Below are 54930 nucleotides of genomic sequence, written 5' to 3' on the forward strand. Positions count from 1 at the left end.
GGCATCCGTCACCAGCACGTCGATGTCGGACAACGACGCGAAGCCGACGAGGAGCTCGGCCCCCAGCTTCTCGGCGTCGGCGACCACGACGACGCGGCGCGCCGACTGGACGATGGCGCGCTTGACCGCCGCCTCGTCCGGGTCGGGCGTGCTGAGCCCGAAAGCAGCCGAGACGCCGTTGGTGCCCACGAAGGCGATGTCGGGACGCAGGCCGGCGATCATGCGGACCGTGTCGGCTCCGACGGCGGCGGCGGTCAGTCCGCGGACGCGGCCGCCGACCAGGGTGAGCGACGCCCCGGGCACGCCCGCGAGGGCATGGCCGAGGGTGAGCGAGTGCGTCACGACCTCGATGCGCTCCTGTGGCAGCGACGGAGCGAGCGCCGTTGCCACCGCTGTGGTCGTGGTGCCGGCGTCGAGGTAGACCGACCCGCTGAACCCGTCACGGAGAGCGTCGAGTGCCCGGCGGCCGATGGCGGCCTTCGCCGCGCCATGGTGCTGCAGCCGCTCGGTGATCGACGGCTCACGCGTGCTCGCTCGGTCGACGGGCACGGCGCCGCCGTGCACGCGGCGAAGCGCGCCGATCGACTCGAGATGGTCGAGGTCACGACGGATGGTCTCGGTGGTGACGTCGAACCGGTCCGCCAGCGCGACGACGCTCACGCGTCCTTCCGCTGCCAGCTCTCGCTCGATCTGCTCGTGGCGCTCCGTTGCGTACACCTCGTCCTCACCCTCCGTCGGATTCCCACACGTTACAACACATACACAGGTTTTCGCAACCAAACCCACACAGCCCGTGATCGATAGGGTCGAACGATGCCCGACAAGCCGCCTGCTGAGATCCGGATCGACGCCGGTCTGATCCGCTCGCTGGTCGCCTCCCAGGCGTCGCACCTGGTCGCGGATGTCGCATCCCTGGAGCTCGCAAAGGTCGCCGAAGGCTGGGACAGCGAGGTGTGGAGACTGGGCGAGGATCTCGCCGTGCGCCTCCCCCGTCGCCAACTCGCCGCGCCGCTCGTCCTCAATGAGCAGCGAGTGCTCCCCGGGATCGCTCAGCGCCTCGCGGTTACCGGAGTGCGCGTGCCCGAGCCGATCGTGGCGGGCAGTCCGGGCGCGGGCTTTCCCTGGGCGTGGTCGATCGTGCCCTGGATCGCAGGCACCCGCGGTCTCGATGTGCCGCGACGCGCGCGCACGGGGTGGGCACCGAAGCTCGCGCAGGCGCTGCATGCGCTGCATGCGACGGCGCCGGCGGATCATCCGGTCAATCCGGTACGAGGCCGGCCGCTCGAGACGCGCGACGCGGTCTTCCACGAACGCCTCCAGGGAATCCTCCGCGCCGGCACGCTCGAGGCGGAGACCGCGGCGGAGCTGGCGCGGACCTGGCGCACCGGCCTGACGGCGCCGGTCTGGGGCCGCGCGCCGGTGTGGATCCACGGCGACCTGCATCCCGGCAACCTCGTCGCCCGCGGCGGCGACCTCGAGGGGATCATCGACTTCGGCGATGTCACCGCAGGCGATCCCGCGTACGACCTCGGCATCGCGTGGCTCGCCTTCGACGCGTCCGGGCGCGAGGCGTTCATTGCGGCGACGGGCGCGCGGTACGACGCCGCGACCTGGCGGCGCGCGCACGCGTGGGCGGCGGCCGTGGTCGTCGCGCTCCTGACGCACAGCGACGACGCGCCGGACTACGCGGCGCTCGCACGGGATGCCATCCCCGAGGTCGCCGACACCGCGCTGTGATCGACGACCCGCCGGGTCTTGGCAGTCACCTGTCGATGGCTGACCGCCCGTGCGTCCCCTGCCCCACTACCGTGAGTCCGTGCAGATCGATCAGACGGAATGGGAGCGCACCGCCGACGTGCTGCGCGGCTGGGCGCTGGACGAAGACCTCAAGGAGCGGATGCTCGCGGACGCTCGCGTCGCGGCGGTGGCGAAGCGGCTCTCGGAGCGGTACATCGCCGGAGACCGCATCGACGAGGCGCTGGCGGCCGTTCGCGGTGCCGCTGCTCGCGGACACCTCGGCAGCATCGAGTACGTCGGCGAGAGCATCCGCTCGATCGACGTCGCGAACGCCGAGGCGGCGGTCTTCGTCGGCCTCGCCAGCGCGATCGGTGCAGCCGGCGCCTCCTCGACCGTGTCGTTCGACCTGTCGCATGTCGGCTCGGTGATCGATCCCGAGCTGGGCTACCGCAACGCGAGTGAGCTCGCCCGCGCGACCGCACCGCTCGGCACCGCGCTGATGGTCTCGGCCGAGGCGTCGGACCGTACCGACCTCGTGCTGGACCTGTACGAGCGTCTGGCGGCGGAGCACCCGCACGTCGGGATCACGCTCCAGGCGCGCCTGCGCCGCACGCCGGCCGACCTCGAGCGGGTGCTCCCCCTGCCCGGCCGCATCCGGCTGGTGAAGGGCGCCTTCCTCGAGCCCGACGACGTCGCGCATCGACGTGACAGCGACGGCATGTACGACGCGTACCACTCGCTCGCCGAGCGGCTCGTCTCGTCGGGTCATGCGGTGTCCCTCGCCACGCACGACGAGTCGCTGCTCGCTCAGCTGATCGATCGTCATGGCGACGCCCTCCGCCGCGACCACGTCGAGTTCGAGATGCTCATGGGTCTCGGCACGCGTCAGCTCGACCGCCTTCACGCAGAGGGATACCGCACGCGGGAGTATGTGCTGTTCGGCCGCGAATGGTGGCTCTACGTGCTCAATCGGATCGCCGAGGATCCGCACCGCCTCTTCGCCGCGATCGCCGACCTCGGACACGGTCGAGCAGAGCCCATACAACCGGAAACCCCCGGTCAGAATCGCATCTGACCGGGGGTTCCTCTAAAGCTGGGGTACCTGGACTCGAACCAAGAACAACTGAACCAGAATCAGCCGTGTTGCCAATTACACCATACCCCAAGGCTGTCGGCCGAAGCCGTGCCGAGGATCAAGTCTACGCGACCGCGACACGTGCTCCAAACCGAACAGTCACCCGCGCGCGTCGGCGAGAGCGGTGAGCCGGCGGATCGTCTCGGACTTGCCGAGCAGCTCCATCGACTCGAACAGCGGCGGCGACACGCGGCGGCCGCTGAGCGCGACGCGCAGCGGACCATATGCCACACGAGGCTTGAGTCCGAGGCCCCCCTCCTCCGCGGGTGCGACGAGCGCGGCGGCGAGGGCGTCCTGCACGGCGACGGTGGTGAAATCGGGTTCGGGCAGCAGCTCGAGCGCGGCGACCGAGGCGACCAGCACCTCGTTCGCGTTCGCGGGCAGCGACGCGAGCGCGTCGTCCTGATAGGCGACCGTGTCGGTGAAGAGGAACCCGAGGAGCGCCGGCGCGTCGCCGAGCAGCTGCATCCGCTCCTGCACGAGCGGGGCGGATGCCGCCAGCGTCGCCTGCTCGGACGGCGTCGGCGGGTCGGATAGCACGCCCGCGCCCGCGAGATACGGCACCAGACGCGCGGCGAAGTCGCCGGGCTCCAGCATCCGGATGTGGTCGCCGTTGATGGACTCCGCCTTCTTCTGGTCGAAGCGGGCAGGGTTCGGGTTGACGTCGGCGATGTCGAAGGCCGCGACCAGCTCGTCGAGCGAGAACACGTCGCGGTCCGGCGCGATCGACCAGCCGAGCAGGGCGAGGTAGTTGAGCAGGCCCTCGTGGATGAAGCCCTTCTCCCGCTGCAGGAACAGGTCGGCCTTGGGGTCGCGCTTGGAGAGCTTCTTGTTGCCCTCCTCGCCCAGCACGAGCGGCATGTGCGCGAAGCGCGGGATGAAAGTCGTGACCCCGGCATCGACGAGCGCGCGATACAGCGCGAGCTGACGCGCTGTGGAGGGCATGAGGTCCTCGCCTCGGATGACGTGCGTGATGCCCATAAGGGCGTCGTCGACCGGATTCACGAACGGGTACAACGGCACCCCGCCCGCGCGCACGAGCACGAAGTCGGGGAACGAGCCGGCCGGGAAGGTGACCTCGCCGCGGATCAGGTCGACATAGGTGAGGTCCTCGTCGGGGACGCGCAGACGCCACGCGGGCTCTCGGCCCTCGGCGCGGAACGCCGCCTTCTGCTCGTCAGTGAGATCGCGGTCGTAGTTGTCGTAGCCGAGCTGCTTGGCGCGTCCGTTCGCCTCGTTGCGCGCGTCGATCTCCTCGGCGGTCGAGTAGCTCTCGTACACCGCTCCAGCCGCGATCAGCTTGTCGAGCACCTCGCGGTAGATGCCGTGGCGCTCGGACTGCCGGTAGGGCGCGTGCGGACCGCCGACCTCGACACCCTCGTCCCAGTCGATCCTGAGCCAGCGCAACGCCTCGAGCAGCTGCAGGTAGCTCTCTTCGCTGTCGCGCGCCGCGTCGGTGTCTTCGATGCGGAAGACGAGCTTGCCCCCGTGGTGTCGCGCGTAGGCCCAGTTGAACAGCACGGTGCGGATGAGCCCCACGTGCGGAAGACCGGTGGGCGACGGGCAGAACCGCACCCGGACGTCGGCGCCGGTGGCAGTCGTGGTGCGGGGATCAGGCGAAGAAGGCATCGCGCATGAGTTTACTTGGCCGAAGCCGCAGCCTCCGGCGTCGCCCGGGTGCGGGATGCCTCGGCGCCGTGGTCGCCCGCCGGCCCGACGAGTCGCGCGAGCGCGGCCAGCGTGACCCTGACAGCGGGCACGCGATCGGCGCCGCGCGCGGTCACGGTGTGGATCGTGCGCTGCTCGCCCTCCGGCAGGGGGACGATCGCGATCCCTGGGAGCCGCGGAAACGACTCGACGGCCATGCGCGGGAGCGTCGCCACTCCGATGCCCTGCGCGACGAACCCCTGAACCGCGACGAAGTTGTCGGTCTCGAACGCGATCCGAGGGGAGAAGCCGGCGCGACCGCACAGCTCGAGCAGGTGTCCGCGGCAGCGTGGGCAGCCCGCGATCCAGTCCTCGTGCGCCAGTGCGGCGACATCCAGCGTGCCGGGGCCTGCCGACGGATGCGACGCCGGCAGCACCGCGAGCAGCTCATCAATGCCCACGGTGCGCACGGAGAGCCCCCGGGCGCTCGTGCCGTGCGGGTCGTCGCGATCGCCCGGGTAGCTGAACGTGAGGGCGATGTCGGTGCGGTCGTTCCGTACGGCGTCGACCGCCTCCGGCGGCTCGGCCTCGACGTACGTGAGGGCGATCCCCGGATGCCGCTGAGCGAGGTCTGCGAGGAGCTTCGGCACGATCGTCGGCGAGGCCGAGGGGAACGCCGTGAGCCGCACCCTCGCCGTGCGCAGGCCCCGAAGCTCCGCGAGCTCGCCGGCCGCGGCGTCCAGCGCTGTCGTCACTGCGGAGGCGTGGCGCGCCAGCACGCGCCCGGCGTCGGTGAGACGGACGCCGCGACCCACACGCTCGACGAGGGCGACGCCGAGCCGCTGCTCGAGGCGCTTGAGCTGCTGACTGACGGCGGGCTGACTGTAGCCGAGCGCGGCTGCGGCAGCCGTGATCGAGCCGGCGTCGGCGATCGCCTTGACGACGCGCAGCTCGCGTGCGCCGAAGCCGGGACCGTCATCGTCGTCCATCCCGGAATCATAAGCGTCGGTGATGATTTGCATCGGACACCTGCCGTAGACGGGAGGCGTCGACAGCGGGACCCTGGGGGCATGGTCGCGACGATCCCGTCCCCGCTCGGCGTGCGAGAGGCGCGTGCCGCCTTCACCGGCGGGCGCGGCTACCTCGCGGCGTGCACCGTCGGGCTGCCGACGATCGCCACGCAGCAGGCGATCCGTGCCGACGTCGACGCGTCGGCGACCGGGCACCCCGATATCGCCGGCTACAGCACGGCGGTCGAGCGGTCGCGGGCGCTGTTCGCCACCCTCGTCGCGGTCGGTGCCGAGCGTGTCGCCATCGGCTCCCAGGTGTCGGTCGCGACGGCGACGGTGGCCTCCGCACTCCCCGACGGAGCCGAGGTGCTCGTGCCCGACGGCGAGTTCTCATCCCTCGTGCTGCCGTTCGTGCACGCCGGACGCGGCATCCGGGTGCGCACCGCGCCGCTGCGCGATCTCGCCGCGCACATCACGCCGGCGACGAGCCTCGTGGCCTTCTCGATCGTGCAGTCCGCCACCGGCGAGGTGGCCGATGCCGCGGCGATCCGAGACGCGGCGAGCCGCAGCGACGCCCTCACGCTGTGCGATGCGACGCAGGCAATCGGTTGGCTGCCGGTCGAGGCATCTGCCTTCGACGCGGTGATCTGTCACGCATACAAGTGGCTCTGCGCGCCGCGAGGCGTGTCGTTCCTCGCACTCTCGGACCGGCTCATGGCGCGCATGTCGCCCATGTCGGCCGGCTGGTACGCGGGCGACGACCCGTGGTCCTCGTGCTACGGCGCCGTCATCGACCTCGCGCCCGACGCCCGCCGGTTCGACCTCTCCCCCGCGTGGCAGGCGTTCGTCGGCGCCGCCCCGGCGCTCGAGCTCTTCGCGTCGCTCGACCGCACCGGCGTCTACACACACACGACCGGCCTGGCCGCGGCGTTCCGCGCCGGCCGGCGGCTCTCCGAACCCGAGCGCGCGTCGGCGATCGTGACGTGGGACGACCCCGACGGCGCCGACCTCGCCCGCCTCGGCGCGGCCGGCATCACCGCGTCCGGCCGCGCCGGCCGCGCACGCGTCGCGTTCCACGTCTTCAACGACCCGGACGACGTCGACCTCGCCCTCGCCGCGCTCGGCCGCTGATCGCGCCCGCGGGCCGTCCCGCCGACGCGCACCGTCCTGCGTAGACTGCTGACGCGGGTCAGCCGGGTCCCGCGTCGACGGAGGCTTCATGTCCGCCCACTCCGACCGCACGGTGCTGCGCGGCGGCACCCTGATCGACGGCTCGGGTGGTCCGCGAAACGCGACCGATGTCGAGATCCTGGGCGCCCGCGTCGGCGTCGTGGGCGAGGTCGAAGCGCACGAGGGCGACCGCGTGATCGACTGCCGCGGCCGGTTCATCATGCCCGGATTCATCGACGCCCACTCCCACGCGGACGGCGCCGTGTTCCGTGAAGACGTACAGGTCGCGCTCCTGCGCCAAGGCGTCACCACGGTGGTCTGCGGCCAGGACGGAGTGTCGTACGCCCCCGGCGACGGCGTGTGGGCGACGCGCTACTTCGCCGCGATCAACGGTCCGCACCCCACCTACCGCGGCGACGGTGTGGCCGGCCTCCTGGCCACGTATGACGGCACGACGCCCGTCAACGTGGGCTACCTGGTCCCGGCAGGCTCGGTGCGTCACGAAGTCATGGGCATGGAGACCGGAGGAGCGGATGCCGCGCAGCTGGGCCGCATGCAGCAGCTGGTCGCCCAGGGGCTCGCCGACGGCGCCCTCGGGCTGTCGTCCGGACTCGACTACGTGCCCGGCATCTTCGCCGACGCCGAGGAGCTCGCCGCCCTGTGCGCGCCCGTCGCAGCCGCCGGCGCGCTGTACGTCACCCACATGCGCGGCGGCTACGAGACGAACACGGCGGCGGGACTTCGCGAGGTCGTGGCGATCTGCGCGCCCGGGCGGTCCCACGCGGGAGTGCGTGGCCACGTGTCGCACCTGCACGTCGACGCTGCGGATGCCGAGCGGCTGCTCGCCGAAGCCGCGGCTTCGGGGGCCGACCTCACGTTCGACATGTATCCGTACACGCGAGGCTGCACCCTCGTGTCGATGGCGGTGCTCCCGCCCGAGTACAGCGCGGTCGGCGTCGACGACGCCGTAGCGCGGCTCGTCGACCCCGCGGAGCGCGCGCGGCTGCGCGAGGAATGGTTCCCCACCGTCGCCGCGAAGCCGAGTCTCGGCAGGCGCTGGCCGTCGATGATCCGCATCGCCCACACTCCCGCGCAGGACTGGTCGTGGGCGCACGGGCTCACCCTCGCGCAGATCGCCGACGGCCGGGGCACCTCCGTCGAGGACGCGACGCTCGACCTCCTCGTCGCGGGGCGGCTCGAGGTGAGCGCCGTGATGGCCGTGCGCGACGAGCGCCCGGTCGAGAACCTGGCCCGCCTGTTCGCCCATTCCGGCCACACCGCCGGGTCCGACGGCATCTTCGTGGGCGCCGTCCCTCACCCGCGCGCATGGGGCGCGTTCGCGCGGCTGCTGGCGACGTACGCCGGTCGCTCGTTCACGTGGGAGCAGGCCGCCGTGCACCTGTCGGCGCGCACCGCTCAGCGATTCGGACTCGCCGGCCGCGGCATCCTGCGCACCGGCCACGCGGCCGACATCGCGATCGTGGATCCCGCGACGGTGACGGATGCCGCCACCTACGACAGCCCACGGACGCCCGCGCGCGGCATCGACGACGTCTTCGTGAACGGCGTGCACGTGCTGAGCGAGGGGCGGCTCACCGGCGCCCTTCCCGGCCGCGGGCTCCGCCGCGGCCACCTTCTCCCCTCTCCGACGAAAGGAACGTCATGACCAAGCAGTCCGTCCTCATCGAGAACGCACCCAAGCCGGCCGGACCATACAGCCACGGCGTCGCCGCGAACGGCCTACTCTTCACGGCCGGGTTCGGCCCGCAGGATCCGGCCACCGGCGAAGTGGTCCCCGGTGGCGTATACGAGCAGACCCGGCAGGTGCTCCGCAACGTCGGTAGCGTGCTGGCGGCCAAGGGCGCGTCGTTCGACGACGTGGTCAAGGTCACGGCGCATCTTCAGCACCTCAAGCGCGACTTCGCGGAGTACAACCGGGCCTACGCGGAGTTCTTCACCGAGCCCTATCCGGTGCGCACGACGGTCGGCTCGGACCTCTACGACATCCTCGTCGAGATCGACGTCGTCGCGGTGCTGCCGGAGTCGTGATGAGCGCGGACCGCGTGCTCGGCGCCGGCGACAAAGGGTTGCCCGCGGATGCCGTGGGCATGACGATCGCGGAGTTCCTGAGCCGACGGCCACGGCTGACCGACCTTTGGACGCCGCTGCTCGTGCTCGACGATGGCGCGCTCGACGACAACATCGCGTTCCTCGCGGGCTGGGTCGCCGAGCGTGGTCTGGAGCTCATGCCCCACGGCAAGACGTCGATGGCGCCGCAGCTGTGGCGGCGGCAGCTCGATGCGGGCGCGACGGGCATCACGGTCGCGACGCCGTCGCAGCTGCGCGTGGCGGCCGAGGCCGGTGTCCCGGCGATCATGCTCGCCAACCAGCTCGTGCAGCCGGGCGCGATCCGCTGGACGGCGGCGCTGGCGGCCGGGGGTCGGCGTGTGTGGAGCTGGGTGGACGACGCCGCGGCCATCGACGGCGTCGAACGTGCGCTGGGGACGTCGGTCGAGCACCCGCTCGAGGTGCTCGTCGACGTGGGAGGGGTCGGCGGACGCACCGGGGCGCGATCGCTCGACGCAGCGGTCGCGGTGGCCGAGCGCGCGGCGGCGTCGCCCGCGGTGCGGCTCGCCGGCGTCGCGGGCTACGAAGGGTCGGTCGCCCACGGGCGCGCGCCCGAGGCGCTGGACGCGGCGCGCGCCTACATCGACGAGCTGCTCGCGGTGCATGACGCGCTCGGGCCGCTCTACGACGGCGGCGACGTCGTGGTCACGGCGGGCGGTAGTGCCTATCCCGACGTCGTCGGCGCCGCGTTCGCCGCGGCTGCGGCCGGCGGCGACCGGGCGCGGTTCGTGCTGCGCTCCGGCGCCTACGCGGTGCACGACCACGGGTACTACCGGCGGAACTCGCCGTTCAACGGTGCAGGACTGCGGCCCGCTGCCCGAGGACTCGCGCGCGTCGTGTCGCGGCAGGAGCCCGGACTCGCCATCGTCGACGCCGGCAAGCGCGACTTCCCGTACGACGAGGGCCCGCCGGAGCCGCTCTTCGCGATCGATGCGGCTGGCGAGCAGATGCCGCTCCCCGGCGCCGCGATGACCAAGCTCAGCGATCAGCACGGCTTCCTGCGCGTGCCCGACGGCTCGGCGCTGGCCGTGGGCGATCTCGTCGTGTTCGGCCTGTCGCACCCCTGCACGATGTTCGACAAGTGGCGGCTCGTTCCCGTCGTGGATTCCCTCGACGACCCGGCGACCGCTGTCGTCACCGACCTCCTCGAGACGATGTTCTGACGCCGCCCGGGCGCGCGCGAGACCGGCGACCGGCGGCCGATCAGTCGTCCGCCGAGACCGCTCGCGCCGTCGACACCCGCCGGCCGAGCGGTGCCAGGAGCACCGATGCGCCGACGAGCACCATCACGACGAGCGCGAGCCCGCCGTAGCCGATCCAGCCGAGCACCGCGCCGGCCGCGACCGCCCCGGCGGCACCGACGATGCTCATCGTGAAGTCGCTGATGCCCTGCCGTCGCGTGCGGCGCTCTTCGGACGACGCCTCGGTGAGGAGCGTCGACCCGGCCACCGTGGAGGCGCTCCAGCCGAGCCCGAGCACGATGAGCGCGATCGTGACGGCGACCGTCGACTGCTCACCGAACGACGCCGTGAGCAGCGCCGCCGCGAGGAGCAGCTGGCCGATGAGGATCGTCGGAACGCGGCCGACGCGGTCGGAGAGGATGCCGAAGACCGGCGACAGCGCGTACATCCCGGCGATGTGGAGGCTGATCGTGAGCCCGATGATCGACAGCGTCGCCGCCTCGGACGCACCATGGGTCAGGTGCACGAGATGCACAGGCGTCATCGCCATCACGGACACCATCGTGCCGTGGGCGGCGGCCACGGCGAAGATCGCGTAGCGCGCGGCGATCGGGCTGTCGGCCCGCGCGATCGGGCGCGAGCCGGGGGCGGCAGCCGCGACCACGCGCTGCGCGAGCAGCAGCGGGTCGGGTCGCATCGCCACGAGGTAGAGGCCGATCGCGAGCACCTGGGCGACGACGGTGAAGAGGTACGGGCCGGTCAGGGGCGGCATCCCGAGCGCGTCGCCGATGATCTGGCCGGGGCCGGTCAGGTTCGGGCCGAGGACCGCGCCGACGGTGGTCGCCCACACCACGATCGACAGGTCGCGGCCGCGCGAGGCATCCGTCGCGAGATCCGCCGCCGCGAAGCGCGACTGGAGGTTCGCCGCCTGGCCCGCCCCGATGATGAGGAACGCCGCGAGCAGCAGCGGGAAGGAGCCGAGCGCCACCGCCGCGACCACGAGCACGACGCCGATGAGGGCGACGCCCATTCCGAGTGTCAGCGACAGCCGTCGCCCGCGGCGGCGCGCGACCATGGCGAGGGGCACCGCGGTCGCCGCCGTTCCGAGCGTCACCGTGGCCGCGGCCAGCCCCGAGAAGGCCTCATCGCCCGACAGCTCCGCCGCGAGGACCGCCCCCAGCGACAGCGTCGCGCCGAACGCGAGTCCGCCGAGCACCTGTCCGAGCGAGAGCACCGCGACGGTGCGCCGCTGGACGCGCGCGACCTCCTCGGGTGCGGTGGGGAGTGCGGTCTCAGGCATCACGAGCGGGATTGCGCAGGATGCCGAGGCCGGTGATCTCGACCTCGACGGTGTCTCCCGCGACGATCTGCCCGACACCCGCCGGAGTGCCGGTGAGGATCACGTCGCCGGGCAGGAGCGTGAAGGCCGCAGAGGCGTACGCGATCACGTCGGCGACCGAGAAGATCATGTCGCTGAGGGGCCCCTGCTGACGCACCTCGCCGTTCAGGCGGGTCGTGAGCACCGCGGCGCCGTTCGGGTCGAACTCGGTCTCGATCGCGGGGCCGAGCGGGCACGAGGTGTCGAAGCCCTTCGCCCGCGCCCACTGCCCGTCCGAGCGCTGCCAGTCGCGCGCGGTGAGGTCGTTGGCGATCGTGTAGCCGAACACGTAGTCGAGCGCGTTCTCGGCGGGCACGTTCTTCGCGATCCGGCCGATCACCGCGGCGAGCTCGCCCTCGAAGCTGACGAACTCCGAGCCACGCGGAAGCGCGACCGCGTCGCCGGGTCCGATCACCGAGGTGTTCGGCTTGAAGAAGAGCATCGGCTCGGCCGGAACGTCGTTGCCGAGCTCGGCGGCGTGCTCGCGGTAGTTGCGCCCCACGCACACCACCTTCGAGCGCGGGATCACGGGCGCGAGGAGCGCGACGTCGGCGAGCGGCACCCGCTCGCCCGTCGTGTCGTAGCCCGCGAACATGGGGTCGCCCGCGAGGACGACCAGCTCACCCTCGTCGACGATTCCGAACCTGATGGCGTCGTTGTGGCTGAAGCGCGCGATCCTCACCGGATCAGCCTAGCCACCGGCGCCGACGTGCGAGGCCCCGCGGACGGATCCGCGGGGCCTCGTCGCGAGACGGTGCTCAGGCGTCCAGACGCAGCAGCCACCCGTGCTTGTCTTCGCGGCGTCCGTACTGGATGTCGGTGAGCTCTTCGCGCAGCGACAGCGCCAGCTCGCCGGTCGGCTGCTCGTCGACGAAGTCCCTGCCCTTGAGCAGGCCGATCGGGGTGACGACGGCGGCGGTGCCGCACGCGAACACCTCGACGATGTCGCCGGATGCCACACCCCGGCGCCACTCGTCGAACGAGACGGCGCGTCCCTCGACCTTGTGTCCGCGGTCGGCGGCGAGCTGCAGGATCGAGTCCCGCGTGATGCCCTCGAGGATCGAGTCGGACTGGGGCGTGACGAGCGTGCCGTCCTTGTAGACGAACACGATGTTCATGCCGCCGAGCTCCTCGACGTTGCGGTCCTGGTCGAGGAACACGACCTGGTCGCACTCGTTCTCGTACGCCTCGGACTGCGGCAGCAGGCTCGCGGCGTAGTTGCCGCCGGTCTTCGCAGCACCCGTGCCGCCCTTGCCCGCGCGCGCGTAGTCCTCGCTGAGCCAGATCGAGACCGGCCGCACGCCGCCCTTGAAGTAGGCGCCAGCGGGCGATGCGATCACGTAGTAGCCGACCTTGTGCGCGGGACGCACGCCCAGGAACGCCTCCTTGGCGAACATGAAGGGGCGGAGGTACAGGCTCTGATCGTCGCCGGCGGGCACCCAGTCGCCGTCGACCGCGATGAGCTCGCGGAGCGATTGGATGAAGTACGACACCGGCAGCTCGGGCAGGGCGAGCCGGCGCGCGGAGCGCTGCAGGCGGCGGCCGTTCTGGTCGGGCCGGAACGTGTGGATCGACCCGTCCCCGTGGCGGTACGCCTTGATGCCCTCGAAGATCTCCTGCCCGTAGTGAAGCACGGCAGCGGCCGGGTCGAGCGAGAGCGGCCCGTACGGCTGCACGCGCGGACGGTGCCACCCGCCGCCGACCGACCAGCAGATGTCGACCATGTGGTCGGTGAAGCTCGTGCCGAAGCCGGGGTTCGCGAGTATCTCTTCGCGCTGCTCGACGGAGCGGGACTGCAGATTGCGGCGGACTGTGAACTCGAGCGGGGCGAGCCCGGTGTCGGGGTCGGAGTCGATGAGGGTCATGACGAGCCTGTACTTTCGTGCGGACGGGGTCCGCGGGTCGGTGGCGGCGCTTGCTCTGGGTCCAGGTTACGCCTGGAGCCGCGCGGCGATCGCGTCGCCGATCTGCGCCGTGCTGCGGGCGAAGGAGTCCCGTTCGGCGAGGTCCTCCTCGACGGCGGTGGTGACGCGCCGTGCCTCGTCGCGCAGCCCGAGGTGATCGAGCAGCAGCGCGACCGAGAGGATCGCGGCCGTGGGATCGGCCTTCTGCTGTCCTGCGATGTCGGGCGCCGACCCGTGAACGGGCTCGAACATCGAGGGGAACGCGCCGTCGGGGTTGATGTTGCCCGAGGCGGCGAGGCCGATGCCACCGGTGACGGCGCCGGCCAGGTCGGTCAGGATGTCTCCGAAGAGGTTGTCGGTGACGATCACGTCGAATCGGCCGGGGTTCGTGACCAGGAAGATGGTGGCCGCGTCGACGTGCAGATAGTCTACGGCGACGTCGGGGTGCTCGAGCGCCACCTCGTCGACCAGGCGCTTCCAGATCCCACCGGCGTGGACCAGCACGTTCGTCTTGTGGACCAGCGTCACGCGCTTGGAGCGACGCTCGGCGAGGTCGAACGCGTGGCGCACGACCCGCTCGACGCCGAACGCCGTGTTGACGGACGTCTCGTTGGCGATCTCGTGCGGCGTGCCCTTGCGAATCGATCCGCCGTTGCCGACGTACGGCCCCTCGGTGCCCTCCCGGACGACGACGAAGTCGATGTCGCCCGGGTTCGCGAGCGGGCTGCCCACCCCCGGGTACAGCTTCGACGGCCGCAGGTTGACGTAGTGGTCGAGCTCGAAGCGCAGCTTCAGCAGCAGGCCGCGCTCGATGTTGGCATCCTTCAGTCGCGGGTCGCCGGGCGCTCCCCCGACGGCTCCCAGGAGGATCGCGTCGTGCGCCTTGATGGCCTCGAGGTCGGCATCCGTGAGCGTCTCCCCGGTCTCGAGGAAGCGCGTGGCGCCGAGCGAGAATCGCGTCCGCTCGAAGCGGATGCCGCTGCCCGCGGTCGCGGCATCCAGCACCTTCTCCGCTTCGGCGATGACCTCGGGACCGATGCCGTCACCGGGGATGACGGCCAGCTTCACGACGCGCGACATGGTGCTCCTACGACTTCGGGCGGGACCTTCCCAGGGTAGTGGCCGCGATGACGCCCGCTGCGACGACGAGCACTGCGCCGATGAGGGCGGTGACGGTCACCCCGGCGTCGAACGCGGTGGCGGCTGCTTCGAACAGCGCCTCCCCCGCGCTGCCGCCGATGGCCTCGGCCTCGTGCACGGCGCCCGCCAGGGTCTCTGCCGCGGCGGCGGCCGCGGCATCCGGCACGCCCTCCGGCACCACGAGGTTCGCACGGTAGAGGGCTGTCAGGATGCCGCCGAGCACCGTCGTGCCGAGCACCGCGCCGAGCTCATAGGCGGTCTCGGACACGGCGCTCGCCGCGCCCGCCTTCGCGGGCGGCGCGCTCGAGAGCACCAGGTCGTTCGACACCGTCTCGGCGGCGCCGATGCCGATACCCAGGGAGATGAAAGCCGCGACGAGCGCCCCGATGCTGTCCGGGCCGGTGGCGAAGGCGACCGTGACATATCCGGCGACCGAGAACAGGAGCGCCGCCGGGACGACGACGCGAGCGGGCCACTTCTTCGAGATCGGCACGACGGCGAGACCCGACACGATCATCATCGCGAGGCCCGGGACCAGCGCGAGTCCGGCTTCCATCGGCGAAAGGCCGGCGATCAGCTGAAGGTGCTGGGCGACGAAGAAGAGGAAGCCGACGAGCGCGATGACGCTCAGCAGGTTCACCATTAGGGCGCCGCTGAACGTGCCCAGGCGGAAGAGCCGCATGTCGAGCATCGGCGTCTTCGCTCGCAGCTGTCGGCGCACGAACAGGACGCCGAATCCGAGTCCCGCGAGCATCGGCAGCCAGGCGGCGATCCCGAAGCCGTGCACGGCGAGCTCCTTGATGCCGTAGACGATCGGGATCATCGTCGCCATCGACAGCGCGATGCTGAGCGGGTCGATCCGACCCGGGTGCGGGTCCCGGCTCTCGGGAACGAGCAGCGGCGCGAACACGAGCAGTGGAAGGAGGACCGGGACCGAGAGCAGGAAGACCGAGCCCCACGAGAAGTGCTCGAGGAGCAATCCGCCGACGATGGGGCCGAGCGCGGCGCCGGCCGAGAACATCGCCGCCCACACCGCGATCGCGAGGCGACGCTGGTCCCGGTCGGTGAAGATGCTGCGCAGGAGCGAGAGCGTGGACGGCATGAGCATCGCGCCGAAGACGCCCATGGCCGCACGTGCGGCAATGAGCAATTCGGCACTCGGCGCGAATGCGGCGAGCACCGACACCGCGGCGAAGCCGGTGGCGCCGATGAGCAGCATCCGTCGTCGTCCGAACCGGTCGCCCAGCGTTCCCATCGTCACGAGGAGCCCCGCGAGGACGAGCGGATACGCATCGATGATCCACAGCTGCTGTGCGCTCGTGGGGCCGAGCTCGAGGGCGATCGACGGGAGCGCGAAGCTCAGCACCGTGTTGTCTACGGACACGAGCAGCACGGGCAGCATCAGCACCACGAGCGCGGCCCAGCCGCGCCAGCCGACCCTCCGGCCCTGGGCGTCGGCGAGTGAGAGTTCTTGAGTGAGCGTCATCATTTCTATACCGTCCAGCCGGTATAGTATCAGGATGCCGCGCCCCCTGTCGATACGATCGACGCCATGAGTCGCCCTCCCCTGGCCCGCGAGAAGGTGCTCGACGCCTTCGAGCGGATCCTCGTCGAGGAGGGCGAACGCGCCGCCACCATGGACGCCACCGCGAAGGCGGCCGGCGTCTCGAAAGGCGGACTGCTCTACCACTTCGGCACGAAGGAAGCGCTCGAGGCCGGCGCCGTCGAGCGGCTCATGGCCCTCGTCGACGCCGACCTCGCGGCGATGGCCGCCGCCCCGGAAGGCCCGATCGCCTACTTCCTGCGATCATCCGCGATGGAGAACGATCCTCTCGACCGCGCGATCCTGGCCGCTTCGCGCCTCGCTCAGGGCGGAAGCCCGGGCGCCGGCGAGGCGCTGCGAGGGATTCGCGATCGCTGGGCCCACGCGCTGCGGGACCATACCCGCGACGAAGCAGCGCTCGACCTCGTCATGCTCGTCAGCGACGGCCTCTACTTCAACAACGCGCTGTCCGGCGGCGCGATCCCGGGCCCGGTGCCGCGAGGCCCCGCGATGGACGCGCTCGTCGCGCTCGTCGAGCACGCCGCGCGCGCCTGACGCAACGGTGGGCGCGGTCCTGCCGCCGGCGTCGGCCGAGCGTCAGCCCGTCAGTCCTCGGTGACCTCGATGCGGCGGAACAGGTCCGCCCCGACGGCCTCGCGCATCTCTTCGAGCAGCTCCTCCGGCACCGGCGAGTCCACCGTGAGCACCGACAGGGCGCGCCCGCTCGCATCGGCCTGCGCCACCTGGAGCCCGGCGATGTTGATGCCCGCGGCGCCCAGCTTCTGGCCGTAGATCGCCACGATGCCCGGGCGATCGGCGTACCGCATCACGAGGTGGTGGCGTTCGATCGGCACCTCGATCTCGTAGCCGTTGATGCCGACGACCTTGGGAACCATGCGCGTGCCGGCGAGCGTGCCCGCCACGGTGAGGACGGATCCGTCCGCGAGCGTGCCGCGCAGGATCGTGATGTTCCGGTACAGCGGGCTCTCTGCTTCGACGATCAGTCGCGTCTCGATGCCGCGCTGCTCGGCGAACAGCGGCGCGTTCACGTACGAGACGTTCTCGCTCACGACGTTGGCGAGGATGCCCTTGAGCGCGGCGAGCCGGTACACGCTGACGTCGTACGCCGCGAGCTCGCCGCGCACCTCGATGTCGAGGCTCGTGAGCGCGCTGTGCGCGAGGCCGGTGAAGAACTGCCCGAGCTGCTCGACCAGAGCGATGCCGGGGCGCACGAACGGGTCGATGACGCCGCCGGCGACGTTCACGGCGTCGGGCACGAGGTCGCCTTCGAGCGCGAGCTTGACCGACTTCGCGACCGACACGCCCGCTTTCTCCTGCGCCTCGTCGGTCGACGCGCCGAGGTGCGGCGTCACGACCACGTTGGGCAGGCTCAGGAGCGGGAAGGCGGTGCCGTCCTCCTTCGGCGGCTCGCTTGTGAAGACGTCGAGGCCCGCGCCGGCGATCTCGCCCGTGGTGAGCGCGGTGTGCAGCGCCTCCTCGTCGATGAGGCCGCCGCGCGCGACGTTGACGACGTAGGCGGTCGGCTTCATGCGGCGGAACTGCTCGGCGCCGATCATGCCCGTCGTCTCCGGGGTCTTCGGCATGTGGATGGTGACGAAGTCGCTCTGCTCGAGCAGCTCGTCGAGCTCCAGCAGCGTCACGCCGAGCTGCTGCGCGCGGGTCGGCGTGACGTAGGGGTCGTAGGCGACGACCGACACGCCGAAAGCCTGGAGGCGCGCGGAGATGAGGGCGCCGATGCGGCCGAGGCCGATGATGCCGACCGTCTTCTCGAAGAGCTCGGTGCCGGTGTATGCGCTGCGCTTCCACTGGCCGGCCGCGAGCGAGGCGTGCGCGGCGGGGATGCGGCGGGCGAGGCTCAGGATGTGGCCGACGGTCAGCTCGGCCGCCGAGATGATGTTCGACGTCGGCGCGTTGACCACCATCACGCCCGCGGTGGTCGCCGTCTTGATGTCGACGTTGTCGAGGCCGACGCCCGCACGCGCGACGACCTTGAGCACGGGCGCTGCGGCGATCGCCTCGGCGTCGATCTTCGTCGCCGAACGGATCAGCACCGCGTTCGCGTCGGCCAGCGCCGACAGCAGCGCGGGCCGGTCGGTGCCGTCGACGAAGCGGACGTCGAAGTCGGGACCCAGTGCGTCGATCGTGGCGGGAGAGAGCTCTTCGGCGATGAGGACGACAGGCTTCGTCACGGATGATTCCTTCGGGGGCGGTGCGCGACGGCGCAGAGCAGAGCGGATGCCGCGCCGCACGCCAGCGGGGGCGGGCCGTTGCCCAGCCTATCGCGGCGAGGCGCGGCGACCCGACCGTGTGACGAACGTCACGACACCAGCGACGTGGTGTTGAGCGTGGTGTACGCGACGACGTTGAGCCAGAACACCGCGACGAGCGCGAGGCCCGTGACCATCACGAGCAGCAGCTCGTGGGCCGCTCGGCGATAGGCCAGCGCGAACGCCGCTCCCCACACCAGCAGCGGGAACAGGGCGGCGAAGAGCCACACCGCCCAGCCGAGCACGGTGAGCGACATGCCGGCCTCGCCGTAGAACCCGATCGTCTCGATCAGATTGCCGATCGCGTTCCACACCGCGTACGCGTAGAAGAGGCCCACGAGGCCGGAGATGGTCGCGACGAGCCACGTCGGCGTCTTCGCCTTCGCAGGAACGGATGCCGCGGCATCCGGCGTCGTGTCGCTCATTGTCCCACCGCCCCGATCATGACGAACGGCCATGGCACCAGCAGCACCACGCCCGCTGCGAGCCACGCGAACCGCACCCACGTGCGCGCGCCGCGCGTGAGGAGGAACACCGTCGCGAACCACAGCACCGGCGCGAGCACGGCCAGCCACAGGCTGCCCTGGTACATCGCGTCGGTCACGAGGAACGGCCGCCAGCCCTGCAGCCGGAGGCCTCCGATCAGCCAGCCGATCGCGAACAGCGCGTACACGCCGCCCAGCACGCCGAGCACGATGAGCTCGACGTTGCCCATCGGCGTCTTCTCCGCCACCGGATCGCCGTCGGCCACCGTGACCGCGTCCGACGCGTCCGTTCCGGCTGTACCGGCACCGTCAGCGGAGGCGACCTGCTCGCTGCCTCTGCCCACCGCGGTGAAGCCTTCCGGAAGCACCGCGGTCGGCTCGGCGCCGACGTCCGGCCGAGGGGCCGCTTCGGAGGACCCGACGTCGAGCGTGGGGTCGTCGTCGCCGTCCCACGTGAGGGCGTCGTCGTCGCGTCCGGTCGTCACGACCCCAGCGTAGTGGCGTGCGTCCGTCGCCGCTCAAGCCCTGCGGTGGCCCGGCTCAGTCGAAGAGCCGTGTCGTCAGCGCGTGCCAGGTGTCGGGTCCGGCGATCCCGTCGGCGGGCGGTGCGAACATCGACTGGAACTCGCGCACCGCGGCGTCCGTGAGAGGCCCGAAGTCGCCGTCCACCACGAGACCGGCCAGCAGCGTCTGCAGCGCGCGCACGGCCTCTCCCGCGTCTCCCAGCCGGAGCGTGACGATCAGGCTCGGCCAGTCGAGCTGTCCGAGCGTCGTCGAGATCTCGTGCGCGCGGAGCGTCTGCTGGAACGCCTGCACGGCCGCGCCGCTCTGCGGCCCGAACACGCCGTCGGCCGCGACGGACGCACCGCGGTGCCGCAGCAGGTGCTGAGCCGCGAGCACTCGCCAGTTCGTCGCCTGCGACGAACCCTGCTTGACCAGAGCCCATGGCCTGGGGCCGGGTAGCGCTGTGCTGAGGAACGACCACGTCTCGCGACCGGCGACGCCGTCGAGCGTGAGCCCCCACGACTCCTGGAAGAACTCCACCCGCTCCTTCGTCAGCGGACCGAAGTCCCCGTCTACGACCAGAGGCGCGTCGCCGGGTGAGCGGAGCAGACCGAACTGCTGGACCGCGCGGACCGCGTCGCCCGTCGTGCCCGGTCCGCTCGGCACCACGAGGCGCGGCCACGTGATCGGTCCCACGACACCGTCCGCGCCAACGCCCTCCGAGCTCTGGAACGCCGCGACGGCCGCGGCGGTGGCCGGTCCGAAGCTTCCGTCGGGGACGACGGCATGCCCGTGCGCGCGCAGGAGGTACTGGATCCCGGCGACCACCGGGCCCTCCGATCCGGCCCCGACGGTGCTCCACGGTTCGACGTTCATGTGCGTTCCTCTCGTTGACTCCCCGAAGCGCCAGAGCGCCTCATGCCCCGCGTGATACCGAGGGGCCGCTCGTCTCAGGTGAACCGCGGGCGCTGTGCCGGTGCGAAGAGCCCGCGCAGCCACACGCCGATGGCGGAGGCCACGTCGACCGTCGGCCGGCCAGGCGCCACCACGATTCCGCGGTCGGCGAGGCTGCGACGGATCGCGTGCTCGCGGTACAGTGCCGCCGACCGCTCGCGGCTGATGCGGTCGGCCAGGATCAGGATGCTGCCGTCCATGGCCATTCCTCTCTCGGGTGATCGCCGGATGGGCGATGGATGCATTGAGGGAGCGAGCACAGCGCCCCCTGATACCCCGAGTGGTGGGTGCGGCGGAGCGGTCTCAGCGCACCGCAGCGGCAACGGCCTCGCGGACGACGAGCGCGTCGGTCACGTCGTGACCCTCGGCGCCGCCCCCGGGCCCGGACGGCGCGTCGAGCCCGGCGCGTGCGCGCGCCGACAGGTGCACGGCGTGGACACCGGCGTCGAACAGCGCGGGGATGTCGGCGACGCGCACGCCGCCACCGGCCATCACCTCGACGCCGCCTGAGCGCGCCGCGAACGCGGCGAGCCGCTCGACCCCGTCGATCGAGCGCGGGGCCCCGCCCGACGTCAGAACGCGGTCCACGCCGAGCGGCGCGAGCGCGTCGAAGACGGCGGACGGGTCGGCCGAGGCGTCGATCGCACGGTGGAAGACGAGGGTCGCCGCGCCCGCGGCATCCCGCCAACGTCGCACGGCCTCGCGGTCCAGCCCACCCGTCGCGTCCAGCGCGCCGACGACCACACCTCCCGCGCCGCGCACGACGCACGCGCGGATGTCGGCGGCCACCAGCGCGACTTCTTCCGCCGTGTAGACGAAGCCGCCCGCCCGAGGACGGACGAGGACGTTCACTGCGGCGGGATCCACCGCGTCGAGCACGGCCTCGAGCACCGCGAGCGAGGGGGTCAGTCCGCCCACGTCGAGCGCCTGGCAGAGCTCGAGCCGGGCTGCGCCCGCTGCCATCGCGTCCCGGGCGCCTGCGGGGTCCTGGACAGCGATCTCGACGGGACGCACAGACATGCGAGGAAGCCTATCCGCCGCGACGGTGCGCCTTGACGCTCCCCCGCCTCGGTGGTCGGATGAGCACGTGGAGGTCACGGTCGACGCCGACTACCTCGTGCTGGGGGCAGGGGCCATGGGCATGGCGTTCACCGACGCGCTCACGGACCACGCAGACGTCTCGGTCGCCGTCGTCGACCGGCGGTTCGGAGCAGGCGGGCACTGGCTCGACGACTACCCGTTCGTCCGCCTCCACCAGGCATCCGCGTTCTACGGGGTCGCGTCCACGCGGCTCGGCGGCGAGCGGCTCCAGCCGGACGGGCCGGAGCGCGGTCTGCATGAACGAGCGTCGGCCGCCGAAGTGTGCGAGTACTACGCGCGTGCCGCCGAGCGCCTCGTCCGGAGCGGAAAGGTGACGTTCCACCCGAACTGCGAGTATCTGGGCGAGGGGCGATTCACGTCACGCCTGACAGGGCAGCACTTCGTCGCGCCCCGCGCGCGCCTCGTCGACGCCCGATACCTGTCCCCCGACATCCCGGCGCTCACTCCGCCGCCGTTCGAGACCGGCGACGCCGCCGTGATCGCCGTGAACGGACTCGTGCGCCTCGCCTCCGCACCGACGAGGTTCGTGCTCGTCGGCGCCGGCAAGACGGCGATGGACGCGTGCGTCTGGCTGCTGCGGCAGGGCGTCGCCCCCGACGCGATCACGTGGGTGCGGCCACGCGACGCCTGGGTGCTCAACCGCGCCCGAGTGCAGCCCGATCCGGCGATCTTCCTGGGCATGGCCGCCGACACGATGGCCGCGGCCTCCGAGGCATCGTCGCCAGACGATCTGTTCCTGCGCATGGAGTCCGCCGGCGTCATGCTGCGCGTCGATCCCTCGGTCGCGCCGACGATGGCGAAGACGCCGACGCTCGCCGCGTGGGAGCTCGAGCTGCTCCGGTCGGTGGAGGATGTGGTGCGGCGCGGACACCTGCGCCGAGTCGCTCGGGGCGTGCTGGGTTTCGCGGACGGCGACGTCCGGGTCCCCGCCGACAGCGTGATCGTCCACTGCGCCGCATCGGGACTGAAGTACCCGGGGCTGGTGCCGATCTGGCGCCCGGGTGTCATCACGCCGCAGCCGGTGCGGGTCGGCTTCCCCTGCTTCGGCGCGGCGCTCACCGGGTACGTCGAGGCCACGCGTGACTCCGACGAGGAGAAGAACCGGGTGTGCCGGCCCTCCCCCTACGCGAACACTCCGGCGGACTGGGCGGCGATGCAGGTCATCGGCGGCGACGCGTCCCTCGCGATGTCGAAGGAGGACGACATCCGTGAGTGGTCGAACAGCACCACGCTCAATCCCTCGCGCATTCCGGCCGAGCGGGCCGACGACCCCGCCGTGACCGCCGCCGTGCGGCGGCTGCGCGAGCACATCGGCGCGGGGCGGCGAAGGCTCGCCGAGCTGGCCGCGACCCCGGCCCTCACCGCTCCCGCGTGAGCGCCTGGGCGCGGCGCACCACCCGTTCCGATGACGGAAGCCCGGCCCCTCGTGGGGACCGGGCTTCACACGCCTCGCGCGGTTGCGCGCGGGTTCACTGCGGGAGCGTCAGCGCGCGGCCGAGCCCTCGACGTAGTCCTCGTCCTGTTGCTTCCACGCGAAGAGCGCGCGCAGATCCTTGCCGACGGCCTCGATCGGGTGCTGGGCGGCCTTCTCGCGCAGCTCGAGGAACTCCTTCGCTCCGTTGTCCTGGTCGTCGATGAAGCGCTTAGCGAACGCGCCGGACTGGATGTCGGCGAGCACGGCCTGCATGTTCTCCTTGACGTGCGGGTCGATGACGCGCGGACCGGACACGTAATCGCCGTACTCCGCCGTGTCGGAGACCGACCAGCGCTGCTTGGCGATGCCGCCCTCCCACATCAGGTCGACGATGAGCTTCAACTCGTGCAGCACCTCGAAGTACGCGATCTGCGGCTGGTAGCCCGCCTCGGTCAGGGTCTCGAAGCCGTACTGGACCAGCTGGGACACACCGCCGCACAGCACGGCCTGCTCTCCGAACAGGTCGGTCTCGGTCTCTTCGGTGAAGGTCGTCTTGATGACGCCGGCGCGCGTGCCGCCGATGGCCTTCGCGTACGAGAGCGCGGTCTGCCACGCCGTGCCCGAGGCATCCTGCTCCACCGCGATGATGTCGGGGATGCCGCGACCGGCGACGTACTCGCGACGCACGGTGTGACCGGGAGCCTTGGGGGCGACGAGGATAACGTCGACGCCCTCGGGCGCCTGGATGTAGCCGAAGCGGATGTTGAAGCCGTGCGCGAACGCGAGCGTCTTGCCGGGGGTCAGTTTGTCCTTGATGCTCTCGCTGAAGATCGACCGCTGGTGCTGGTCGGGCGCGAGGATCATGATGAGGTCGGCCCACTCGGCGGCGTCCGCGACCGACTTGACCTCGAAGCCCTCGTCCTGCGCCTTCTCGGTCGACTTCGAGCCGTCCTTGAGCGCGATGACGACCTCGACGCCCGAGTCCCGCAGGTTCTGCGCGTGCGCGTGACCCTGCGAGCCGTAGCCGACGATCGCGACCTTCTTGTTCTGGATGATGCTCAGGTCGGCATCGGCGTCGTAGAAGATCTCAGCCATCTTCGTGTTTCTCCTTGATGTTGTGGTTCGGAAAGACGGATGCCGCGACTCAGCCGCGCAGCACGCGTTCGGTGATGCTCTTGCCGCCGCGGCCGATCGCGAGCAGGCCCGACTGGGCGAGCTCCTTGATGCCGAACGGCTCCAGGGCGCGGAGGAAGGCCTCGACCTTGCCCTTGTCGCCGGTGACCTCGACCACGAGCGCGTCGGGGGCGTAGTCGACGATCTGCGCACGGAAGAGGTTCACGACCTCCAGCACGTTCGAGCGCGTCTGGTTGTCGGCGCGCACCTTGATGAGCATGTGCTCGCGCTGCACGGATGCCACGGGGTCGAGCTCGACGATCTTGATGACGTTGACCAGCTTGTTGAGCTGCTTGGTCACCTGCTCGAGCGGCAGCTCCTCGACGTCCACCACGACGGTGATGCGCGAGAGTCCGCGCACCTCGGTGACGCCCACCGCGAGCGACTCGATGTTGAAGCCGCGCCGGGCGAAGAGCCCTGCGACGCGCGTGAGCAGACCGGGCTTGTCCTCGACGAGGAGACTCAGCACGTGGGTCGACATGGCTCAGTCCTCCTGCTCGAACGCCGGCGCGTGGTCGCGCGCGTACTGGACATAGCTGTTGCTGACGCCTTGCGGGACCATCGGCCAGACCATCGCGTCGGCGCTCACGACGAAGTCGATGACGACCGGACGGTCGTTCGTCTCGAGCGCGGTCTTGATCGCGGCATCCACGTCCTCCTCCTTCTCGACGCGGATCGCAAGGCAGCCGTAGGCCTCGGCGAGCTTCACGAAGTCGGGGATGCGGACGGTGTCGTGCCCGGTGTTGAGGTCGGTGTTCGAATAGCGGCCGTCGTAGAACAGCGTCTGCCACTGGCGCACCATGCCCAGCGACGAGTTGTTGATGATCGCGACCTTGATCGGGATGTTGTTGATCGTGCAGGTGGCGAGCTCCTGATTGGTCATCTGGAAGCAGCCGTCGCCGTCGATCGCCCACACGTGCCGGTCCGGCTCCGCCACCTTCGCGCCCATCGCGGCAGGCACCGCGTAGCCCATCGTGCCCGCGCCGCCCGAGTTCAGCCACGCGTTCGGTCGCTCGTACTTGATGAACTGGGCCGCCCACATCTGATGCTGGCCGACGCCGGCGGCGAAGATGCCTTCGGGTCCGGTCAGCTCGCCGATGCGCTGGATGACGTACTGGGGTGACATCAGCCCGTCCGAGGGCTGCGTGTAGCCGAGCGGGAACTCGTCGCGCAGCCCCTCCAGGAACGACCACCATTCGGTGATGTCGGGCTTGCTCGCGGCGCTGACCGCGCGGAAGGCGACGTCGAGGTCGACCAGCACGTCCTTGAGGTCGCCCACGATCGGGACGTCGGCGGTTCGGATCTTCGAGATCTCGGCAGGGTCGATGTCGACGTGCACGACCTTGGCGTGCGGTGCGAACAGCGCCGCCTTGCCGGTGACCCGGTCGTCGAAGCGAGCGCCGAGCGAGATCAGCAGGTCGGCCTCCTGCAGCGCCAGCACGGCAGGAACCGTGCCGTGCATGCCGGGCATGCCGAGGTGCTGCGGGTGCGAATCCGGGAACACGCCGCGCGCCATGAGCGTCGTCACGACCGGCGCGCCCGTCGTCTCGGCCAGCGCGCGCAGCTCGTCGGACGCCTTGGCGCGCACGACGCCGCCGCCCACGTACAGGACCGGCTTCTTCGCCTCGGCGATCAGCTGAGCGGCCGCCTGGATCTGCTTGCCGTGCGCCTTCGTGACGGGACGGTACCCGGGCAGGTCGATCTTCGGCGGCCACACGAACGGCGCCTCGGCCTGCTGGGCGTCCTTCGTGATGTCGACGAGCACGGGGCCGGGGCGGCCGGTCGACGCGATCTCGAACGCCGCGGCGATCGCCGCGGGGATCTCGGACGGATCCTTCACGAGGAAGGAGTGCTTGGTGATCGGCATCGTGATGCCGACGATGTCGGCCTCCTGGAAGGCGTCCGTCCCCATCAGCGTGGAGAAGACCTGGCCCGTGATGCACACGATGGGCACCGAGTCCATATAGGCGTCGGCGATCGCCGTCACGAGGTTGGTCGCGCCGGGACCGGACGTGGCGATCGCGACGCCCACCTTGTTGGATGCCGCGGCGTAGCCTTCGGCGGCGTGGCCGGCGCCCTGCTCGTGGCGGACGAGGATGTGGCGCAGATCGCTGGCATCCATGAGCGGGTCGTACACCGGGAGGATGGCTCCGCCCGGCAGCCCGAAGACGTCGGTGACGCCGAGCAGCTCGAGCGAGCGGACGACGGCCTCCGCGCCCGTGAGCACGGGCGCAGCGGCGGTGCGAGCGGGTGGCCGTGGAACGGCGGCAGCGGTTTCGGCGGACATTTGTGATCCTCGAGAATCGGTCGAAGGGATGTCGGTAAGCCGAGTTCAGCCGGTCGTCGCGCCCTCTGCAGCGGAGCGCACGAGTCGGGAGTACTTGGCAAGGACGCCACGGGTATAGCGCGGAGGAAGGGGCTCCCAGCCAGAGCGGCGAGAGCTCAGCTCTGCCTCGTCGACGAGTAGGTCGAGAGAGCGAGCCGCGATATCGACCCGTATCAGATCACCATCGCGCACGAAGGCGATAGGACCTGCGTCCACCGCTTCGGGTGCTATGTGGCCGATGCACAGGCCGGTTGTGCCGCCTGAGAATCGTCCGTCCGTCAAGAGTAGTACATCTTTTCCGAGCCCCGCGCCCTTGATGGCGGCGGTGATCGCGAGCATCTCGCGCATGCCCGGGCCGCCCTTTGGGCCCTCGTAGCGGATCACGATGACGTCGCCCGGGTCGATCGCGCCCGCCTCGAGCGCGTCCATCGCGGCCCGCTCCCGCTCGAACACGCGGGCGGGGCCCTCGAACACGGCGGCGTCGAAGCCGGCGGTCTTGACCACCGCGCCCTCCGGCGCGAGCGAGCCGTGCAGGATCGTGATGCCGCCGGTGGCGTGGATCGGGTCGTCGAAGCGGTGGATGACGTCGCCGTCGACCGGGTCGGGGTCGAGGTCGGCGAGGTTCTCGGCCAGCGTCTTGCCGGTCACCGTCAATGCGTCGCCGTGCAGCAGCCCCTCGTCGAGCATCGCCTTCATGATGACCGGGATGCCGCCGTGCCGGTCGACGTCGTTCATGACGTACTTCCCGAACGGCTTCATGTCGGCCACGTGCGGCACCTTGTCGCCGATGCGGTTGAAGTCGTGAAGGCTCAGCTCGATGTCGGCCTCGCGGGCGATCGCGAGCAGGTGCAGAACGACATTGGTCGAGCCGCCGAGCGCCATCGCGAGCGCGATGGCGTTCTCGAACGCCTCCTTGGTGAGGATGTCGCGCGTCGTGATCCCCAGGCGCAGGAGGTTGACCACGGCCTCGCCGGAGCGGTGCGCGAAGTAGTCGCGGCGCCGGTCGGCCGAAGGCGGCGCCGCCGAACCGGGGAGGCTCAGGCCGAGCGCCTCGGCAACCGAGGCCATGGTGTTCGCCGTGTACATGCCGCCGCAGGCGCCCTCGCCGGGGGCGATCGCACACTCGATGCGCTTGAGGTCGGCCTCGCTCATCTTGCCGGCCAGGCATGCGCCCACCGCTTCGAACGAGTCGATGATCGTGACGTCCTTCTCGGTGCCGTCGCTGAGCTTGACCCAGCCCGGGGCGATCGAGCCGGCGTAGAGGAACACGCTCGACAGGTCGAGCCGGGCGGATGCCATGAGCATGCCGGGGATCGACTTGTCGCAGCCCGCGAGGAGGACGGTGCCGTCGAGGCGCTCCGCCATGACGACCGTCTCGACGGAGTCGGCGATGACCTCGCGCGAGACGAGCGAGAAGTGCATGCCCTCGTGGCCCATCGAGATGCCGTCCGAGACGGAGATCGTGCCGAACTGCAGCGGGTAGCCGCCACCGGCGTGCACGCCCTCCTTGGCCCCCTGCGCGAGCCGGTCCAGGCTCAGGTTGCACGGGGTGATCTCGTTCCAGCTGGACGCGATGCCGATCTGGGGCTTGTCCCAGTCCTCGTCGCCCATGCCGACCGCGCGAAGCATGCCGCGTGACGTGGTCGCTTCGATGCCGTCCGTGACGACCCGGCTGCGAGGCTTGATGTCTATGGAGTTCTCGGGCTGGGGCATGGCACCGAGTCTATTCCCGACCGATGACCCGCTCGGCCCGCGTGACGGTCATCTCCGCGCGCGGGTGCGCTCCGCAGCGAGCAGCGTCAGCACGGCGGCCAGTGCCGCGATGTCGGGCACGCGCACCGTCGCCGCGGTCGCCCCGTCGCCCACCCTCACGCCCAGGTCGGCGTCGCCGAGGCTGCGCATGGCGTCCTCGTCGGTGACGTCGTCGCCGGCGAACAGCACCGCGGTTGCGCCGACGCGATCGCGCAGTTCCGCGATCGCGGAGTCCTTGCCCTCGTGGCGGAACGCGAACTCGACGATGTTGTGGCCGGTGCGACGGCGCCAGTGCGGCGCCTCGGCCTCGATGACTGCGTCGACGAGGCGATGAGCCTCGGCCGTCGCGGTCTCGTCCGCGAGGCGCGTGTGCACCGCGAACCCGAACGTCTTGGGCTCGATCCACACGCCGCGCAGGTGTGCGACGGCTCGCTCGGCGCGAGCGCGCAGTGTGTCGCGCAGCTCCGCCGCCTCGGCATCCTCCCCGTGGCTCGTGACCCCTTCTGCGGGGATCCAGTACTCGGCGCCGTGCGATCCCGCCAGCAGCACGCGCGAGGCGTCGTCGTGTTCCGCGATGATCCGGAGGTCGACGAGACTGCGGCCCGAGACGAAGGCCACGACGGTGTCGGGTGCGTCGAGCACGGCCGCCACCGCGTCGCGCGTGGCAGGCGGCATCCGCACGCTCATCGGGTCGTCGGCGAGGGCCGCGAGGGTCCCGTCGAAGTCCAGTGCGACGAGCAGCAGATCGGATGCCGCGATGCGGGCGACGGCCGAGCGCACGTCGTCCGGGAGCTCCGGGCTCACGCCCGGACCGCCCGGGTGCGCCGCGCCCGGCGCGCGTCCTCGAGCGCGTCGAGGAACGACTGCGACCAGCGCGCGACGTCGCTCTCGATGACCTTCTTGCGCAGTGCGCGCATCCGCCTGCCCTGCTCGGCCGCGGGCATCTCGATAGCGCGCATGATGGCGTCCTTCATGCCGTCGATGTCGTGCGGGTTGATGCGGACGGCGCTCGGCAGCTCATCCGCGGCCCCGGCGAACTCGCTGAGCACGAGCACGCCGCGGTTGTCGATGCGCGACGCGACGTACTCCTTCGCGACGAGGTTCATCCCGTCGCGCAGCGCCGTGACCAGCATGACGTCGGCCGCGAGGAACAACGCCACCATCTCCTCGCGCGGGTACGCCTGGTGGAGATAGCGGATCGCGGTGTGGTCCATCGTGTCGAAGTCGCCGTTGATCCGCCCGACCGTCAGCTCGATCTCGTCCCGCAGCTGCATATAGGCGCCGACGCGTTCGCGACTGGGACTCGCGACCTGCACGAGCGTGACGTCCTCGACCGAGACCTTGCCGTCCTGGAGCAGCTCCCCGAAGGCCTTCATGCGATGTCGGATGCCCTTGGTGTAGTCGAGCCGGTCGACGCCGAGAAGGATCTTCCGAGGGTTGCCGAGGCTCTCGCGGATCTCCCTGGCACGCGCCTGCACGTCTTCGCGCCGGGCGAGCTCGATGTACGACGAGGCGTCGATCGAGATGGGGAACGCCCTCGCGAGCGCACGGCGATTCGAGCCGTCGGGATTCGGGACCGTGATGCCGGACGCCTTGGTCTCGTAGCGCAGCTGGCGCCGGACGGCCCTCGCGAAGTTGCCGGCATCCGCCACCCGCTGGAACCCGATGACGTCCGCGCCGAGAAGTCCCTCGAGCACCTGGTGTCGCCAGGGCAGCTGGGAGTACAGCCCGTATGCGGGGAACGGAATGTGATGGAAGTATCCGATCGTGAGATCGGGCCGGGCGTCGCGAAGCATCTGCGGCACGAGCTGCAGCTGGTAGTCCTGCACCCACACCGTCCCGCCCTCGGCGGCGACGGCCGCGGTCGCCTCGGCGAAGCGGCGGTTCACCCGGACGTAGGAGTCCCACCACACGCGGCGGTACCTCGGCTCGGCGATGACGTCGTGGTAGAGCGGCCAGAAGGTGTCGTTCGACATGCCCTCGTAGTACTTCTCGACCTCCTCGGCGCTCAGCGCCACCGGAACGAGGAAGGTCCCCTCGAACTCGAACGGGTCGACGTCGATGTCGGGCTGCCCGGGCCATCCGACCCAGGCCCCGTCGGCGCGTCGCATGACGGGCTCGAGCGCCGTCACCAGACCGCCCGGCGACCGGCGCCAGCCGGGCTCCCCATCGCCGTCGACGATGCGGTCGACGGGAAGGCGATTGGCGACGACGACGAGTTCGGCCAGGTGTTCGGGCTCTGTCACGCGGGCTCCTGACGGTTGCGGGGACTCGGCACGCTCAGGCTAACAGCGCCCCGACAGGGCCCCACGCCCCTTGACGTGCGGTGGGCGCCATGTCAAGGGCAGCGACGCCCGCGCCCGCCGCGCTAACGTGGCCCCATGCGCAAGTACCTCTTCGGCACCGGCATCATCACGGCGTTCACCGGAGGCATGACGCTGCTGCGAGCCCTGCGCGAGAACGAGCCGTTCACGTGGCGGACGGCGCTCGCGTGGCTCAGCTGGGGCATCTCGCTGGCGCTTGCGGTCGGCGCGATCGTCGATGTCCGCCGCGCATCGCGCGGCCGGCTCATCGCGAACGACTCCCCCGTGCACGGCCGCGAGAAGAAGCTGCTGAAGCGCCGGCTGGAGCGCTGAGCGCCCCAGCCGGAGGGCAGCGTCAGCGCGTGAGGATCAGCGCGTCGCCCTGACCGCCGCCGCCGCACAGCGCCACCGCGGCGGTGCCGGTGCCGCGTCGTACCAGCTCGTGGACCGCGTGGACCACGAGCCGGTTCCCGGACGCCCCGATCGGGTGCCCGATCGCGATGCCGCCGCCGTGCGGGTTGACCACGTCGTCCGACAGGCCGAGCTCGGCCTGGGACCGCGCCACGACGGCGCCGAACGCCTCGTTGATCTCGACGAGGTCGAGATCCGACACGGCGACGCCCTGCTTCTCGCACGCCTTCTCGATCGCGCGCGCCGGTTGCGAGTGCAGCGAGTTGTCGGGCCCGGCGACCTGCCCGGACGCGCCGACGACCGCGAGCACGGACCACCCGTTCGCGTCGGCATGGGAGCGGCTGGTGAGCACGACGGCCGACGCGCCGTCCGAGATCTGCGACGAGTTGCCCGCCGTGATCGACCCGCCCTCCGCGAAGGCGGGACGCAGCTTCGCGAGCGTCTCGACGGTGGTGTCGGGCCGCACGCCCTCGTCCTTCGTCACGACGATCGGGTCTCCCTTGCGCTGCGGGATCTCGATCGGCACGATCTCTGCCTCGAACAGCCCCGCGGCGTGCGCGGCCGCGGCGCGCTGATGGGACCGGGCGGCCACGGCATCCTGCGCCTCACGGGTGATCTCGAGCCGGCCGTTGTGCCGCTCCGTCGAGGCGCCCATGCTCTCGCGGTCGTACGCGTCGGTGAGACCGTCGTACGCCATGTGGTCGAGCACCTCGATCGAGCCGTAGGCCCAGCCGTCGCGCGAGCCCATCAGCAGGTGAGGGGCGCGCGTCATCGACTCCATGCCGGCGGCGACCACGACCTGCGCGTCGCCGACCGCGATCATTCGCGCCGCGTCGATCACCGCGGTCAGCCCCGACAGGCACACCTTGTTGATCGAGCCCGAGTGCACGTCCCACCCGATCCCGGCGCCCACGGCCGCCTGCCGCGCGGCGTTCTGCCCCGCCCCGGCGGCGAGCACCTGCCCGACCAGTACCGCGTCGACGGCATCCGCAGGGATTCGGCCCTTCTCGAGTGCGCCGCGGATCGCGGCGCTCCCCAGCTGCACGGCGGTCAGAGCAGCGAGCTGGCCCTTCATACGCCCCTGCGGAGTGCGCGCAGCGGCGACGATGACGACGTCGTCGTGGTTCATGCTTCGATTCTCTCTTCGATCGCGATGGTGAGGGGCGGTTCCGTGGCATCGATCACCTCGTCCACCGTGACGCCCGGGGCGAGTTCCACCAGCACGAGCCCGTGCTCGGTGACGTCGATCACCGCGAGGTCGGTGATGATGCGGTCGACGACGCCCCTGCCGGTGAGCGGCAGCGAGCAGTCCTCGACGATCTTCGCGCTGCCGTCCTTGGCGACATGCTCCATCAGCACGATCACCTTGGCGGCGCCGTGCACGAGGTCCATCGCCCCACCGGGGCCCTTGACCATCTTTCCCGGGATCATCCAGTTCGCGAGATCCCCGGTCGCCGAGACCTGCATCGCACCGAGGATCGCCGCGTCGATCTTGCCGCCGCGGATCATGCCGAAGCTCGTGGCCGAGTCGAAGAACGCCGCGCCGGGCAGCGTGGTCACGGTCTCCTTGCCGGCGTTGATGAGGTCGGGGTCGACGTTCTCCTCGGTCGGGTACGGGCCGACGCCGAGGATCCCGTTCTCGGACTGCAGCACGACGGTCACACCGTCGGGCACGTGGTTCGGCACGAGGGTCGGCAGGCCGATGCCGAGGTTGACGTAGGCGCCGTCGGCGAGCTCCTGGGCGGCTCGCGCCGCCATCTCGTTGCGGGTGAGCGGCATGTCAGGCTCCTTCCGGCATGTCGCGCGCGGCGGCCGGAGCGGCCGACACGGTGCGTCGCTCGATGCGCTTCTCGATGTCGGACCCGACCTCCACGATGCGATGCACGTAGATGCCGGGGAGGTGGATGCTGTCGGGGTCGAGCTCACCCGGCTCGACCAGCTCCTCGACCTGCGCGATGCACACCCGGCCGGCCATCGCGGCGAGCGGGTTGAAGTTGCGCGCCGCCTTGTTGAAGACGAGGTTGCCGTGCCTGTCGCCGCGCAGCGCGTGGACCAGGGCGAAGTCGGTGACGATCGCCTCCTCGAGCACGAATTCGCGCGACGCGCCCGCGACGTCGAAGGTGCGCACGTCCTTCGGCGGCGACGCGACGGCGACACCGCCCTGGCCGTCGTACTTGCGCGGCAGGCCTCCTTCGGCCACCTGCGTGCCCACGCCCGTCTGCGTGTAGAACGCCGCGATGCCCGATCCGCCGGCACGGAGCTTCTCGGCGAGCGTTCCCTGCGGCGTCAGCTCGAGCTCGAGCTCGCCCGAGAGGAACTGACGCTCGAACTCCTTGTTCTCGCCGACGTACGACGACGTCATCTTGCGGATGCGCTTCGCGTTCAGCAGGATGCCGAGCCCCCAGTCGTCGACGCCGCAGTTGTTGCTGACGATGCTGAGGTCGCCGGTCCCCTGCGCGAGCAGCGCCTCGATGAGGGCGATGGGATTGCCGGACAGCCCGAATCCCCCCACCGCGAGAGACGCTCCGTCGGGGATATCGGCGACGGCCTCGGCCGCCGAGCCCCAGGTCTTGTCGATCACGTGCCACTCCTTCGTTGCCGATCGGCTCCATCCTCACGCGTGGTCTCCCCCCCGCGCGAGCGTCCGTTTGCCATCTGGAGATCGCGGGGCGTAGTGTCCACATCGTGGACGCTCCACGAACGACGCGTACGGTGCCCGGCGCCCAGTCCGTCGCCCGCGCCGCGCTGCTGCTGCGCCTCGTGACCTCGGCGGGTGCCGACGGCATGACCGTCGCCGACCTCTCCCGTCGCGCCGACCTGACGCGCCCGACGGCCCACCGGCTGCTGTCCGCCCTGCGCCACGAGGGCCTCGTCGACCAGGACGAGAAGACGGGCCGATGGATGCCCGGACCCGAGCTGTACCTGATGGGCACGGTCGCGGCATCGCGGTACGACATCACCGCGATGGCGCGCGACATCGTGCGTTCGCTCGCCGTCCGCACCGAAGAGAGCGCGTTCCTCTCGGTACGCCGCGGAGACGAGACGGTGTGCCTGCTGCGCGAGGAGGGGAGCTTCCCGATCCGTTCGTTCGTACTGTCGGAGGGGGTGCGGTTCCCGCTCGGCGTGGCCTCGGCGGGACTCGCGATCCTCGCGTTCCTGCCGCCCCACGATGTGGACGCGTACTTCGAGCGGCACCCCGGGCTGCCGAGCGAGTGGGGCGCAGCGCACGGCGAGGCGCGGCTGCGCTCCCGGCTGCGCGACACCCAGGAGCGCGGCTACGCCGTCAATCCCGGGCTGATCGTGGAAGGCTCGTACGGCATCGGCGCGGCCGTGTTCACGCGCGAGGGGCACCCGCAGTGGGCGCTGAGCCTGACGGGCGTCGAGTTCCGCTTCGGACCCGACCGGCTCCCCGAGCTCGGGCGCACCCTCCTCGCCCACGCGCACCAGCTGACGACCCGCATCGCCGCGGCGCGCTGATACGTCGAGAAATCAGGAGACACGCCGCGCGGCGCCTGTCCGCGGCGCCGCAGCGTCGCGTTCCTCCTGTGTTTTCGGCACTCGGCGGCTGCCACCGGGAGGGCGGCATCAGACGTGCGCCAGCTCCTCGCGGACGACGGCGGCGACGACCTCCGCGCCCGCCGGAGCCATCACGATCGTGTAGTGGTTGAAGCCGTCGACGCGCTCGTGGGCCACCGACGGAGCTTCCCCGAGCACGCGGTCGAGGTGCTCGGGCGCGTAGAGCCCGGGCGGCTCGTCCTGAAGGCCCCGCGGAACAGTGAGCATCCGGACGGGGTGCCGCAGCGCCGCGAGCGCGTCGGGCAGCGCCGTGCCGGTGTTCATGTCGAGCGTGTCGTCCGCCGTGGTCGCGTAGCTCGTGGCCGGCCGCAGCGCGCCGGAGCCGTCATCGACGAGGTCGTATGCGAGGTACCGCTCCAGTTCGGGCGTCCAGGCGTCTTGGAAGGCGGGATGCCGCCGCCAGAACTCCAGGTACTCCCCCGCGTCGGCGAACCTCATCGACAGCCGCGCTGCCGTCGGCCCGAGGATCCCGGCGACGAGCTCGTCCGTGCTGAGTCCCACGGGGACGTCCAACGGCAGTCCGCCGTCGACCAGGACGAGCCGCGACACGCGCTCGGGGTGCAGGTGCGCGAAGACCACTGCGACGAAAGCACCCATGGAATGGCCCACGACCACGGTCTTCTCGATCCCGAGCGCATCGAGCGCGGCGGCGAGGTCGGCGGCGTGCGCCGCCATGCCGGCCGCTCCCTCGAGGGTGTTGCTGGCTCCGCGACCGCGGAGGTCGGGCGCGACGGCACGGACGCCGGGAAGCCGGTCGACGACGAACGGCCAGGCCAGGTGAGACGACGTGACCCCGTGGATCAGGAGGACGTCAGCGGCGTCCTCGACGCGAGGCTCCGGGTCCCACACACCGACGTGCAGGTCGCCGCCGTCGACCGGGACCTCGATCGTCCGGTATGCGTGACCCACGCGCGAGCCTTCGGGTGCGCGCGTCGCATCGGTCGTCATCGTGCCGTCCACCCGCCGTCCATCGTGTACGAGGCTCCCGTGACCATGCCGGCCTTGTCCGACACCAGCCATCCGGCGAGCGAGGCGACCTCGTCGGCCTCGACGAGGCGCTTGACCGCCGTCTCGGTGAGCATGATCTTCTCGACGACCTCGCTCTCGGGGATGCCGTGCACCTTCGCCTGGTCGGCGATCTGCTTCTCGACGAGAGGCGTGCGCACGTACGCCGGGTTGATGCAGTTGCTCGTCACGCCGTGCGGGCCGCCCTCGAGAGCCGTGACCTTCGAGAGGCCCTCGAGCCCGTGCTTGGCCGCGACGTACGCCGACTTGAAGGCGCTTGCGCGCAGGCCGTGGGCGCTCGAGATGTTGACGATGCGCCCCCACCCCCGCTCGTACATCGCGGGAAGTGCCGCTCGGATCAGCATGAACGGCGACTCGAGCATGAGCCGCAGCAGCAGCCGGAACGTGTCGGGGTCGAACTCCGTGATCGGCGCGACACGCTGGATGCCGGCGTTGTTCACGAGGATGTCGACGTCGAGCGCCAGGTCGTCGAGAGCCGCGGTGTCGGACAGGTCGACGATCCACGGCTCGCCGCCGACGGCGGCTGCGGCATCCGTCGCGGCGTCCGCGTTCAGGTCCGCGACGATCACGTGCGCGCCGCGCGCGGCGAACTCGTGCGCGCACGCCAGTCCGATGCCGCTCGCGCCGCCCGTGACGAGCGCCCGCCTGCCCTCGAGATCCTGCTCTGCCATCACACGTCCTTCTCTCGGTCGTCGCCGCGCGGTGCCAGCGCGTTGTCGATGAACCGGGCCATCCCGGCGAACACCACGGGGTCGAGCTCGGCCGGCGGCTTGCCGTCGGCGTCGCGCTCCCACAGCAGGAACCTCATGCCGATCAGCTCGCCCATTCCCATGAGCGCCCACGCGGTCGTCTCGGGGTCGAGCGCGCGGTCGACGTCGCCGGTCTGCTGCGCGGCCCGCAGCCCCGTCTCGTAGCCTTCGACGATGCGCGTGTAGTGCAGGCGCAGCACTTCCGGCGACACGAACTCGGCCTCGCGCACCACCCGGTACAGCGCAGGATGCTCCGCGGTGAAGCGGAAGAATCCGGCGAAGCCGGCGCGCTCGGCGTCCAGGCGCGTGGCGGCGCCGATCATGGCCTCCGACATCGAATGGCGCACGCGACGGTTGAGGTCGAGCACCAGCGCTTCGAAGATCGACTGCTTGCTGTCGAAGTACAGGTAGAACGTGCCGAGCCCGATGCCGGCGCGCTCGGTGATCTTGACGATGGATGCCTCGTGGTAGCCCTGTTCGGCGAACACGAGCTCTGCGGCCTCGAGCAGGCGCCGCCGCGTCGCCTCGCCGCGCTTGGTGAGCGGTCGTCCCGTCGCCGGTGACACCAGGTTCTCGGCGTCGTCGGTGAGCTCTTCGGAAAGACTCATCGCGGCATCCCCTCGGTCGTGTGATGGTGCTCCGGCACGCCGTCTGCGGCCAGGAGGGCTTGTGCGCGGCCACGCAGTCGCGAGCGGGCGATCTTCTCGATCGTCGACCGCGGCAGCTCGTCGACGAACTCGACCCGCACCGGCACCTTGAATGCGGCGAGGTTGCGGCGCGCGTGGGCGAGCACCTCGTCGCTCGAGAGCGCGGCTCCGGGAGCCGGCACCACGAACGCGACGCCGCGCTCTCCCCAGACCGGGTCGGGGACTCCCACCACCGCGGCCGCCTCGATGAGCGCGTGAAGGGTGAGCGCGTGCTCGACCTCGGCGGGCGCCACGTTCTCGCCGCCCGAGATGAAGATGTCCTTCAGCCGGTCGACGAGGTGGAAGATGCCGTCGGCGTCGCGCGACGCGAGGTCGCCGGTGCGCAGCCATTCGCCGCGCATCGCACGCGACGTGGCCTCGTCGTCGTCGAGGTAGCCTGCGAACACGCTCGGACCGCGCACCCACAGTTCGCCCGTCGCCGCACCGTCGAGCACCAGACCCGTCTCGGGGTCGACGACCCGCACCGACACGTGCGGGTACGCACGGCCGACGGCGCCGGGCGCGTCAGCGGCCTCGGATGCCGGCAGGTAGAGCACATTCGGCGCGGCCTCCGTGAGCCCGTACCCCTGTGTGAGCGCCACGCCGCGAGCCGACCACGCCTGCTGCAGCGACGCCGGCATCGTCGCGCCGCCCACCAGGGCGAGGCGCAACGAGGACGTGTCGGTCGCGCTCCACGCGCCGTCGGCAGCCAGCATGGCGTACTGCGTCGGCACGCCCATCATCGCGGTGACGCCGCGCCCCGCGATCAGCTGCAGCACGCGGGCGGGCTGGAACGACCGCTCGAGCACGACGGTCGCCCCCACCCACCACGCGAGCAGCGGCTGACAGTTCCACGCGGCCACATGGAACTGCGGCAGCATCGCGAGCACGATGTCGTCGTGCGTGAGCGGCAGCGCCTGCGCGAGGGCGAGGTTGTTCCAGAAGCAGTTCGCGTGGGTGAGCACGACGCCCTTGGGTGCTGCCTCGCTCCCCGACGTGAAGATGACGAGCAGCGGGTCGTCGTCGCGCACGGGTCGCGGCATCCGTGCCCGCCGCGCCGTCGGGACGGAGACCTCGACTCCCGTCGTGCCGAGGGCGGCGGTCGCGGGTGGCCACTCCTGCGCCCGGACGGCTCCCGACACGCGTTCGGGACGCAGCGCCTCGCCCGCGAGTGCGGCGTGCTCGTCTTCGATCAGCACGAGCGCCGGTGCCGACCGCGCGAGGACGTCGGCGAGCTCCCGCGGCGTGAGCCGCCACGAGAGCGGCACGAACGCGATGCCCGCGATCGCGCAGGCGAAGAAGGCGACGACGTGGTCGGTGGAGTTTCCCGAGACCGTCGCGATGCGGTCGCCCGGCCCGTAGCCCGCGCGCCGCAGGCGCTCGGCGAGCGCGACGGCGCGCTCGGCGAGGGTCGCGTAGTCGGTCGTGACGCCGCGGTCGTCGATCGCGATGCGCCGCGGGGAGAGGGCCGCGCGGTCGACGATCCATCGACCGATGGTGTGCGGCTCGTCGTCGACCTCCGGGTCGAGGTCGCCGTCCCATGTCATGCGCGCACCTCGACCGGCGCGTCGGCCTGCTCACCGGCGTCGTCGAGCTCGCGGAACGACCCGCGGACCTTCTCGCCGCGACGACGGCGGACGGCGGCGTCGATCGTGCCTGCGATGCCGCCGGGAAGGAACATCACCACGACGATGAACAGCACACCGAACAGGAACAGCGGTTCCGAGAGGGGCACGCGCAGCACGTCGGGCAGGCCCGCGATCGCGTCGGATCCGGCCAGCACCGTGAGGCGCTGGTCGAGCAGCGTGTACAGCACACCGCCAACGATGGCACCCCAGCGGAATCCGACGCCACCCAGCACGACCATGACGAGGATGGTGATCGTGAGGTCTGCCGAGACTGCGCGGGGCACGGTGCCCGACTGCAGAAGCATGTAGGCGACGCCCGCGAGGCTCGCGAGCACCGCCGCGATGACGAAGACGAGCAGCTTCACCCGGTATGGCGACAGACCGAGCACACGCACGCGCTGCTCGTTCTCACGCGTCGCGCGCGCGAGGTGCCCGAGGCGTGACGTGTCGACCCACAGTGTCACGAGGTAGACGACCACGAGCACGACGAGCGTGAACCAGTACAGGTTCCGGGTGTTGACGACGCCCACCAGGAAGTCGGGCACCTGGTCGGTGTCGAGGCTCAGTCCCTCCTCGCCGCCGGTCACCTGCGAGTTGCGGCGCACCAGCACCGAGCCCGCCTGTGCGAACGCCAAGGTCACCATCGCGAACGGGATGCCGGACACGCGCATCGACACGGCGCCGGTGACGAGGGCGATCACCATCCCGCCGATGAGGGCGATGAGGATCCCCGGCCACAGGGGCACGCCGAAGTGCTCGAGCGCGATGCCCAGCCCGTACGCGCCGGCCCCGAAGTAGAGGGCGTGCCCGAATGACAGCATCCCGCCGGATCCGAGCAGCAGGTTGTACGACAGTGCGAGGGCCGCGAACACCATGCACAGCGACAGCAGCGCGAGCGTGCCCGGCATGTACGTGGGGGTCGGGAGGATGCCCGGGATCGAGATGTTCAGCAGCGGCAGCACCGCCATGAGGATCACCAGGGCGACCCCGACGATGGCCGGGACGAGTCGACGGACCCCGCTCCCCCTCCAGGCGCCGCTGGCGCGTCGCCCGGAGCCTCCGGGTGCGGGGGCCCCGCTGGGCCGGGCGGTCATGCTTTCCTCCCGAGAAGTCCGGCCGGGCGCACCAGCAGCACGAGTGCGAGCAGGATCACGACGATGAAGTCGCCCGTGCCGCCGAGGTAGAAGTTCGCGAACTGCTGCAGCACCGCGACCAGGACCGAGGCGACGGCGGCGCCGGTGAGCGACCCGAGGCCGCCCACGACGGTGACGATGAACGCGAAGATGAGGAGCGTCTGGCCGAGGTGGGCCGAGACGAACGTCGAGTAGTGCATCGCGAGCACTCCCCCGATGCCGGCCGCCGCCCCGCCGATCGCGAACACCAGCGTGAACGAGCGTCGCACGTCGATCCCGAGGGCCGTCACCATCGAGCGGTTCTCGACTCCGGCCCGGATGATCATGCCGTAGCGGGTCTTCTGCAGGAACAGCACCAGCGCGGCCAGCACCAGCACGGCAGCGATCATGAGCACCCAGTAGGTGTTCGGGATGCGCGCCCCGAGCACGTCCGTGGTCTGGCGCAGCCAGGGCGGCCCGGCGATGTGGATGGGATCCGTGCCCCAGATGCCCTCGAACAGCGCGACCGCCGCGAACGACAGCCCGACCGTGACGAGCACCTGTTCGATGTGCCGCTCGTACAGCGGCCGGATCAGCACGAGCTCGGTGAGCGTCGCGAACACCGCGCCGACGCCGGCGCCGACGAGGATCGAGAGCAGGAACGAGCCCCACGACTCCGTTCCGACGGCCTGCGCCACCATCCAGCCCATGAACGCGCTCAAGGTGAGGAACGCCCCGTGGGCGAAGTTCAGCACGTGCATGAGCCCGTAGATCAGGCTGAGCCCGCTCGCGACGAGGAAGTACAGGGCGCCGAGTCCGACTCCGGTGATGAGGGTGAGGATGACGGTGCTCATGCGGCCTGCTCCGAGTGGACGCCGAGCAGCCGGCGAGTGAGGTCGTCGTCGTCGAGGATGCCGTTCGCGGTCCCGACGTGGACCACGCGGCCGCCCGCGATCACGATCGCGTCGTGCGCGAGACGTCGCACCACCTCGAGGTTCTGCTCGACGAGCAGGATCGGGACGGTCTTCGACGCCTCTTCGAGGGCGTCGGCGACCTCGGTCACGATGCGGGGTGCGAGCCCCTTCGTGGGCTCGTCGACGAGCAGCAGGCGGTTGTCGTTGAGGAGAGCTCGTGCGACCGAGACCATCTGCTGCTGTCCTCCCGAGAGGGTGCCGGCCTGCTGATCGCGTCGCGCGACGAGGTCGGGGAAGAGCTCGGCGACGAACTCCCGCCGCGGGTTGCGCTGGCGCTCGGCGAGGGCGAGGTTCTCGGCGACGGTGAGCCTGCCGAACACCTCCCGGTCCTCGGGCACGTAGCCGACGCCCCGTTGCACGATCCGATGCGTCGGCAGGCCGTCGATGCGCTCGCCGGCCAGGCGCACTTCGCCGCGGCGGTGGATGAGTCCGAGGATGCCGCGGATCGTGGACGTCTTGCCCACGCCGTTGCGCCCGAGAACGGCCGTGATACCGGTCGCGGGCACCTGGAACGACACGTCCTCGACGACCTGCTGGCCCGCGATCGTGCAGCGCAGCCCCGACACGGTGAGGATGGGGTCCGCCGCGGTCATGCCGCCTCCGTCCCACTCGCACCGGTGCCGAGGTAGGCGCTCTGCACGATCGGGTCCGCCATGATCCGCTGCGGCGTGTCGTACGCGATGATGCTGCCGAAGTACATGACGGCCACCTTGTCGACGAGGCCCATCAGCACGTCGATGTGATGCTCGACCATGAGGAGGGTGCAGCCCTTCTCGCGCTGCATGTCGCGGATGTTCTCGACGAGGCCCGCGACGTCGCCGGACGCGACGCCGGCCATGGGCTCGTCCAGCAGCACGATGCTCGCGTCGGTGGCGAGGAGGACCGCGATCTCGAGCTTGCGCTTGTCGCCGTGCGAGATGTCGCCCGCGTACGCCTCGCGCATGTGGGTGAGTCCCACCACCTCGAGCTTCGCGAGCGCGAGCTCGGTCGCGGCATCCGCTCGCCTCGGGAATCGCAGCAGCGACGTCGAGCCGCCGAGCGACACCTGAGCCGCCAGACGCACGTTCTCGAGCACCGTGAGCCTCGGGAACAGGCTCGAGGTCTGGAACGTGCGCCCCAGCCCCGCCCGCGCCCGGGCGGGCACGGACGCCGTCGTGATGTCGCGGTCGTCGAGGACGACGCGGCCGGCGGTGGGCCTCATCAGCCCGGAGATCACGTTGAACAGCGTGGTCTTGCCGGCGCCGTTGGGCCCGATGACGCCGACCAGCGAGCCGGCGGCGACGTCGAGTTCGACATCCTTCAGGATCGTCGCGCCGCCGATCTGCAGGCCCAGGCCTTCGATCTTCAGGGGCGAGCCGCGGCGCGCGGCGTGCGCGTCCGGGGCGGACGGGGTTGGGGTGCTCATCGTGGGATGCCGCTCAGGATCACTCGGCTTCGGCGGGCGCGACCTCGTCGGCCGCCACCGTGTCGACGAGCTCGGGCACGAACGAGCCGCCGTCCGCGACGAGTCTCACCTGGTACATCTCCTGGATGAGCGCGTGGTCGCTCTCGCGGACCGTCATCGTGCCCTTCGGACCCTCGAACTCGAAGCCCTCGAGCGCGGCGACCATCGCGTCGACGTCTCCCTTGCCCTCCTTGATCGCCTGGACGATCATGATCGCGGCGTTGAAGCCGTCGGGGCTGAACAGGTCGGGCGTGCCGCCCGCCTCCTCGATCGCCTCGACCATCGCCGCGTTGACGTCGTTGTCGGGGGCGCCCGGGAAGTAGTGGTTCAGGAAGTTGATCTTCTCCGACGCCTCGCCGTACGCGCCGAACGTGGCGGCGTCGCCGAGGCCGGTGACGACGGGGATCTCGTCGAGCACGCCCTGCTGGCTCATCGCCTGCCACATGGCGCCCGAGGTCGCTCCCGCCCATGCCACGAAAACGAGGTCGGGGGCAGCGGCGAGCACCTGCTGCGCGAACGGCGTGAACTCGGTCACGTCCTCGGCGACGAGCACGGGCGTCACGGTCGCGCCCTTCCCGCCGAGGATGGCCTCGACTGCGGCGACGTTGCCCTGGCCGAACGCGTTGTCCTGCGCGAACACGGCGACGGTCTTGCCCTCGATGTCGTCGAGGAACGTGCCGGCGGTCGCGACGTCCTGCGCGCTCTGGCGGCCGGAGCGGAACGTGTACTCGTTGATGCCTGTGATCCCGTCGGCGGCGGCGGGACCCGAGATGTAGAGCACCTGGTTCTGCGCGGCCTGCTCCGCGACGGCGAGCGCGACGCCGGACGACGCGGTGCCCGCGATGATGTTGACGCCCTCGCCGATCAGCTCCTTGACGGCGGTGACGGCCTTGTCGGGATCGCCCGCATCGTCGCGGTACTCCACGTCGATCGTGGTGCCGTCGATCTCTCCGCTGCCGTCTGTGGCGTAGTCGAGGCCCGCCTCGAACGCATCGAGGTACTGCTTGCCGTAGCCCGCGAGCGGGCCCGACTCGCTCGTGACGATGCCGACCGTGACCTCGGCAGGCCCCGAGCCTTCGGTGGATTCCCCGCCCGGCGCCGTCGTCGGCGCGCACGCCGCCACGGCGAGCGCTGCCGTGGCGACCACGGAGCCCAGGAGCAACTTCTTCGTAACCCGCATGTGCGTGCCTTTCCCCATTGGAAGGATCTGATGCCGCGAAGGCAAGAACCTGAAACGTGATTCAGGTTCTTGCAATCTAGGAAAGGACGACGGTCGCGGTCAAGTCGCGTCGCACGCAGCAATGGTGTCGTTACCGAATCGCGACGAAGCGAGCGGATGCTGAAACGCAGAAGAGGGCGGCCCGCAGGCCGCCCTCTTCGGTGGTGCACCCCCTGGGACTCGAACCCAGAACCCACTGATTAAGAGTCAGTTGCTCTGCCGATTGAGCTAGAGGTGCGTGGCTCGCGACGAGGCGAACCGAGGATCAACATTACCATCACGATCGCGTCTCATGAAATCGAGCCGGGAACCCGGCGGCTATCCTTGATCTCGTGACCTCCGCCCTCCCGCACTCGACGTTCGGCACGCCGTACGAGGGGGATCTCGAGGCCGATCTTGAGCTGGCGCTGCGGCTCGCCGACGCGGCGGACGCGGCATCCATGTCCCGCTTCGACGCGGCCGATCTCGACGTCCGTACGAAGGCCGACGCGACGCACGTCACCGAGGCGGATCTGGCCACCGAACGTGCGATTCGGGCCGTGCTCGAAGCGGAACGGCCGGCTGACAGCGTCTTCGGCGAGGAGTACGGCGTCAGCGGCGACTCGTCGCGACAGTGGATCATCGATCCGATCGACGGCACCGCGAACTATCTCAAGGGCATCCCGATGTGGACGACTCTGATCGCGCTGGCGATCGACGGCGTCCCCCGGGTCGGGGTCGCGAGCCAGCCCGCGATCGGGCGTCGCTGGTGGGCCGCCTCCGGCCTCGGCGCGTGGACCAACGCGCCCTCGGGTGAGCCGAAGCGGATCGCGGTGTCGACCGTCGACGCGGTCGCCGAATCGAGCGTGAGCTTCCAGAGCATCGCGCAGTGGCGGGAAGCCGGGCAGCTCGACGCCCTCGAGCGACTCGCCTCGTCGGTGTGGCGCGACCGTGGGTACGGCGACGCGTGGCCGTACATGCTGCTGGCCGAAGGGCGCCTCGAGTTCGTCGCCGAGTTCGGCGTCCGGGAGTACGACATCGCCGCCCTCGTGCCGATCATCACCGAGGCCGGTGGTCGCTTCACGTCGTTCGACGGCCGCGACTCGCTGTCGGAGCGCTCATCCTTGGCGACGAACGGCGTGCTCCACGACGACTACCTCCGCCTTCTCCATTCCGACTGAACGCCCCGCTCCCTTCCCCCACCGGAGTCTCCCCCATGCCCTCCCCCCGCATCCTCGGCGCCGCCGCCGTCCTCGTGCTGAGCGCTCTCGTCATGAGCGCATGCGCGTCGGACGATCACCCCGCGCCCGAAGAGACCACGACCGCCACGACGCCCCCCGCGCCGGCACCGGACGCGTCCTCGACGCCCGAGTCGGAGCCGGCGTCCACGGCCGATCCGACGTGCGAGACGCTGATCGGAGAGACGGTCGTCGCCGACTTCGACAGCGCCGGCTGGACAGTCCGCGCCGAGCCGCTGTACATCGGCAGCTTCGAGGTCTCGGGTGGCCTGCGGTGCGTGTGGGCGGACTTCGACAGTCCGGCGGGCGACCACGGCATGATGTTCGGCTGGGCCGAGATCTCCGACGAGGACGCTGCTGCAGCACAGGAGGAGCTTGTCGCGCAGGGCTGGCTCCGCGAAGACGCTCCGGAGGGCGTCTACATCACCGAGAGCCCGGAGACCGCCATCGCAGCCGACGAGAACGGCTACGGCATGACCTACCTGTTCGCCGTCGGCACGGTGAAGTTCGCCGACACGAAGCAGGGCATCCTGCTGATCGAGTGGCCGGCGAGCTGAGCGCGCGAGACTGAGGCGGACTCCGGACCATGGCGATCGGTGCGACGATCCACACCTTCGCGGTGCAGTTGGCGGATGTCGATCGCGGCGTCTACGAGGAACTGTCGCTGCGCGTGGCCCGACACGCGTCCGAGACGGACGCCTTCATGTTCACGCGCGTGCTGGCGTACTGCCTCGAATACACCGAGGGCATCGCGTTCAGTGAAGGCATCTCGGCGACCGATGAGCCCGCGGTGCTGGTCAAGGACGCCACCGGGCGTCTGACCGCATGGATCGAGGTGGGAGCCCCGGATGCCGCGCGCCTGCATTCCGGCAGCATGCAGGCCGGGCGCACCGTCGTCTACACGCACCGCGATCCCGAGAAGGTCGCCGCGCCGTGGACGGGCAAGCGCATCCACCGCGCCGAGGACGTCGTGCTGTACAGCTTCGACCCGGGCTTCATCGACGCGGCCGTCTCGCACCTCGAGCGGCGCAACGCGCTGACGCTCTCGATCACGGAGCGCCGGATCTACCTCGAGCTCAACGGATCGACGGTCGAGACCGACATCCACGGGCAGCGGATCGCCTGAGGCGGTCCGACGTCCGGAGGACTGCTGGACCAGCGCCGATGATCACCCGGCGGTCGACTCGTCGTACCGCGCGCGTGCGGCGGCGATGTCGGACTGGTGCGACTCGGTCCACGTGACCAGCGCGAGCACCGTCGCGTTGAGGCTCCGACCGAGGTCGGTGAGCGAATACTCCACGCGCGGCGGAACGACAGGATGCACGGTGCGCGAAACCAGGCCGTCACGCTCGAGCTGACGCAGCGTCACGGTGAGCATGCGCTGGCTCACGCCGTCGACGAGCCGGAGCAGCTCGGTGAATCGCAGCGTGCCGTTCTCGAGCAGCGCCATCACCAGCAGCGACCACTTGTCGGCGATCCTGTCGAGGATCTGCCGGACCTCGCAGTCCTCGCGCGCATCCCATTGGAACGGATCGTTCGGCATGTCGGTGACCTCGCAGGAACCGACGTACTCCGAAGTGCGTACTTCCGCCATGACGCCATGATGGCGCACGATGCTGTCACGCACAATAAGTAACCCAGTGACCAAGGAGTACTGTGACTGTCCCCATCAAGACCGAGTCGTCCGGAATCCAGCTGCGCGGCAGTGGCATCCTTCTGTTGGTCACCCTCTGCGGGGCCGCGTTCCTCGAAGGCATCGACGTGGCGATGTTCAACGTCGCGCTGCCGGTGATCCGCGCCGACCTGGGCCTGGCGACGACCCAGCTGCAGTGGATCCTCAGCGGTTACGTGATCGCTTACGGCGGCTTCATGATCCTCGGCGGTCGCGTCGGCGACCGCTTCGGGAGGCGGAGGGTGTTCCTCACCGCGCTGGCGGTGTTCATCCTGTTCTCACTGTCCGGCGGCATGGCGCACGAAGGCTGGATGCTGATCGCCGCCCGGTTCGCGACGGGCGTCGCCGCGGCGTTCATGATGCCGACGGGGCTCTCGATCATCACGACAGGGTTCGCCGAGGGAGCACCGCGCAATCGCGCCGTGCTCATCTACGCAGGCATCGGCGCCGCCGGCTTCTCGCTCGGGCTGGTCGCGGGCGGTCTGCTGACGGTGCTCGGCTGGCGATGGGTGTTCTTCGCCCCGGTGGTGCTCGGAATCGTCATCCTCGTCGGCGGATCTGTGCTCATCCCGCGCGACGCCGCCGAAATGGGCGAGACCCCCTTCGACGTGTTCGGGGCCGTCGCCCTCACGACCGGCATCGTGCTGACGGTCCTCGCCGTCGAACAGGCGACCCATGGCATCGGTCCCGTCGTCGTGCTCGCCGCCGCGGGGGCTGCCACGGCCTTCGTCGGCTTCGGCATCCGTCAGCGCCGTGCGATCGCGCCCCTGATCCCCGCGTCGTTCCTGCGCGCCCGCGCGCTGCTGCGTGCCTACGTCGGAGGTGCCTCCCTTGCAGCGGGGTTCATGGGGTTCCAGTTCATCGTCGTGCTCTACCTGCAGGAACTGCGCGGCTGGACGGCGCTGCAGACCGCGTTGGCCATGGTCATCCTCGCGATCGACGCGCTCCTCGCCCCCACCGTCACGCCGCGCCTCGTCGCCCGGTTCGGAATCTGGCCGGTTGCGATCAGCGGGCTCGCCCTCGCAGCAGTCTCATATCTGCTGTTCCTTCCGGTCGCTCCCGACTGGACATACGCGATGATGCTCCCGAGCTTTCTGGCACTCGGGCTGGCGTTCACGTTCGCGTACGGGCCTCTCACCATCGCCGCGACCGACGGGGTGGCCGATGAGGATCAGGGCCTGACCAGCGGCATCCTCTACACGGCTTTCCAGTTCGGCGCCGCCATCGGGCTGGCCGGGACCAGCGCCGTGCTCACGATGTCCGCCGACGCCGGCAGCGAGGCGATCGACGCCTACCGCGCGGCCCTGTGGGTTCCACTCGTAATGGCGGTGCTCGGCGTCGCGGCGACGGTGGCCGGACGCCCGCGGCGGGCGGCGACCTCCGCATGAGGCAAAGCCATGGGCGGGAAACCCGGTGTCGCGCTCGAGGCTGCGCGGTCGATAGCGTCGAACGGGGCGCACGGGCGAGCCCACGAGAGGATGACGCGTGATGGAGCAGGTCGACACGATCGTGGTCGGTGCCGGGGTGGCCGGTCTCACGGCAGCCCGGCTCCTCTCGCGGGCAGGCAGGCGCGTCGTCGTACTCGAGGCGCGGGATCGCGTGGGAGGCCGGGTCGTCACCGACCGGCGGTTCGGGCTCGCCACGGACCTCGGCGCGTCGTGGATCCACGGGGTCACCGGGTCTCCGGTCGCCGCTGCGGCGCAGGCGTTCGGCCTGCGGACCGTCGAGTTCACCGTCGGCGGGTACCAGCCCGACTCGCGGCCGATCGCGTACTACGGACCCGACGGGAGGCGATTGACGGATGCCGCGGCACGGCGCTTCGCGGACGACATCCGCACCGTCGATGAGACCCTCGTCGACGTGATCGCCGGAGCCGCGCCCGATGCCTCATACCGCGATGTCACCGAGACGGCGCTGTCCGCGCAGGCGTGGGACGACGAGCGCGTCCAGCGCGTGCGGGAGTTCCTCGAGCACCGGTCGGAGGAGCAGTACGGCGCATGGATCGAGGATCTTGCCGCCCACGGGCTGGACGACGACTCCATCGACGGCGACGAGGTGGTGTTCCCCGACGGGTACGACCACCTCCCCCGGCGCCTCGCCGAGGGACTCGACATCCGCCTCACCCACGTCGTTTCCGACGTGCACTGGTCGGCCGATGGTGTCGTCGTCACGACGGACCGGGGCGTGTTCGCCGCCGCGGATGCCATCGTGACGGTGCCGGTCGGCGTGCTGCAGTCGCAGGATTTCACGATCGAGCCCGCGCTCCCCGAGCCCGTCGCGGGTGCGCTCGGCCGACTGCGGATGAACGCGTTCGAGAAGGTCTTCCTCCGGTTCTCCACGAAGTTCTGGGACGACGCCGTGTACGCCATCCGCCAGCAGGGGCCCGAGAGCCGGTGGTGGCACTCCTGGTACGACCTCACTCCGCTGCACGGCGCCCCGACACTGCTCACGTTCGCGGCGGGACCCGCGGCCGTGGCCACACGGGACTGGAGCGAGGAGCAGATCGTCGAGTCGGTGCTGGCGCAACTGCGCCGGCTCTACGGCGACCGGGTCGAGCGCCCCGTCCACGTGCACGTCACCGACTGGCAGGACGACCCCTACTCGCGCGGCTCGTACGCCTACATGACCGTCGGTTCGACGACGACCGACCACGACGCCCTCGCCACGCCCATCGGAGGGGTCCTCCACCTCGCGGGCGAGGCGACCTGGACCGATGACCCGGCGACAGTCCCGGCAGCGCTGCTCTCGGGGCATCGTGCAGCCGAGAACGTGCTGGGCGACCACGTCGCGATTGAGGAGCTCTGGAACCTGTAGCTGCCGATGCCTTGCCCACCGTCGCGCTCCTGACGACGAGCAGCGCAGACAAGATGACCGCACCGTTCCTTCCAACCACGCGCGCAGCGCGTCTAGGTGCCCGCGGACCGGTGGGCGGTTGCGGTCGGTGGTGTGCGCGGTGAGGCTTGGACGTGCGGCCGCATCGCGGGGTGCGCTTGAGGGGAGCCCAGTGAAGGTCACGGTGCTAGGAGTGCCGAACAGTGCCGGTGCGTACTGCGTCGGCGTGGAGCGAGCCCCCGCCGCGTTGCGGGATGCGGGTCTCATCGAGTCGCTGCGCGCCGCAGGCGCGGAGGTGGTTGACGCGGGCGATCTGACGACGCGCATGTGGATTCCCGACCGCGAACGCCCGTTCGCACAGAATCTGGGCGATGAAGTCGATGCGATGATCGAGCTCTCCGCCGCGGCGGCCGGGCTGCTGGCAGACGGGAAGCGGCTGCTCGTCGTCGGCGGCAGCTGCACGGTCGCCGTCGGGATGTGCGCTGCGATGACGCTCGCCGGTGAGCGCCCGCGAATCATCTATGTGGACCGGCATCTGGACCTGAACACGCCGCGTTCGACCACGGAAGGCTCGCTCAGCTGGATGGGGATGGCACACGCGCTGGCTCTCGCAGACACCGCACCCGAGCTGGCTGATGCGACCGGTGAGGCGCCGCTACTGCGCCCGTCGGACCTCGTCTACCTTGGGGTGGACGCGACGCGAGAGACGACCGGCTGGGAACGCGAACAAGCCACTGAACTCGGTCTCGTGCTTGTCGATCAGGCGGCGCTCTGCGACGACCCCCGAGGTGCTGCGCGCCAAGCGCGCCGCGCGCTTGCTTCCGGTCCGTTCGTTGTGCACCTCGATGTCGATGTGCTGGACTTCCTCGACGCACCCCTCGCCGAGAACGTGAACGGGCGCAACAGCGGACCCACGATCGCCCTTCTCGAGCAGGCTCTGGTCGAGCTCCTCAGGGATCCCGACTGCTGGGGGATGTCGATCGGTCAACTCGACCCGGCGCACGCGCGGGCAGATCCCGGTGCGCTACCCAGGCTTGTATCGGCGCTCGTCGCGGCGCTCACATCGACGTAGCGGCGCTGCGACAGGGGCCGGCACCTCGTCACGAACACGAAGGCGACGAGTCAGATGGGCACCCGTTCTCAAGAACGAAAGAAGCCCCTCGATCCCAGTGCTTCCAAGGGATCGAGGGGCTTCCTCACTATGACAGCGGTTGGTGGAGATGGGGGGAATCGAACCCCCGTCCATCGCTGAGTAACTGCGGTTTCTCCGGGCGCAGTCTGTGAAGGCGTTCTACTCGGCTCCGACCTTTGTCACAGACACCTAAGTCGACGAGCCCATCCTGAGAAGAGTCCCGCGCGACGCTCAGGCGACGTCACGCAGCAAGATCCCTAAATGACGCCAATACCCGTGACGGGATCAGTCACGGATTGACGGACTCGGGCTCGCTGCTCAGGCAGCGAGGGCGAAGTCGGACTGCTTCTTTTCGGCAGTTATTGTTTCGCAGGGAGCGTTCACGAGATAACCCTGCATCCTCGGCCCGCTTGTCGCAGATTCGCAGGCGATGTCGAAACCGATCATCCCCGTGGCCTCTGTCGAGGTGTTCCTTCTGGCGAAGGGCCGCTGTCACACTGTGGAGTTGCCAACACTCGGCGCCGAAGCATCCGAGCACATCAGGATACAACGGATGCCGCGCACTCGCCATTCCCGCCGGGCACCGTCACGTAGAGTCGGCGTCATGAGCGACGTCGTCATCACCGTCCGCGGGGAGCACGAGACCCGCATCGCACCCGAACGCGCGGTCGCGCACCTCACGATCCGCGCCGAAGGCCCCGAGCGCGGCGCCGTGGTCGAGCGCATGGCGGCGCTCACCGAGCCCGTCCGCGACGACCTGATCTCGCGCAAGACCGCCGGCACCCTCGTCGAGTGGTCGAGCCAACGGGTCGCGGTGTGGTCGGAGCGGCCCTGGAACCAGGATGGCAAGCGCCTCGCTCCGGTCCACTACGCGAGCGTCGACGTGACCGCCACCTTCACCGACTTCGCGGTGCTGTCGTGGTGGGCGGGCGAGGTCGCCGAGCGCGACGGCGTGCAGCTCGGGTGGATCGACTGGCAGCTCACGCCCGAGACGAGGGCGACGATCGAGCGCGATGTCGCCACCGAGGCGGTGCGCGTCGCCGTGACGCGCGCCGACGCCTACGCGGCGGCCCTCGGGCTCGAGAAGGTCACGCCGCTCGAGATGGCCGACGTCGGCCTGCTCTCGCGCCAGGACCGTCCCGAGTCGGGACCGCGGCCGATGATGGCGCGCGCCGCGTTCGCGGCCGACTCCGCGGGCGGCGCGCCGTCGGTTCAGCTGCAGCCGGAAGACATCGTGGTCTCGGCCGGGGTCGAAGCCCGGTTCGTGGCCCGCTGACGCCTCGCCGAGTCATCCGTCGCCGCACGTGAGGGCGCCTACTCCCCCAGGCGGTTGCGGGTGCGCATCGCGCGCTCCGCCTCGCGCTTGTCTTCGCGCTCGCGGATCGTCTGCCGCTTCTCGAACTCGCGCTTGCCCTTCGCCACGGCGATCTCGACCTTCGCGCGGCCGTCCGAGAAGTAGAGCTTCAGCGGCACGAGCGTGTAGCCGCCCGCCGCGACGGCGTGCGAGAGCTTCACGATCTCGTCCTTGTGCAGCAGCAGCTTGCGCGTGCGCTTGGCCGAGTGGTTGGTCCAGTGCCCCTGCGAGTACTCGGGGATGTGCACCGCGTCGAGGAACGCCTCGCCTCCGTCGATGTACGCGTAGCCGTCGGTGAGGTTCGCGCGGCCCTCGCGCAGTGACTTCACCTCGGTGCCGGTCAGCACGATGCCCGCCTCGTAGGTCTTCTCGATCGCGTACTCGTGGCGCGCGCGACGATTGGTCGCGACGACCTTCTCACCGCGTTCCCTGGGCATTGTGTCTCCTTCGGATGCCGTACGAACGCACGGCAGCCTGTCAGTCTACCGCGCGCCGAGTGCCATGCCCGCCCTGCGTCACGCCCGCAGCCACCGCCGGATCGCGAATCCGGCGGACAAGGCGGCGAGCACCACCCCGACGAGGATCAGCACCGGCACCACGAGCCACGCATCGCCGAGATCGACCCACGTCGTCACGAACTCGACGCGATTGCGCAGATACCGGTCGACGCCGAAGAACACGCCGGCGAGCACTGCGGCGCTCGCGAGGAGCGATCCGAGGAGGGCGGCGAAGACGCCCTCGAGGATGAACGGGGTCTGGATGAAGCGATTGGATGCCCCGACCAGGCGCATGATGCCGAGCTCCCGCCGTCGCGCGAATGCCGACAGACGGATGGTGGTCGCGATCAGGAGCACGGCTGCGATGAGCATGAGCACCGCGATGCCGACGGCGATGTAGGTGGCGATCGTGAGCGCCGAGAAGAGCGGCTCGAGGTACTGCATCTGGTCTTCGACGGCCTCGACGCCGGCCATACCGCGGAATGCCTCGATGATGACCTCGGACTGCGCCGGATCGACCAGCGTGATGCGGAACGTCTCGTTGAGCTGCTCGGGGGTGATGACGCTCGCGTTCTCCTCCCCCGCCAGTTCGAGCAGCTCGCGATACGCGGCTTCGTGGTCGAGGAATGCGACGTCGCGGATGAGCGGCCCGAGGGCCTCGCCCTCGAGCTTGGCGCTCACCTCTTCCACCTGTTCGGGGGCAGCCTCGCCGTTCGCGCAGGTCGCGGCGGTCGAGATCTCGGTGCACATGAACACCGCGACCTGCGCGCGCTCGACCCAGAAGTCGCGCATCGTGCCGATCTGCATCTGCATGAGCATCGCGGCGCCGACGAAGGTCAGAGACACGAAGGTCACCAGCACGACGGACACGACCATCGAGATATTGCGGCGGAGGCCCGTGAACGCCTCCGACATGATCAGCCCGAACCTCACGACGTCGGCCCCACTTCGTCATCGGGGTCACCGTCGCGGAGCCCCAGCCTGTCGGCCAGACCCAGTTCTGCGACGTCCAGCTCGAGCGCGTCGACGACGGGGATCGGGCTGGTCTGGTGCGCCGGCGCGAGTTCGGATCCCTCGCGGGGCGCCGGTTCCGTCGGCTCCGCGGGCTCCGACGCCGCCCGTTCCGCCTGCGCTGCCGGATCGGCCGGGCCGCGGTCCGCCGGTCCGGACGCCTCGGCAGCCGCGGTCGCCTCGGGAGCGGCATCCGTCGTCGAGGTCGGCTGAGGCGCGACGGCGGCGTCCGCAGCTGCTGCCGCGGAAACCGGATGATCGGGCTCGGGCTCGGGCTCGACAGTGCCCGTCTCGACGATCTCGCGGTGCAGCTCCAGTACGGCCGTGAGCGCGGCCACGGCGGCGGCGCCCCGCTCGGGCTCCGGAGCGAGGCTCGGGATGGCCGAGGTGTCGCCGTAGCCCCCGTGCCGCTCGTCGCGCACCATCTCGCCGTGGCGCAGCTCGATCACGCGTCGCTGCATCTGGTCGACGAAGCCCGCCTCATGCGTGGCCATGACCACGGTCGTGCCGCCGGCGTTGATGCGGGCGAGGAGCTGCATGATGTCGACGGATGTCGCGGGATCGAGGTTGCCGGTCGGCTCGTCCGCGAGCAGGATCTGCGGGCGGTTGGCGAGGGCGCGCGCGATCGCGACGCGCTGCTGCTCGCCACCCGACAGCTCGTGCGGGAACCGCTTCTCCTTGCCCGCGAGTCCGACGAGGGCCAGCACCTCGGGCACCGCCTGCTGGATGAACGCCCGCGACGACCCGATCACCTGAAGCGTGAACGCGACGTTCTGGAACACCGTCTTGGTCGGCAGGAGGCGGAAGTCCTGGAAGACCGCGCCGACATGGCGCCGGAAGTAAGGGACCTTCCGGTTGGACAGGGTGCGCAGATCGCGTCCGAGCACGACGACCCGGCCTTCGCTGGGGGTCTCCTCGCGCAGGATCAGGCGCAGGCACGACGACTTGCCGGAGCCCGACGCACCGACCAGGAAGACGAACTCCCCGCGCAGCACTTCGAAGTCGACGTTGCTCAGGGCGGGTTTCGAAGTGCCGCGGAAGCGCTTCGTGACGTTCTCGAACCGGATCATGGCCTAACGAGCCTATGCGGCTGCCTCGCCATGGTGTCCAGCGACACCCTCGGGAACGGCATCCGTCGCTCCGTCAGTCGTCGTCCTTGCGCTTGCGCCACCGGATGCCCGCGGCGATGAAGCCGTCCAGGTCGCCGTCGAACACCGTTGCGGGGTTGCCGACCTCGTGTCCGGTGCGAAGGTCCTTGACGAGCTGCTGGCCGTAGAGGAAGTACGAGCGCATCTGGTCGCCCCAGCTCGCCGTGATCGTGCCGGCGAGCTCCTTCTTCTTCGCGGCCTCCTCCTCGCGCTTGAGCAGCAGCAGGCGGGTCTGCAGCACCCGCATCGCGGCGGCGCGGTTCTGGATCTGCGACTTCTCGTTCTGCATCGACACGACGATGCCCGTCGGAAGGTGCGTGAGGCGGACGGCGGAGTCCGTCGTGTTGACTGACTGCCCGCCCGGGCCGGAGGAGCGGAAGACGTCGACGCGCAGGTCGTTCTCGGGGATGTCGACCTCGACGGCCTCCTCCATCACCGGGATGACCTCGACCGCGGCGAACGAGGTCTGGCGCTTGTCGGCGGAGCCGAACGGGCTGATGCGGGCGAGGCGGTGCGTGCCGGCCTCGACCGACAGCGTGCCGTACGCGTAGGGGGCGTCGACCTCGAACGTGGCGGACTTGATGCCTGCGCCCTCCGCGTACGAGGTGTCCATGACCTTGACGGGATACTTGTGGCGCTCGGCCCAGCGCAGGTACATGCGCATGAGCATCTCGGCGAAGTCCGTCGCGTCATCGCCACCGGCGCCCGAGCGGATCGTCACGACGGCGGACCGCTCGTCGTACTCGCCGTCCAGGAGCGTCTGCACCTCGAGCTGGCTGACGATGTCCTCCAGCTCGGCGAGCTCGTGGCGCGCCTCCTCGGCGGAGTCCTCGTCGTCCATCTCGTTCGCGAGCTCGATCAGGACGTCGAGATCGTCGAGGCGCCGTTCGATGTCGGTGATGCGCTTGAGCTCGGTCTGACGGTGGCTGAGGGCGCTCGTGACCTTCTGTGCCTTGTCGACGTCATCCCA

54 protein-coding genes, 2 tRNA genes and 1 other RNA gene (2 of these 57 only partly in view) are annotated in these 54930 nt (G+C 70.5%); 17 read left to right on the top strand and 40 right to left on the bottom strand.

What is annotated here, in order from left to right; all coding sequences use genetic code 11:
• Positions 1-717 carry the 5' portion of a DeoR/GlpR family DNA-binding transcription regulator gene (locus AC3ANN_RS09765; protein WP_488340772.1) on the bottom strand. It extends 63 nt beyond the left edge of the window, so only the first 717 of its 780 coding nucleotides appear in the window; the start codon lies at positions 715-717; the stop codon falls past the left edge of the window.
• Positions 718-813: 96 nt separating this feature from the next.
• On the opposite strand from AC3ANN_RS09765, the gene AC3ANN_RS09770 reads away from it, so the two are divergent.
• Together AC3ANN_RS09770 and AC3ANN_RS09775 are read left to right on the top strand one after the other, a co-directional pair.
• Entirely contained in the window at positions 814-1737 is a 924-nt protein-coding gene (locus tag AC3ANN_RS09770) for an aminoglycoside phosphotransferase family protein (RefSeq protein WP_488340773.1), read from the top strand.
• A gap of 79 nt (positions 1738-1816) precedes the next feature.
• Positions 1817-2812 (top strand): proline dehydrogenase family protein, encoded by a 996-nt coding sequence (locus tag AC3ANN_RS09775; RefSeq protein WP_488340774.1) that lies wholly within the window; start codon positions 1817-1819, stop codon positions 2810-2812.
• An 18-nt stretch (positions 2813-2830) separates the two neighbouring features.
• On the opposite strand, the gene AC3ANN_RS09780 is transcribed toward AC3ANN_RS09775, so the two are convergent.
• The 3 genes from AC3ANN_RS09780 to AC3ANN_RS09790 all read right to left on the bottom strand — a co-directional run bounded on the left by AC3ANN_RS09780 (position 2831) and on the right by AC3ANN_RS09790 (position 5508).
• A tRNA-Gln gene (locus AC3ANN_RS09780) sits at positions 2831-2902 on the bottom strand.
• Between the two features lie 69 nt (positions 2903-2971).
• Entirely contained in the window at positions 2972-4501 is a 1530-nt protein-coding gene (gene gltX, locus AC3ANN_RS09785) for a glutamate--tRNA ligase (RefSeq protein WP_488340775.1), read from the bottom strand.
• Positions 4502-4512: 11 nt separating this feature from the next.
• Positions 4513-5508: a LysR family transcriptional regulator gene (locus AC3ANN_RS09790; protein ID WP_488337220.1), complete on the bottom strand. Its 996-nt coding sequence runs from the start codon at positions 5506-5508 to the stop codon at positions 4513-4515.
• Between the two features lie 81 nt (positions 5509-5589).
• Here AC3ANN_RS09790 and AC3ANN_RS09795 point away from each other — a divergent pair, with 81 nt between their 5' ends.
• The 4 genes from AC3ANN_RS09795 to AC3ANN_RS09810 all read left to right on the top strand — a co-directional run bounded on the left by AC3ANN_RS09795 (position 5590) and on the right by AC3ANN_RS09810 (position 9989).
• On the top strand, positions 5590-6660 hold the full coding sequence (locus tag AC3ANN_RS09795; protein ID WP_488337221.1) for an aminotransferase class V-fold PLP-dependent enzyme: 1071 nt from the start codon (positions 5590-5592) through the stop codon (positions 6658-6660).
• 88 nt (positions 6661-6748) lie between these two features.
• The gene (locus AC3ANN_RS09800) at positions 6749-8365 is read left to right on the top strand and encodes an N-acyl-D-amino-acid deacylase family protein (RefSeq protein WP_488337222.1); all 1617 of its coding nucleotides are present in this window, start codon (positions 6749-6751) and stop codon (positions 8363-8365) included.
• Positions 8362-8748: a RidA family protein gene (locus tag AC3ANN_RS09805; RefSeq protein WP_488337223.1), complete on the top strand. Its 387-nt coding sequence runs from the start codon at positions 8362-8364 to the stop codon at positions 8746-8748. The genes AC3ANN_RS09800 and AC3ANN_RS09805 overlap by 4 nt, the downstream gene beginning before the upstream one ends.
• Positions 8748-9989 (top strand): alanine racemase, encoded by a 1242-nt coding sequence (locus AC3ANN_RS09810; protein ID WP_488337224.1) that lies wholly within the window; start codon positions 8748-8750, stop codon positions 9987-9989. Before AC3ANN_RS09805 ends, AC3ANN_RS09810 begins: the two co-directional genes overlap by 1 nt.
• Positions 9990-10029: 40 nt before the next feature.
• Here the strand turns inward: AC3ANN_RS09810 and AC3ANN_RS09815 are convergent, their stop codons facing one another.
• The 5 genes from AC3ANN_RS09815 to AC3ANN_RS09835 form a co-directional block, all read right to left on the bottom strand.
• Positions 10030-11307 (bottom strand): MFS transporter, encoded by a 1278-nt coding sequence (locus AC3ANN_RS09815; RefSeq protein WP_488337225.1) that lies wholly within the window; start codon positions 11305-11307, stop codon positions 10030-10032.
• Entirely contained in the window at positions 11300-12067 is a 768-nt protein-coding gene (locus tag AC3ANN_RS09820; protein WP_488337226.1) for a fumarylacetoacetate hydrolase family protein, read from the bottom strand. The genes AC3ANN_RS09815 and AC3ANN_RS09820 overlap by 8 nt, the downstream gene beginning before the upstream one ends.
• A 76-nt stretch (positions 12068-12143) precedes the next feature.
• Positions 12144-13250: a branched-chain amino acid aminotransferase gene (locus tag AC3ANN_RS09825; RefSeq protein WP_488337227.1), complete on the bottom strand. Its 1107-nt coding sequence runs from the start codon at positions 13248-13250 to the stop codon at positions 12144-12146.
• 66 nt (positions 13251-13316) lie between these two features.
• Entirely contained in the window at positions 13317-14369 is a 1053-nt protein-coding gene (locus tag AC3ANN_RS09830) for a 3-isopropylmalate dehydrogenase (RefSeq protein WP_488337228.1), read from the bottom strand.
• Positions 14370-14376: 7 nt separating this feature from the next.
• Positions 14377-15918, bottom strand: a complete 1542-nt coding sequence (locus tag AC3ANN_RS09835) for an MFS transporter (RefSeq protein ID WP_488337229.1) — start codon at positions 15916-15918, stop codon at positions 14377-14379.
• Positions 15919-15981: 63 nt separating this feature from the next.
• Between AC3ANN_RS09835 and AC3ANN_RS09840 the strand changes: the two genes are divergently transcribed.
• Positions 15982-16527: a TetR/AcrR family transcriptional regulator gene (locus AC3ANN_RS09840; RefSeq protein WP_488337230.1), complete on the top strand. Its 546-nt coding sequence runs from the start codon at positions 15982-15984 to the stop codon at positions 16525-16527.
• Between the two features lie 50 nt (positions 16528-16577).
• Here AC3ANN_RS09840 and serA read toward each other — a convergent pair whose 3' ends face one another.
• The 6 genes from serA to AC3ANN_RS09870 all read right to left on the bottom strand — a co-directional run bounded on the left by serA (position 16578) and on the right by AC3ANN_RS09870 (position 21223).
• Entirely contained in the window at positions 16578-18182 is a 1605-nt protein-coding gene (serA, locus tag AC3ANN_RS09845) for a phosphoglycerate dehydrogenase (RefSeq protein ID WP_488337231.1), read from the bottom strand.
• Between the two features lie 128 nt (positions 18183-18310).
• Positions 18311-18685, bottom strand: a complete 375-nt coding sequence (locus AC3ANN_RS09850; RefSeq protein ID WP_488337232.1) for a bacitracin resistance protein — start codon at positions 18683-18685, stop codon at positions 18311-18313.
• Positions 18682-19230 carry a DNA polymerase III subunit gamma/tau gene (locus AC3ANN_RS09855; RefSeq protein ID WP_488337233.1) on the bottom strand — a complete coding sequence of 183 codons (549 nt, stop codon included), beginning with the start codon at positions 19228-19230 and terminating at the stop codon, positions 18682-18684. The genes AC3ANN_RS09850 and AC3ANN_RS09855 overlap by 4 nt, the downstream gene beginning before the upstream one ends.
• A gap of 55 nt (positions 19231-19285) precedes the next feature.
• Complete coding sequence (locus tag AC3ANN_RS09860; RefSeq protein ID WP_488337234.1) at positions 19286-20125, bottom strand: peptidoglycan-binding domain-containing protein; 840 nt, start codon at positions 20123-20125, stop codon at positions 19286-19288.
• Positions 20126-20199: 74 nt separating this feature from the next.
• Positions 20200-20403, bottom strand: a complete 204-nt coding sequence (locus AC3ANN_RS09865; RefSeq protein ID WP_488337235.1) for a hypothetical protein — start codon at positions 20401-20403, stop codon at positions 20200-20202.
• Positions 20404-20506: 103 nt separating this feature from the next.
• Positions 20507-21223, bottom strand: a complete 717-nt coding sequence (locus AC3ANN_RS09870) for a copper homeostasis protein CutC (RefSeq protein ID WP_488337236.1) — start codon at positions 21221-21223, stop codon at positions 20507-20509.
• A 67-nt stretch (positions 21224-21290) separates the two neighbouring features.
• On the opposite strand from AC3ANN_RS09870, the gene AC3ANN_RS09875 reads away from it, so the two are divergent.
• Positions 21291-22679, top strand: coding sequence for a pyridine nucleotide-disulfide oxidoreductase (locus tag AC3ANN_RS09875; RefSeq protein WP_488337237.1), 1389 nt, complete (start codon positions 21291-21293; stop codon positions 22677-22679).
• Positions 22680-22787: 108 nt separating this feature from the next.
• On the opposite strand, the gene ilvC is transcribed toward AC3ANN_RS09875, so the two are convergent.
• Genes ilvC through AC3ANN_RS09905 form a run of 6 tightly spaced genes read right to left on the bottom strand, consistent with a single transcriptional unit; the run spans position 22788 to position 30215 of the window.
• Complete coding sequence (gene ilvC, locus AC3ANN_RS09880; protein WP_488337238.1) at positions 22788-23813, bottom strand: ketol-acid reductoisomerase; 1026 nt, start codon at positions 23811-23813, stop codon at positions 22788-22790.
• A 49-nt stretch (positions 23814-23862) separates the two neighbouring features.
• Positions 23863-24372 (bottom strand): acetolactate synthase small subunit, encoded by a 510-nt coding sequence (gene ilvN, locus AC3ANN_RS09885; protein ID WP_488337239.1) that lies wholly within the window; start codon positions 24370-24372, stop codon positions 23863-23865.
• 3 nt (positions 24373-24375) lie between these two features.
• Entirely contained in the window at positions 24376-26178 is a 1803-nt protein-coding gene (locus tag AC3ANN_RS09890) for an acetolactate synthase large subunit (protein ID WP_488337240.1), read from the bottom strand.
• Between the two features lie 45 nt (positions 26179-26223).
• A complete protein-coding gene (ilvD, locus tag AC3ANN_RS09895) occupies positions 26224-27930 on the bottom strand; it encodes a dihydroxy-acid dehydratase (protein ID WP_488337241.1) in 1707 nt (568 codons plus the stop codon).
• A gap of 48 nt (positions 27931-27978) precedes the next feature.
• A complete protein-coding gene (gene otsB / locus AC3ANN_RS09900; RefSeq protein WP_488337242.1) occupies positions 27979-28773 on the bottom strand; it encodes a trehalose-phosphatase in 795 nt (264 codons plus the stop codon).
• The gene (locus AC3ANN_RS09905) at positions 28770-30215 is read right to left on the bottom strand and encodes an alpha,alpha-trehalose-phosphate synthase (UDP-forming) (protein WP_488337243.1); all 1446 of its coding nucleotides are present in this window, start codon (positions 30213-30215) and stop codon (positions 28770-28772) included. The genes otsB and AC3ANN_RS09905 overlap by 4 nt, the downstream gene beginning before the upstream one ends.
• Before the next feature lie 135 nt (positions 30216-30350).
• Here AC3ANN_RS09905 and AC3ANN_RS09910 point away from each other — a divergent pair, with 135 nt between their 5' ends.
• Entirely contained in the window at positions 30351-30605 is a 255-nt protein-coding gene (locus tag AC3ANN_RS09910) for a cytochrome c-type biogenesis protein (protein ID WP_488337244.1), read from the top strand.
• Positions 30606-30627: 22 nt separating this feature from the next.
• Here the strand turns inward: AC3ANN_RS09910 and AC3ANN_RS09915 are convergent, their stop codons facing one another.
• From AC3ANN_RS09915 to AC3ANN_RS09925, 3 genes are read right to left on the bottom strand one after another with little or no spacing between them, the layout of a single operon-like run.
• The gene (locus AC3ANN_RS09915) at positions 30628-31812 is read right to left on the bottom strand and encodes an acetyl-CoA C-acetyltransferase (RefSeq protein ID WP_488337245.1); all 1185 of its coding nucleotides are present in this window, start codon (positions 31810-31812) and stop codon (positions 30628-30630) included.
• On the bottom strand, positions 31809-32462 hold the full coding sequence (locus tag AC3ANN_RS09920) for a CoA transferase subunit B (RefSeq protein WP_488337246.1): 654 nt from the start codon (positions 32460-32462) through the stop codon (positions 31809-31811). Before AC3ANN_RS09920 ends, AC3ANN_RS09915 begins: the two co-directional genes overlap by 4 nt.
• A 1-nt stretch (position 32463) precedes the next feature.
• On the bottom strand, positions 32464-33264 hold the full coding sequence (locus AC3ANN_RS09925; RefSeq protein ID WP_488337247.1) for a CoA transferase subunit A: 801 nt from the start codon (positions 33262-33264) through the stop codon (positions 32464-32466).
• A 104-nt stretch (positions 33265-33368) separates the two neighbouring features.
• On the opposite strand from AC3ANN_RS09925, the gene AC3ANN_RS09930 reads away from it, so the two are divergent.
• Positions 33369-34160 carry an IclR family transcriptional regulator gene (locus AC3ANN_RS09930; protein ID WP_488337248.1) on the top strand — a complete coding sequence of 264 codons (792 nt, stop codon included), beginning with the start codon at positions 33369-33371 and terminating at the stop codon, positions 34158-34160.
• A 108-nt stretch (positions 34161-34268) separates the two neighbouring features.
• Here AC3ANN_RS09930 and AC3ANN_RS09935 read toward each other — a convergent pair whose 3' ends face one another.
• The 10 genes from AC3ANN_RS09935 to AC3ANN_RS09980 all read right to left on the bottom strand — a co-directional run bounded on the left by AC3ANN_RS09935 (position 34269) and on the right by AC3ANN_RS09980 (position 43335).
• On the bottom strand, positions 34269-35207 hold the full coding sequence (locus AC3ANN_RS09935) for an alpha/beta hydrolase (protein WP_488337249.1): 939 nt from the start codon (positions 35205-35207) through the stop codon (positions 34269-34271).
• Complete coding sequence (locus tag AC3ANN_RS09940; RefSeq protein ID WP_488337250.1) at positions 35204-35956, bottom strand: 3-hydroxybutyrate dehydrogenase; 753 nt, start codon at positions 35954-35956, stop codon at positions 35204-35206. The genes AC3ANN_RS09935 and AC3ANN_RS09940 overlap by 4 nt, the downstream gene beginning before the upstream one ends.
• On the bottom strand, positions 35956-36642 hold the full coding sequence (locus AC3ANN_RS09945; protein ID WP_488337251.1) for a TetR/AcrR family transcriptional regulator: 687 nt from the start codon (positions 36640-36642) through the stop codon (positions 35956-35958). The genes AC3ANN_RS09940 and AC3ANN_RS09945 overlap by 1 nt, the downstream gene beginning before the upstream one ends.
• Positions 36639-38267: a class I adenylate-forming enzyme family protein gene (locus AC3ANN_RS09950; protein WP_488337252.1), complete on the bottom strand. Its 1629-nt coding sequence runs from the start codon at positions 38265-38267 to the stop codon at positions 36639-36641. The genes AC3ANN_RS09945 and AC3ANN_RS09950 overlap by 4 nt, the downstream gene beginning before the upstream one ends.
• Positions 38264-39316, bottom strand: a complete 1053-nt coding sequence (locus AC3ANN_RS09955; RefSeq protein ID WP_488340812.1) for a branched-chain amino acid ABC transporter permease — start codon at positions 39314-39316, stop codon at positions 38264-38266. The genes AC3ANN_RS09950 and AC3ANN_RS09955 overlap by 4 nt, the downstream gene beginning before the upstream one ends.
• A 122-nt stretch (positions 39317-39438) precedes the next feature.
• Positions 39439-40314 carry a branched-chain amino acid ABC transporter permease gene (locus AC3ANN_RS09960; protein WP_488337253.1) on the bottom strand — a complete coding sequence of 292 codons (876 nt, stop codon included), beginning with the start codon at positions 40312-40314 and terminating at the stop codon, positions 39439-39441.
• Positions 40311-41027, bottom strand: coding sequence for an ABC transporter ATP-binding protein (locus AC3ANN_RS09965; RefSeq protein WP_488337254.1), 717 nt, complete (start codon positions 41025-41027; stop codon positions 40311-40313). The genes AC3ANN_RS09960 and AC3ANN_RS09965 overlap by 4 nt, the downstream gene beginning before the upstream one ends.
• Positions 41024-41839 (bottom strand): ABC transporter ATP-binding protein, encoded by an 816-nt coding sequence (locus AC3ANN_RS09970; protein ID WP_488337255.1) that lies wholly within the window; start codon positions 41837-41839, stop codon positions 41024-41026. Before AC3ANN_RS09970 ends, AC3ANN_RS09965 begins: the two co-directional genes overlap by 4 nt.
• Before the next feature lie 19 nt (positions 41840-41858).
• Positions 41859-43058 carry a substrate-binding domain-containing protein gene (locus tag AC3ANN_RS09975; protein WP_488337256.1) on the bottom strand — a complete coding sequence of 400 codons (1200 nt, stop codon included), beginning with the start codon at positions 43056-43058 and terminating at the stop codon, positions 41859-41861.
• A gap of 201 nt (positions 43059-43259) precedes the next feature.
• Positions 43260-43335: transfer RNA gene (locus AC3ANN_RS09980), tRNA-Lys, on the bottom strand.
• Between the two features lie 94 nt (positions 43336-43429).
• On the opposite strand from AC3ANN_RS09980, the gene AC3ANN_RS09985 reads away from it, so the two are divergent.
• The 3 genes from AC3ANN_RS09985 to AC3ANN_RS09995 are packed head-to-tail and all read left to right on the top strand — an operon-like array spanning position 43430 to position 45440.
• Positions 43430-44257, top strand: a complete 828-nt coding sequence (locus AC3ANN_RS09985) for an inositol monophosphatase family protein (protein WP_488337257.1) — start codon at positions 43430-43432, stop codon at positions 44255-44257.
• A 35-nt stretch (positions 44258-44292) separates the two neighbouring features.
• On the top strand, positions 44293-44871 hold the full coding sequence (locus tag AC3ANN_RS09990) for a hypothetical protein (protein ID WP_488337258.1): 579 nt from the start codon (positions 44293-44295) through the stop codon (positions 44869-44871).
• A 29-nt stretch (positions 44872-44900) separates the two neighbouring features.
• Positions 44901-45440 carry a YaeQ family protein gene (locus tag AC3ANN_RS09995; RefSeq protein WP_488337259.1) on the top strand — a complete coding sequence of 180 codons (540 nt, stop codon included), beginning with the start codon at positions 44901-44903 and terminating at the stop codon, positions 45438-45440.
• Between the two features lie 42 nt (positions 45441-45482).
• Here the strand turns inward: AC3ANN_RS09995 and AC3ANN_RS10000 are convergent, their stop codons facing one another.
• Positions 45483-45908 carry a winged helix-turn-helix transcriptional regulator gene (locus tag AC3ANN_RS10000; RefSeq protein WP_488337260.1) on the bottom strand — a complete coding sequence of 142 codons (426 nt, stop codon included), beginning with the start codon at positions 45906-45908 and terminating at the stop codon, positions 45483-45485.
• Positions 45909-45970: 62 nt separating this feature from the next.
• Between AC3ANN_RS10000 and AC3ANN_RS10005 the strand changes: the two genes are divergently transcribed.
• From AC3ANN_RS10005 to AC3ANN_RS10015, 3 genes are all read left to right on the top strand, one after another.
• Entirely contained in the window at positions 45971-47374 is a 1404-nt protein-coding gene (locus AC3ANN_RS10005; RefSeq protein ID WP_488337261.1) for an MFS transporter, read from the top strand.
• 100 nt (positions 47375-47474) lie between these two features.
• Positions 47475-48800: a flavin monoamine oxidase family protein gene (locus AC3ANN_RS10010; protein WP_488340813.1), complete on the top strand. Its 1326-nt coding sequence runs from the start codon at positions 47475-47477 to the stop codon at positions 48798-48800.
• Between the two features lie 190 nt (positions 48801-48990).
• On the top strand, positions 48991-49890 hold the full coding sequence (locus AC3ANN_RS10015) for an arginase family protein (protein ID WP_488337262.1): 900 nt from the start codon (positions 48991-48993) through the stop codon (positions 49888-49890).
• Positions 49891-50030: 140 nt separating this feature from the next.
• Here the strand turns inward: AC3ANN_RS10015 and ssrA are convergent.
• Positions 50031-50401: a transfer-messenger RNA gene (gene ssrA / locus AC3ANN_RS10020) on the bottom strand.
• 153 nt (positions 50402-50554) lie between these two features.
• Between ssrA and AC3ANN_RS10025 the strand changes: the two genes are divergently transcribed.
• A complete protein-coding gene (locus AC3ANN_RS10025; RefSeq protein ID WP_488337263.1) occupies positions 50555-51226 on the top strand; it encodes an SIMPL domain-containing protein in 672 nt (223 codons plus the stop codon).
• A gap of 38 nt (positions 51227-51264) precedes the next feature.
• On the opposite strand, the gene smpB is transcribed toward AC3ANN_RS10025, so the two are convergent.
• The 4 genes from smpB to prfB all read right to left on the bottom strand — a co-directional run.
• Complete coding sequence (gene smpB / locus AC3ANN_RS10030; RefSeq protein ID WP_488337264.1) at positions 51265-51741, bottom strand: SsrA-binding protein SmpB; 477 nt, start codon at positions 51739-51741, stop codon at positions 51265-51267.
• Positions 51742-51819: 78 nt separating this feature from the next.
• A complete protein-coding gene (gene ftsX / locus AC3ANN_RS10035) occupies positions 51820-52734 on the bottom strand; it encodes a permease-like cell division protein FtsX (protein WP_488337265.1) in 915 nt (304 codons plus the stop codon).
• On the bottom strand, positions 52731-53882 hold the full coding sequence (gene ftsE / locus AC3ANN_RS10040; protein ID WP_488337266.1) for a cell division ATP-binding protein FtsE: 1152 nt from the start codon (positions 53880-53882) through the stop codon (positions 52731-52733). The genes ftsX and ftsE overlap by 4 nt, the downstream gene beginning before the upstream one ends.
• Before the next feature lie 73 nt (positions 53883-53955).
• A protein-coding gene (prfB, locus tag AC3ANN_RS10045) for a peptide chain release factor 2 (protein ID WP_488337267.1) crosses the window boundary here: on the bottom strand, positions 53956-54930 show its 3' portion. It continues 135 nt past the right edge of the window; the window shows 975 of its 1110 coding nt (coding positions 136-1110); its start codon lies off the right edge, out of view; it ends in the stop codon at positions 53956-53958.

The organism is Microbacterium sp. STRO-2N, from assembly GCF_057747775.1.

What these genes read in the sequence shown, in the direction of transcription:
- AC3ANN_RS09890 (WP_488337240.1), bottom strand. Translation starts at nt 26,178, where the DNA reads ATGTCCGCCGAAACCGCTGCCGCCGTTCCACGGCCACCCGCTCGCACC.
- AC3ANN_RS10010 (WP_488340813.1), top strand. Translation starts at nt 47,475, where the DNA reads ATGGAGCAGGTCGACACGATCGTGGTCGGTGCCGGGGTGGCCGGTCTC.
- AC3ANN_RS09790 (WP_488337220.1), bottom strand. Translation starts at nt 5,508, where the DNA reads ATGGACGACGATGACGGTCCCGGCTTCGGCGCACGCGAGCTGCGCGTC.
- AC3ANN_RS09850 (WP_488337232.1), bottom strand. Translation starts at nt 18,685, where the DNA reads ATGAGCGACACGACGCCGGATGCCGCGGCATCCGTTCCTGCGAAGGCG.
- gltX (WP_488340775.1), bottom strand. Translation starts at nt 4,501, where the DNA reads ATGCCTTCTTCGCCTGATCCCCGCACCACGACTGCCACCGGCGCCGAC.
- AC3ANN_RS09795 (WP_488337221.1), top strand. Translation starts at nt 5,590, where the DNA reads ATGGTCGCGACGATCCCGTCCCCGCTCGGCGTGCGAGAGGCGCGTGCC.
- AC3ANN_RS09940 (WP_488337250.1), bottom strand. Translation starts at nt 35,956, where the DNA reads ATGGCAGAGCAGGATCTCGAGGGCAGGCGGGCGCTCGTCACGGGCGGC.
- ilvD (WP_488337241.1), bottom strand. Translation starts at nt 27,930, where the DNA reads ATGCCCCAGCCCGAGAACTCCATAGACATCAAGCCTCGCAGCCGGGTC.
- AC3ANN_RS09945 (WP_488337251.1), bottom strand. Translation starts at nt 36,642, where the DNA reads ATGAGTCTTTCCGAAGAGCTCACCGACGACGCCGAGAACCTGGTGTCA.
- AC3ANN_RS09955 (WP_488340812.1), bottom strand. Translation starts at nt 39,316, where the DNA reads ATGGCGGTGCTGCCGCTGCTGAACATCTCGATCCCGGGCATCCTCCCG.
- AC3ANN_RS09935 (WP_488337249.1), bottom strand. Translation starts at nt 35,207, where the DNA reads ATGACGACCGATGCGACGCGCGCACCCGAAGGCTCGCGCGTGGGTCAC.
- AC3ANN_RS09960 (WP_488337253.1), bottom strand. Translation starts at nt 40,314, where the DNA reads ATGAGCACCGTCATCCTCACCCTCATCACCGGAGTCGGACTCGGCGCC.
- AC3ANN_RS09975 (WP_488337256.1), bottom strand. Translation starts at nt 43,058, where the DNA reads ATGCGGGTTACGAAGAAGTTGCTCCTGGGCTCCGTGGTCGCCACGGCA.
- ftsE (WP_488337266.1), bottom strand. Translation starts at nt 53,882, where the DNA reads ATGATCCGGTTCGAGAACGTCACGAAGCGCTTCCGCGGCACTTCGAAA.
- AC3ANN_RS09860 (WP_488337234.1), bottom strand. Translation starts at nt 20,125, where the DNA reads ATGAACGTCGAACCGTGGAGCACCGTCGGGGCCGGATCGGAGGGCCCG.
- AC3ANN_RS10000 (WP_488337260.1), bottom strand. Translation starts at nt 45,908, where the DNA reads ATGGCGGAAGTACGCACTTCGGAGTACGTCGGTTCCTGCGAGGTCACC.
- AC3ANN_RS09840 (WP_488337230.1), top strand. Translation starts at nt 15,982, where the DNA reads ATGAGTCGCCCTCCCCTGGCCCGCGAGAAGGTGCTCGACGCCTTCGAG.
- AC3ANN_RS09910 (WP_488337244.1), top strand. Translation starts at nt 30,351, where the DNA reads ATGCGCAAGTACCTCTTCGGCACCGGCATCATCACGGCGTTCACCGGA.
- AC3ANN_RS09965 (WP_488337254.1), bottom strand. Translation starts at nt 41,027, where the DNA reads ATGACCGCGGCGGACCCCATCCTCACCGTGTCGGGGCTGCGCTGCACG.
- AC3ANN_RS09950 (WP_488337252.1), bottom strand. Translation starts at nt 38,267, where the DNA reads ATGACATGGGACGGCGACCTCGACCCGGAGGTCGACGACGAGCCGCAC.
- AC3ANN_RS09870 (WP_488337236.1), bottom strand. Translation starts at nt 21,223, where the DNA reads ATGTCTGTGCGTCCCGTCGAGATCGCTGTCCAGGACCCCGCAGGCGCC.
- smpB (WP_488337264.1), bottom strand. Translation starts at nt 51,741, where the DNA reads ATGCCCAGGGAACGCGGTGAGAAGGTCGTCGCGACCAATCGTCGCGCG.
- ilvC (WP_488337238.1), bottom strand. Translation starts at nt 23,813, where the DNA reads ATGGCTGAGATCTTCTACGACGCCGATGCCGACCTGAGCATCATCCAG.
- AC3ANN_RS09805 (WP_488337223.1), top strand. Translation starts at nt 8,362, where the DNA reads ATGACCAAGCAGTCCGTCCTCATCGAGAACGCACCCAAGCCGGCCGGA.
- AC3ANN_RS09920 (WP_488337246.1), bottom strand. Translation starts at nt 32,462, where the DNA reads ATGCCGCTCACCCGCAACGAGATGGCGGCGCGAGCCGCCCAGGAGCTC.
- AC3ANN_RS10025 (WP_488337263.1), top strand. Translation starts at nt 50,555, where the DNA reads ATGAGCGACGTCGTCATCACCGTCCGCGGGGAGCACGAGACCCGCATC.
- AC3ANN_RS09835 (WP_488337229.1), bottom strand. Translation starts at nt 15,918, where the DNA reads ATGATGACGCTCACTCAAGAACTCTCACTCGCCGACGCCCAGGGCCGG.
- AC3ANN_RS09830 (WP_488337228.1), bottom strand. Translation starts at nt 14,369, where the DNA reads ATGTCGCGCGTCGTGAAGCTGGCCGTCATCCCCGGTGACGGCATCGGT.
- AC3ANN_RS09770 (WP_488340773.1), top strand. Translation starts at nt 814, where the DNA reads ATGCCCGACAAGCCGCCTGCTGAGATCCGGATCGACGCCGGTCTGATC.
- AC3ANN_RS09815 (WP_488337225.1), bottom strand. Translation starts at nt 11,307, where the DNA reads ATGCCTGAGACCGCACTCCCCACCGCACCCGAGGAGGTCGCGCGCGTC.
- ilvN (WP_488337239.1), bottom strand. Translation starts at nt 24,372, where the DNA reads ATGTCGACCCACGTGCTGAGTCTCCTCGTCGAGGACAAGCCCGGTCTG.
- AC3ANN_RS09970 (WP_488337255.1), bottom strand. Translation starts at nt 41,839, where the DNA reads ATGAGCACCCCAACCCCGTCCGCCCCGGACGCGCACGCCGCGCGCCGC.
- AC3ANN_RS09810 (WP_488337224.1), top strand. Translation starts at nt 8,748, where the DNA reads ATGAGCGCGGACCGCGTGCTCGGCGCCGGCGACAAAGGGTTGCCCGCG.
- AC3ANN_RS09990 (WP_488337258.1), top strand. Translation starts at nt 44,293, where the DNA reads ATGCCCTCCCCCCGCATCCTCGGCGCCGCCGCCGTCCTCGTGCTGAGC.
- AC3ANN_RS09825 (WP_488337227.1), bottom strand. Translation starts at nt 13,250, where the DNA reads ATGACCCTCATCGACTCCGACCCCGACACCGGGCTCGCCCCGCTCGAG.
- AC3ANN_RS09865 (WP_488337235.1), bottom strand. Translation starts at nt 20,403, where the DNA reads ATGGACGGCAGCATCCTGATCCTGGCCGACCGCATCAGCCGCGAGCGG.
- AC3ANN_RS09915 (WP_488337245.1), bottom strand. Translation starts at nt 31,812, where the DNA reads ATGAACCACGACGACGTCGTCATCGTCGCCGCTGCGCGCACTCCGCAG.
- AC3ANN_RS09800 (WP_488337222.1), top strand. Translation starts at nt 6,749, where the DNA reads ATGTCCGCCCACTCCGACCGCACGGTGCTGCGCGGCGGCACCCTGATC.
- AC3ANN_RS09995 (WP_488337259.1), top strand. Translation starts at nt 44,901, where the DNA reads ATGGCGATCGGTGCGACGATCCACACCTTCGCGGTGCAGTTGGCGGAT.